The sequence below is a fragment of the Flavobacterium sp. Root186 genome, from assembly GCF_001428525.1.
Classification (GTDB): Bacteria; Bacteroidota; Bacteroidia; order Flavobacteriales; family Flavobacteriaceae; genus Flavobacterium.
This window is the reverse complement of record NZ_LMHW01000001.1, coordinates 57,672-115,342: the sequence shown is the minus strand read 5'-3', so window position 1 is coordinate 115,342 and position 57,671 is coordinate 57,672. Positions and strand designations below refer to the sequence as shown.

The 57,671-nt window shown below is 34.4% G+C and carries 51 protein-coding genes (1 of these 51 only partly in view); 31 read left to right on the top strand and 20 right to left on the bottom strand.

The annotated features are described in order from the left end of the window. The 5 genes from ASD98_RS00430 to ASD98_RS00410 all read right to left on the bottom strand — a co-directional run. Positions 1-815, bottom strand: the beginning of a protein-coding gene (locus ASD98_RS00430; protein ID WP_056198542.1) for a GMC family oxidoreductase. 1,066 nt of this gene lie to the left of the window's left edge; 815 of the gene's 1,881 nt are visible here — the first part of the coding sequence; its start codon is at positions 813-815; its stop codon lies off the left edge, out of view. Positions 816-830: 15 nt separating this feature from the next. Continuing rightward, positions 831-1,253, bottom strand: coding sequence for a sugar dehydrogenase complex small subunit (locus tag ASD98_RS00425; RefSeq protein ID WP_056198539.1), 423 nt, complete (start codon positions 1,251-1,253; stop codon positions 831-833). Positions 1,254-2,098: 845 nt separating this feature from the next. Continuing rightward, positions 2,099-3,340 (bottom strand): MFS transporter, encoded by a 1,242-nt coding sequence (locus ASD98_RS00420; RefSeq protein ID WP_056198536.1) that lies wholly within the window; start codon positions 3,338-3,340, stop codon positions 2,099-2,101. 4 nt (positions 3,341-3,344) lie between these two features. Continuing rightward, positions 3,345-3,557: a hypothetical protein gene (locus tag ASD98_RS00415; RefSeq protein WP_056198533.1), complete on the bottom strand. Its 213-nt coding sequence runs from the start codon at positions 3,555-3,557 to the stop codon at positions 3,345-3,347. A gap of 10 nt (positions 3,558-3,567) precedes the next feature. After that, positions 3,568-4,161, bottom strand: a complete 594-nt coding sequence (locus ASD98_RS00410) for a TetR/AcrR family transcriptional regulator (RefSeq protein WP_056199592.1) — start codon at positions 4,159-4,161, stop codon at positions 3,568-3,570. 209 nt (positions 4,162-4,370) lie between these two features. Between ASD98_RS00410 and ASD98_RS00405 the strand changes: the two genes are divergently transcribed. The 5 genes from ASD98_RS00405 to ASD98_RS00385 all read left to right on the top strand — a co-directional run bounded on the left by ASD98_RS00405 (position 4,371) and on the right by ASD98_RS00385 (position 9,864). Further along, the gene (locus ASD98_RS00405; RefSeq protein ID WP_056198528.1) at positions 4,371-4,772 is read left to right on the top strand and encodes a DoxX family protein; all 402 of its coding nucleotides are present in this window, start codon (positions 4,371-4,373) and stop codon (positions 4,770-4,772) included. Between the two features lie 242 nt (positions 4,773-5,014). Then, the gene (locus ASD98_RS00400) at positions 5,015-5,350 is read left to right on the top strand and encodes a hypothetical protein (RefSeq protein WP_242412045.1); all 336 of its coding nucleotides are present in this window, start codon (positions 5,015-5,017) and stop codon (positions 5,348-5,350) included. A gap of 98 nt (positions 5,351-5,448) precedes the next feature. Further along, complete coding sequence (locus tag ASD98_RS00395) at positions 5,449-7,104, top strand: peptidase domain-containing ABC transporter (RefSeq protein WP_056198522.1); 1,656 nt, start codon at positions 5,449-5,451, stop codon at positions 7,102-7,104. A gap of 2 nt (positions 7,105-7,106) precedes the next feature. Then, entirely contained in the window at positions 7,107-8,465 is a 1,359-nt protein-coding gene (locus ASD98_RS00390; RefSeq protein ID WP_056198520.1) for an HlyD family secretion protein, read from the top strand. Beyond that, entirely contained in the window at positions 8,446-9,864 is a 1,419-nt protein-coding gene (locus tag ASD98_RS00385; RefSeq protein ID WP_056198517.1) for a TolC family protein, read from the top strand. Before ASD98_RS00390 ends, ASD98_RS00385 begins: the two co-directional genes overlap by 20 nt. A gap of 359 nt (positions 9,865-10,223) precedes the next feature. Here the strand turns inward: ASD98_RS00385 and ASD98_RS00380 are convergent, their stop codons facing one another. Further along, positions 10,224-11,099: an NAD(P)H-binding protein gene (locus tag ASD98_RS00380; RefSeq protein ID WP_056198515.1), complete on the bottom strand. Its 876-nt coding sequence runs from the start codon at positions 11,097-11,099 to the stop codon at positions 10,224-10,226. Between the two features lie 80 nt (positions 11,100-11,179). Here ASD98_RS00380 and ASD98_RS00375 point away from each other — a divergent pair, with 80 nt between their 5' ends. Beyond that, positions 11,180-11,542 carry a helix-turn-helix domain-containing protein gene (locus tag ASD98_RS00375; protein ID WP_056198512.1) on the top strand — a complete coding sequence of 121 codons (363 nt, stop codon included), beginning with the start codon at positions 11,180-11,182 and terminating at the stop codon, positions 11,540-11,542. 164 nt (positions 11,543-11,706) lie between these two features. Here the strand turns inward: ASD98_RS00375 and ASD98_RS00370 are convergent, their stop codons facing one another. The 7 genes from ASD98_RS00370 to ASD98_RS00340 form a co-directional block, all read right to left on the bottom strand. Next, the gene (locus tag ASD98_RS00370) at positions 11,707-12,096 is read right to left on the bottom strand and encodes a RidA family protein (RefSeq protein WP_056199589.1); all 390 of its coding nucleotides are present in this window, start codon (positions 12,094-12,096) and stop codon (positions 11,707-11,709) included. A 175-nt stretch (positions 12,097-12,271) separates the two neighbouring features. Continuing rightward, positions 12,272-12,835, bottom strand: a complete 564-nt coding sequence (locus tag ASD98_RS00365; protein ID WP_056198510.1) for a Crp/Fnr family transcriptional regulator — start codon at positions 12,833-12,835, stop codon at positions 12,272-12,274. Positions 12,836-13,042: 207 nt separating this feature from the next. Beyond that, positions 13,043-14,287, bottom strand: coding sequence for a response regulator (locus ASD98_RS00360; RefSeq protein WP_056198507.1), 1,245 nt, complete (start codon positions 14,285-14,287; stop codon positions 13,043-13,045). 10 nt (positions 14,288-14,297) lie between these two features. Further along, positions 14,298-20,672 carry a HAMP domain-containing protein gene (locus ASD98_RS00355; protein WP_082577761.1) on the bottom strand — a complete coding sequence of 2,125 codons (6,375 nt, stop codon included), beginning with the start codon at positions 20,670-20,672 and terminating at the stop codon, positions 14,298-14,300. 111 nt (positions 20,673-20,783) lie between these two features. Beyond that, positions 20,784-21,215 (bottom strand): response regulator, encoded by a 432-nt coding sequence (locus tag ASD98_RS00350; RefSeq protein WP_056198504.1) that lies wholly within the window; start codon positions 21,213-21,215, stop codon positions 20,784-20,786. Then, entirely contained in the window at positions 21,212-22,663 is a 1,452-nt protein-coding gene (locus ASD98_RS00345; RefSeq protein WP_056198501.1) for an ATP-binding protein, read from the bottom strand. The genes ASD98_RS00350 and ASD98_RS00345 overlap by 4 nt, the downstream gene beginning before the upstream one ends. 111 nt (positions 22,664-22,774) lie before the next feature. Beyond that, positions 22,775-23,152 (bottom strand): response regulator, encoded by a 378-nt coding sequence (locus ASD98_RS00340; RefSeq protein WP_056198498.1) that lies wholly within the window; start codon positions 23,150-23,152, stop codon positions 22,775-22,777. 384 nt (positions 23,153-23,536) lie between these two features. Here ASD98_RS00340 and ASD98_RS00335 point away from each other — a divergent pair, with 384 nt between their 5' ends. Both ASD98_RS00335 and ASD98_RS00330 read left to right on the top strand, forming a co-directional pair. Further along, complete coding sequence (locus tag ASD98_RS00335) at positions 23,537-24,349, top strand: helix-turn-helix domain-containing protein (protein ID WP_056198497.1); 813 nt, start codon at positions 23,537-23,539, stop codon at positions 24,347-24,349. Positions 24,350-24,430: 81 nt separating this feature from the next. Further along, on the top strand, positions 24,431-25,117 hold the full coding sequence (locus ASD98_RS00330) for a hypothetical protein (RefSeq protein ID WP_056198494.1): 687 nt from the start codon (positions 24,431-24,433) through the stop codon (positions 25,115-25,117). Here ASD98_RS00330 and ASD98_RS00325 read toward each other — a convergent pair. Both ASD98_RS00325 and ASD98_RS00320 read right to left on the bottom strand, forming a co-directional pair. Further along, a complete protein-coding gene (locus ASD98_RS00325) occupies positions 25,094-25,978 on the bottom strand; it encodes a DMT family transporter (protein ID WP_056198491.1) in 885 nt (294 codons plus the stop codon). The genes ASD98_RS00330 and ASD98_RS00325 overlap by 24 nt on opposite strands. Before the next feature lie 121 nt (positions 25,979-26,099). Next, positions 26,100-26,741 carry an FMN-dependent NADH-azoreductase gene (locus tag ASD98_RS00320; protein ID WP_056198488.1) on the bottom strand — a complete coding sequence of 214 codons (642 nt, stop codon included), beginning with the start codon at positions 26,739-26,741 and terminating at the stop codon, positions 26,100-26,102. 164 nt (positions 26,742-26,905) lie between these two features. Here ASD98_RS00320 and ASD98_RS00315 point away from each other — a divergent pair, with 164 nt between their 5' ends. The 4 genes from ASD98_RS00315 (at position 26,906) to ASD98_RS00300 (ending at position 29,884) form a co-directional block, all read left to right on the top strand. Beyond that, complete coding sequence (locus ASD98_RS00315; protein WP_056198485.1) at positions 26,906-28,375, top strand: PLP-dependent aminotransferase family protein; 1,470 nt, start codon at positions 26,906-26,908, stop codon at positions 28,373-28,375. A gap of 121 nt (positions 28,376-28,496) precedes the next feature. After that, positions 28,497-28,949, top strand: coding sequence for a MarR family winged helix-turn-helix transcriptional regulator (locus ASD98_RS00310; RefSeq protein WP_056198482.1), 453 nt, complete (start codon positions 28,497-28,499; stop codon positions 28,947-28,949). A gap of 31 nt (positions 28,950-28,980) precedes the next feature. After that, on the top strand, positions 28,981-29,415 hold the full coding sequence (locus ASD98_RS00305; RefSeq protein ID WP_056198480.1) for a carboxymuconolactone decarboxylase family protein: 435 nt from the start codon (positions 28,981-28,983) through the stop codon (positions 29,413-29,415). Positions 29,416-29,635: 220 nt separating this feature from the next. Then, positions 29,636-29,884 carry a hypothetical protein gene (locus tag ASD98_RS00300; protein WP_056198477.1) on the top strand — a complete coding sequence of 83 codons (249 nt, stop codon included), beginning with the start codon at positions 29,636-29,638 and terminating at the stop codon, positions 29,882-29,884. A gap of 79 nt (positions 29,885-29,963) precedes the next feature. On the opposite strand, the gene ASD98_RS00295 is transcribed toward ASD98_RS00300, so the two are convergent. Further along, positions 29,964-30,188: a hypothetical protein gene (locus tag ASD98_RS00295; protein ID WP_056198475.1), complete on the bottom strand. Its 225-nt coding sequence runs from the start codon at positions 30,186-30,188 to the stop codon at positions 29,964-29,966. 451 nt (positions 30,189-30,639) lie between these two features. On the opposite strand from ASD98_RS00295, the gene ASD98_RS00290 reads away from it, so the two are divergent. The 5 genes from ASD98_RS00290 (at position 30,640) to ASD98_RS00265 (ending at position 39,549) form a co-directional block, all read left to right on the top strand. Further along, positions 30,640-31,197, top strand: a complete 558-nt coding sequence (locus ASD98_RS00290) for an RNA polymerase sigma-70 factor (protein WP_056198473.1) — start codon at positions 30,640-30,642, stop codon at positions 31,195-31,197. Positions 31,198-31,313: 116 nt separating this feature from the next. Beyond that, on the top strand, positions 31,314-32,237 hold the full coding sequence (locus ASD98_RS00285; RefSeq protein ID WP_056198470.1) for a FecR family protein: 924 nt from the start codon (positions 31,314-31,316) through the stop codon (positions 32,235-32,237). A 121-nt stretch (positions 32,238-32,358) separates the two neighbouring features. Then, positions 32,359-35,748, top strand: a complete 3,390-nt coding sequence (locus ASD98_RS00280) for a SusC/RagA family TonB-linked outer membrane protein (protein ID WP_056198467.1) — start codon at positions 32,359-32,361, stop codon at positions 35,746-35,748. A gap of 20 nt (positions 35,749-35,768) precedes the next feature. Continuing rightward, on the top strand, positions 35,769-37,304 hold the full coding sequence (locus tag ASD98_RS00275) for a RagB/SusD family nutrient uptake outer membrane protein (protein WP_056198464.1): 1,536 nt from the start codon (positions 35,769-35,771) through the stop codon (positions 37,302-37,304). 421 nt (positions 37,305-37,725) lie between these two features. Next, positions 37,726-39,549: an alkaline phosphatase gene (locus tag ASD98_RS00265; protein ID WP_056198458.1), complete on the top strand. Its 1,824-nt coding sequence runs from the start codon at positions 37,726-37,728 to the stop codon at positions 39,547-39,549. Between the two features lie 348 nt (positions 39,550-39,897). On the opposite strand, the gene ASD98_RS00260 is transcribed toward ASD98_RS00265, so the two are convergent. Continuing rightward, positions 39,898-40,437: an AAA family ATPase gene (locus ASD98_RS00260; protein ID WP_056198456.1), complete on the bottom strand. Its 540-nt coding sequence runs from the start codon at positions 40,435-40,437 to the stop codon at positions 39,898-39,900. A 221-nt stretch (positions 40,438-40,658) separates the two neighbouring features. Here ASD98_RS00260 and ASD98_RS00255 point away from each other — a divergent pair, with 221 nt between their 5' ends. From ASD98_RS00255 to ASD98_RS00220, 8 genes are all read left to right on the top strand, one after another. Continuing rightward, the gene (locus ASD98_RS00255; RefSeq protein WP_056198453.1) at positions 40,659-41,237 is read left to right on the top strand and encodes an RNA polymerase sigma factor; all 579 of its coding nucleotides are present in this window, start codon (positions 40,659-40,661) and stop codon (positions 41,235-41,237) included. A 189-nt stretch (positions 41,238-41,426) separates the two neighbouring features. Beyond that, a complete protein-coding gene (locus ASD98_RS00250) occupies positions 41,427-42,275 on the top strand; it encodes a FecR family protein (protein ID WP_056198449.1) in 849 nt (282 codons plus the stop codon). Positions 42,276-42,377: 102 nt separating this feature from the next. Further along, positions 42,378-45,620 carry a TonB-dependent receptor gene (locus ASD98_RS00245; protein ID WP_056198446.1) on the top strand — a complete coding sequence of 1,081 codons (3,243 nt, stop codon included), beginning with the start codon at positions 42,378-42,380 and terminating at the stop codon, positions 45,618-45,620. Between the two features lie 523 nt (positions 45,621-46,143). Further along, positions 46,144-47,460, top strand: a complete 1,317-nt coding sequence (locus ASD98_RS00240) for a hypothetical protein (RefSeq protein WP_056198441.1) — start codon at positions 46,144-46,146, stop codon at positions 47,458-47,460. 69 nt (positions 47,461-47,529) lie between these two features. Beyond that, complete coding sequence (locus ASD98_RS00235) at positions 47,530-48,378, top strand: T9SS type A sorting domain-containing protein (RefSeq protein ID WP_056198437.1); 849 nt, start codon at positions 47,530-47,532, stop codon at positions 48,376-48,378. A gap of 46 nt (positions 48,379-48,424) precedes the next feature. After that, the gene (locus tag ASD98_RS00230; protein ID WP_056198434.1) at positions 48,425-49,207 is read left to right on the top strand and encodes a hypothetical protein; all 783 of its coding nucleotides are present in this window, start codon (positions 48,425-48,427) and stop codon (positions 49,205-49,207) included. Between the two features lie 24 nt (positions 49,208-49,231). Beyond that, positions 49,232-50,587, top strand: a complete 1,356-nt coding sequence (locus tag ASD98_RS00225; RefSeq protein ID WP_056198430.1) for a S41 family peptidase — start codon at positions 49,232-49,234, stop codon at positions 50,585-50,587. 27 nt (positions 50,588-50,614) lie between these two features. Continuing rightward, entirely contained in the window at positions 50,615-50,887 is a 273-nt protein-coding gene (locus ASD98_RS00220) for a hypothetical protein (protein ID WP_056198428.1), read from the top strand. Between the two features lies 1 nt (position 50,888). On the opposite strand, the gene ASD98_RS00215 is transcribed toward ASD98_RS00220, so the two are convergent. Then, the gene (locus ASD98_RS00215; RefSeq protein WP_128414758.1) at positions 50,889-51,431 is read right to left on the bottom strand and encodes a hypothetical protein; all 543 of its coding nucleotides are present in this window, start codon (positions 51,429-51,431) and stop codon (positions 50,889-50,891) included. A 248-nt stretch (positions 51,432-51,679) separates the two neighbouring features. On the opposite strand from ASD98_RS00215, the gene ASD98_RS00210 reads away from it, so the two are divergent. From ASD98_RS00210 to ASD98_RS00185, 6 genes are all read left to right on the top strand, one after another. Beyond that, positions 51,680-52,273: a Crp/Fnr family transcriptional regulator gene (locus ASD98_RS00210; protein WP_199866256.1), complete on the top strand. Its 594-nt coding sequence runs from the start codon at positions 51,680-51,682 to the stop codon at positions 52,271-52,273. 75 nt (positions 52,274-52,348) lie between these two features. Next, a complete protein-coding gene (locus tag ASD98_RS00205; RefSeq protein WP_056198419.1) occupies positions 52,349-52,936 on the top strand; it encodes an NAD(P)H-dependent oxidoreductase in 588 nt (195 codons plus the stop codon). Between the two features lie 27 nt (positions 52,937-52,963). Then, positions 52,964-53,185: a 2TM domain-containing protein gene (locus tag ASD98_RS00200; protein WP_056198416.1), complete on the top strand. Its 222-nt coding sequence runs from the start codon at positions 52,964-52,966 to the stop codon at positions 53,183-53,185. Further along, on the top strand, positions 53,172-53,933 hold the full coding sequence (locus ASD98_RS00195) for a putative quinol monooxygenase (RefSeq protein ID WP_056198413.1): 762 nt from the start codon (positions 53,172-53,174) through the stop codon (positions 53,931-53,933). Before ASD98_RS00200 ends, ASD98_RS00195 begins: the two co-directional genes overlap by 14 nt. Positions 53,934-53,984: 51 nt before the next feature. Beyond that, on the top strand, positions 53,985-54,809 hold the full coding sequence (locus ASD98_RS00190) for a DJ-1/PfpI/YhbO family deglycase/protease (RefSeq protein ID WP_056198409.1): 825 nt from the start codon (positions 53,985-53,987) through the stop codon (positions 54,807-54,809). 412 nt (positions 54,810-55,221) lie between these two features. Next, positions 55,222-56,274: an adenylate/guanylate cyclase domain-containing protein gene (locus tag ASD98_RS00185; RefSeq protein WP_128414757.1), complete on the top strand. Its 1,053-nt coding sequence runs from the start codon at positions 55,222-55,224 to the stop codon at positions 56,272-56,274. Here ASD98_RS00185 and ASD98_RS00180 read toward each other — a convergent pair. Continuing rightward, positions 56,255-56,614, bottom strand: a complete 360-nt coding sequence (locus ASD98_RS00180) for a hypothetical protein (protein WP_056198403.1) — start codon at positions 56,612-56,614, stop codon at positions 56,255-56,257. The two genes, ASD98_RS00185 and ASD98_RS00180, sit on opposite strands and share 20 nt — an antisense overlap. 99 nt (positions 56,615-56,713) lie before the next feature. Beyond that, entirely contained in the window at positions 56,714-57,334 is a 621-nt protein-coding gene (locus tag ASD98_RS00175; RefSeq protein WP_056198400.1) for a DNA-3-methyladenine glycosylase, read from the bottom strand. Positions 57,335-57,671: the final 337 nt, after the last annotated feature.

Sequence of the window (57,671 nt, the reverse complement as noted above, 5' to 3'; positions counted from 1 at the left end):
TGATCCCAGTTTGAACCAACCGGATCATATTCTCCAGGTTGAATTTTGATAATATCTAATTTTTTTGAAGCGGGATTCCATTCGACTCCGCCAATATTGTAATCAAGATTCGGAATTGAATTTCGTCCTTGCGGCGTACTGATACAAGTCAATGTATAGTCTTTACCATTAAGTTTAATGTTATTGTTTTTATCAATTACCTTTTTCATTACGCCGTCAAGGTAACTTGTTGGAATGCCTTTCATTGGAAACACATAATCTTTACCGAAAATGTTACTTTGTCCGTTAGGATACTGCTGATCTTCTACATTTCCCGAAACGCCAATTTCGTTTTCAGCCATTTCATAATAACGTGACATATCCTCATATTTAATAGGCCAGTCTACGCCAACGCCGTATTTAGATTTCATGACAAAATCGCTTGGCAGCATTCTAAGTGTGGTTCCAAGCCAGTGCAGTGTTGTTCCTCCCGGTGCTCTTGTATTATCACTTGCAAAAGGAAGCGGTCCCATTTGTACCAAATATCCTTTTGTTGAAGGTCTGTCTTTTGGGATTTTCTGAATGTCAAGAACATCAATTGAAGGCGCATCTTTTATATTCGGATAAGGCGAATTCGGAACTTTTGCAGAAGCATTATAAAACGTATTAAGATAATCCTGATAGTTTTTATAATTAGCATCCTGATCCATTGCTATACCTGCAGAAAGACCTGCTTCTAGCATTAAAACTTTCTTACCTGCATTGGTAAGAACCTTTGCTATTATTGATCCGGCAATACCAGAACCAACAATTACTACATCATAATTATTTTCCATTTGATTACCTTTTTGTTATGAATTTTTTACTGTAAGCGGACGTTCTGCCCATGAGCCGTAACCAGGTTGTTTTGCACCCGGCGGATGTGTATGTGCGGCATTCCACATAAGCCCTTGAATATAAGAAGCTGATGAAATTACTTCGCTTCCCCAGTTTCCGGTATACCAAAGGATAATGATGTTTTTTGCCAATCCGTTGTAAGCTGAAGCAGCCATAAATTGTGAGGCTAAAGCAGCCTCAATGTTTTTTTTGGATTTGTCATTTAAAAGCACATGAACATCAAGAAAGAAATAATCGATGTCTTGTTTGTCCGTGTTTTTCTGGATCGTGTTGTAATAGGTTTCCAGCATTCCGGTGGCTTTGAGTTCAGTTTTACTGAAACCGGTTAGAAGCGCCGAAACCTCTAAAAAGAGTTTTGTTTGGGAATTAGGTTCCATGGTGTTAGTTTTTTGGGAATTAAAGGGTTAAACATTGTTTTTGTTAATTGATTTTTTGATAACATGTTTAAGTCCAATATGCTAACCTTGTACCTTGAGTATAGATGCGATGATTCCTCCAGAAGTAAAGACAAGCTTGTACAATTGGCTGTTTCCGCAAGTTTTGAAGCGTAAGTATTAGTAGCGTTACTTTGCTTCGACACAGTAGTATTAGTTTTGATATTGAGCCTTGTTTTTTCTATTAAAATTACTGGAGATATAAAAAGGCTATTGATAAATTGACACAGGAGTAAGATTTTATGTCACAAAAGAGATAATTTTTGGTACTAAAACTTTTATAATGTTAGATTAGTTGTTAAAAGTTTGAAATATTAACATAAGCTTAAAGATTATAACATATTGAAATTGAGTTTTCTATGCTTTTTCTAATTAGTATCGGCTGTAAAATGAGTTTTTATTCTGATACGTTATAAGCATAAAAAAAGGCTGTCTCAAAAGTCGAGACAGCCTTTATATTATTTTACATATTTGCTTGTTCTGTAAGAACATTTCATTGGTAGAAAATTATATTTTTATAACGGTTTGCGTTCCGTAGGAATGTTTGATTTTCGCATTGTTTTTTAATAATCCGACCTATCAAACGTTCCTACGGAACGCAATTGTGGCTCATCTTTATTTTTTTCTACCTACGAAACATTCCTATGGAATCATAAATCGGATATCAAAAAGAGACCAATAAGTCACTAAAAACAAACAAAATATTTATACTAAAAGAGCTGCCTCGAATTTAGAGGCAGCTCTTTACTATTTAAGGATTTGTTTAATCCTGAAGAATAAAATTCAGGTTAAAGTTTATTCGTTTTAGTGTCCACAATTTTACTTACTCTAAATACTAAAAAGATAGTAAGTAACATAATTCCGGAAGCAGTCATTGCTAAAATGTCATAATGTTCTAACGGTGCATAACTGTCTTTTTGATAAATAATTAATCCCGCAATTACAGCACCAAAGCCTCCGGCCATTTGTTGCAAAGAGGAATTAATACTCATAAAAGCACCACGATCCTGCGGATCAGGAATTGCAGACGTTAAAGTCGTTGACGGAACCATTCTGCTCATAATTGTTGCCATCATAAAAACGTTGATAAGCAATACAATATAGAATGGAGTTGGGCCAAAATGAGAATAAATATTGATTAGAATCACGGCAGATACGGTAGCAAATGCAAAGATTTTAAATTTATTTACCCTATCACTAAGTTTACCAATAAATGGCATTGTAATTAAAGTTGCAATTCCGGTAATCATGAATAATAAAGGCAGCTGCTCATTCGTTACTTTAAGGTTGTTGATCGCAAACGCACTTCCGAAAGGCATCATCATAAATCCTCCAATAGAAAGCAGGGCAGTAGCTAAAAAACCAACCTGATAATTCTTTTTAGCAATAGTATGATACAAATGCATCAAGGCTGTTTTTTCCTGCTTCAACTGTAAATGCTCCGTAACAGGTTTTAATTTTACATATAAAATTATCGTAATAATGGCAGCCATAGCCGCAATCCATAAAAACGGAACATGCCATCCCCATGCATTTGCAATGTATAAACCAATTGGAATTCCAAGAACCTGACTAACACCAAATCCCATTTGTATAAATCCCATTACTTTTCCTCTTTGCTGCAGGCTGAATAAATCAGCTACAATAGCAAGAGAGACAGAACCAATTACACCTCCAAATAATCCGGTAAAAACTCTTGCAGCAACTAACAAAAAAAAGGTAGGTGCCAAGGCGCAGAATAAAGTCCCGATTGTGAACCCGATGTAAAAGAAAAGTAACAATTTTTTTCGATCAAATTTATCTGCAAAACCAGCTGTAAGCAATCCCGAAATTCCGGCACTAAAAGCATAAGCAGAAACGGCAATACCAAATTGAGAAGCCGTAATATTTAAGGTTTTAATCATAATATCCCCAAGCGGCGACATTACCATAAAATCAAGCACAACCGTAAATTGTGTCATGGCTAAAAGAAATATAACCAGTTTTTGATAGCCATTAAAACTGGGTGCGATAGTTTGTTTTTCGTTCATATAATTATTGTAGTTCTTTGCAGTCAAAATTGTGAAAATTCAATAAGTCAATAATTTGAGCTGCGTTTAGTTTTTCGCTTATAATTCTCAATACACAATCAATATCTTCCTGATCAATAGTCCATTGCAGGATAGATTTGTTTGCATTTAAAAATGTTGCGATTTTGTTTTTACTTGTCTCTGTTTTTATATTAGTGGCGAATATCAATACATTCATAACATAAAATTTAAGGTGTTAATGCCTTTATCACGAGTCTAAAAGCTTCTTGTTGTATTTCATTTGTTAATTGAAATGGAGTGCTACCTCCAAGTCCTTTACCTTTTTCATGAAAACGCAGCAAGTTGTACAGCGGGCCATAAGCAATACTCCAGAATACCTCCTTTGATACGGGTACTATTTCTTTTCTTTCAATTGCCCGATGCAAAAACTTCGTCATGATTTCTTTGAGTTCCATCAAACTTTCGTTAACGATATGTTCACCATAATTAGAATTTTGGAGAATTTCCCAGCAGGCAATTTTATCAGTGTTTTTCAGCATAAACTCTGATCGGTTTTCCCATTGCTTTGCTAGACCTTCTACAAAAGGCATTTCTGGCGAGAAATCTTTAAGCGAACTTTTAAAGAAGTAGGTGCCCATTTCAGTTCCAATTTTTTTAATCAGATCTTCTTTGTCAGCATAATAGATATAAAGCGTCGCTACAGAAATCCCGCACTCTTTCGCAAGTTTGTTCATTGTAAAGCCTTCGATGCCATACTTTACAATCATTTCTATAGTTTTCTCTTTAACTAATTCTTCTTTATTAATATCTCTTGTTCTCAAAATGAAAAGGATTTTATTGAATTGACTCTGCAAAGATATAATAATAAATGAACGTTTATTCATTTATGAAAAATATTTTTCAAAAAACTTTAAAAACAGCAAAAGTTGCTTCCCAATATAATTTTACTATTTTTACTCTTAGCAGCTATCATACTCAATATTATTTGGTATGAAATACTGAATTGTTTTATTAACCTAATTATTTAAAAATGAGAAAAAACAACGATTTTGGTTTGTTAATACTTCGTATTACAATTGGATTTTTAATGCTTTTGCATGGTATTTCAAAATTTAAAGGCGGATTAGATTTCATCAGCGGAATGCTTGTTGAAAAAGGACTTCCGGGTTTCTTTGCTTATGGCGTTATCATAGGCGAAATTTTGGCACCAATCTTAATTATAATTGGTTTTAGAACCAGAATTGCTGCTTTGATTTTAGCTTTCAACTGTTTAGTTGCAGTTTTAATGGCACACAGTCAGGATATTTTTAAAATTAGCGATCACGGAGGCTGGGAACTGGAACTTCTAGGGTTATATTTCTTTACGGCAATTGCTTTGTTTTTTACCGGAGGAGGAAAATTTGCAACTTCAAAAAGTAATAAATGGGACTAAAAACTCATTAAAATATAAAAATACAAAGCGGCCGTTTGAGCCGCTTTTTTTATGATTTTATTAGTAAGAAAGTCAGTGAAATCAATGTCTGATAATAATTTGAATTCTAATGTTATTCTAATGTAGCGACGAAAATTTAGTTTTAACTTGCACCCCGAAATTATTTTTTTGCAATGCTTAACAGAATTAAAAATAGCCTTTTATGTAAATGCCTTCAGGCGTTACTAATCGGCTATTTTTTAATGAGCAGTATTAATGTCTCTGGAACTTTCAGCCGAATTATAAAAGAAAATACTGAAAATCATTCTGTTAAAGGTATAACATGTAATCTTTTAAAGAAAATCTTCAAGTGCGACGGAATTCCCGAAGAACTGGATGATTACGAAGCAAAAGATACTAAAACAACAAAACTTGCAAAAGGCATTCCGTTATTAGAATATCTGGTTCCTTTAGATGCCTCAATACCGGGATTTTATTTTCAAAATGACCTAAAAGGAAAAAACTACATAGACAACCCGATTTTTTCGTTTGGGTTTCATGGTAAAATTCATTTACCGCCTCCTCGATTTATTATATAAATTATTAATTCTGATTGGATTATGAAAAATTTTGTAATCCTTAATATGGTATTTGCCGTATATAATCTATCTATTAATGTTGTATTTATATATAAATCATGACACCTTTAAAACGTTTTTACAATTTACTCGCCTTAGACAAACGCGACGTATACCAAATTATATTTTACGCAGCTTTTGCGGGTTTGGTAAATCTTTCTCTGCCTTTAGGAATTCAGGCAATTATTAATTTTATTCAAAGCGGACAGCTTAGTGTTTCCTGGATTGTATTGGTTTTTCTGGTTACAATTGGAGTTGGCTTTGGCGGAATTTTAACCATTCTGCAGCTGCGAATCGTAGAAAATCTGCAGCAGCGAATCTTTGTGCGTTCGTCTTTTGAATTTGCTTACAGACTGCCTTTAATTAAATTTAAAGAAATGTATTCTGAATATGCACCTGAAAAAGCAAATCGATTTTTTGATACACTTATGGTTCAAAAAGGAACGGCAAAACTTTTACTCGATTTTTGTACTGCCTTTCTACAGGTTGGTCTGGGTATTATTTTGCTGGTTTTATACCATTCCTTTTTTACCGTAATCGGACTTTTGTTTATTGTTATTCTGTATATCATTTTTAAATTTTCTTATAAAGATGGTTTAGAAACAAGTCTTAACGAATCAAAATTTAAATATAAAGTGGCGGCCTGGCTTCAGGAAATTGCCCGTAATCGTGAAAGTTTCCGCAGAAAAGGCGGTTTCGACTATGCTTTAGACAGAAATGACGGCTATGTGAGTCATTATGTCAATTACCGTGAAAAGCACTTTCAGGTAATGAAAAAACAATACATTCAGCTGACTATTTTTAAAGTAATTGTTACTGCTGCCCTTTTGTCGATTGGTGGTTTTCTGGTAATTCACCATCAAATGAACATTGGGCAGTTTGTGGCAGCTGAAATTGTTATTGTATTGCTGATCAATTCTGTAGAAAAAATAATCTTCGGATTAGAATCTTTTTACGATGTATTGACATCTTTAGAAAAAATTGGTCAGGTTACCGATATGGAAATTGCCTGCATTCCTAAAACCTCTGCTGTAACCGAAACCGGAATTACAATCGAAACAGAAAGTATTGCTTACAATTATCCGGAACACAATAAAAAATCGCTTAAAAATATTAACCTGAAAATAAATCAGGGCGAAAAGATCATTTTAAGAGGAACAAACGGTGCCGGAAAAAGTACTTTATTACGCTTATTGGCCGGACTGCTTGAGCCAGAAGGCGGCGCTATGTATGTAACAGATAATTTCATGAACCGTTTAGACGAAGACAGTTACAGAGCACAATCCGGAACGCTTTTACAAGGCGATACGCTTTTTGAGGGAACGATTAAGGAAAATATTCTTTTTGGAAATGAAACCATCAATAATGACGATTTAAAATGGGCTTTAGATAATGTGTGTTTAACGCCTTATATTAAAACTTTTCCTAACGGACTGGAACATCAGATTCATCCGGGCGGACGCGAACTTTCGGCTTCAGATGTGCAAAAGATTCTTTTGGCCCGAAGTATTGTAACCAAACCTAATATATTATTCCTTGAAGATCCGGTTGATAAAATGGACGAACTAACGTCGGGTAAAATTGTTGATTTTTTACTTGCCGAAGAAAATGACTGGACGGTGATTGTTACTTCTAAAAATGATGTATGGAAGAACAAATGTAACCGTATGATTACGATTGATGATGGAAAAATTATTAACGACATAAAGCTTTAATCATGCTTAATATATCTAAAGATAATAACGTACTTATAACGCCGGGAAAATACAAATCGATTACCGCCGTTGCGCGCAGACCGCACTATAAAATTTTAAATCGGGTAATTGTTGGATTTTTAATTTTCTGCATTGCCTGTCTTTTTCTTCCGTGGACACAAAATATTTCAGGAAGTGGTTCTGTAACAACTTTAAAACCAGACCAAAGACCACAGACTGTCCATAATGCCATTGCCGGAAGAATCGAAAAATGGTATGTGCAGGAAGGGGATTATGTGAAAAAAGGAGATACGATTTTGTTTATTTCTGAAACGAAAGAAGATTATTTAGATCCCAATTTGGTTGGCAATACAAAAGATCAGGTGGATGCCAAAAAAATGGCAGTAGAATCGTATGCTGATAAAGTAAGTTCGCTAAACGTTCAGGCGCAGTCGCTTAACACAGAAAGAGAATTGAAACTGCAGCAGGCCCAAAATAAAATAAAACAAGCCCAGCTGAAAATTAAAAGTGACAGTATGGATCTTGAAGCGGTAAAAACACAGTTAAGAATCGCAAAAACACAGTTTGATCGTTCAACCGCACTTAATAAAGAAGGTTTAAAACCGCTTACAGATGTGGAGCAAAAACGATTAAAACTTCAGGAATCTGAGGCGTATATTATTACACAGCAAAACAAACTTTTGAGCAGTAAAAACGAATTGATAAATGCAAGAGTAGAAATAAACCGTATCACGGCTGAATATTCTGAAAAGATATCCAAATCAAGAAGTGATAAATTCACGGCTTTAAGCACACAATATGATACAAAAGCTCAGGTAAATAAACTGGAAAATCAATATGTAAACTACAGTATTAGAAATGGTTTGTATTATATCACGGCTCCGCAAAGCGGATATGTAAACCGAGCTTTACTGGCCGGACTTGGCGAGACAATTAAAGAGGGAACGCCAATTATCAGTATTATGCCGGCAAGTTATGATATTGCGGTAGAAACTTATGTAGATCCTATCGATCTTCCATTGGTGCATCGCGGTGCAAAAGTTCGTGTTTGGTTTGACGGATGGCCAAGAATTGTATTTTCAGGATGGCCGGGATTATCCTACGGAACTTTTGGCGGCAAAGTAGTGGCGATTGAAAATTTTATTAGTGCCAATGGAAAATACAGGGTTTTGATTTCTCCCGACGGAAATAAGGATGAAAAATGGCCAAAAGAATTGAGTATTGGAGCAGGAGCACAGAGTATTGCTTTATTAGAAACGGTTTCGGTTTGGTATGAAATATGGCGAAACTTAAATGGATTTCCGCCAAATTATTATAAGTCAGATGAAAAGGAGGCAAAAAATGGGAAAGACAAAAAATAAATTTAAGACGATAGTTCGACTGTTTTCTCTTTTGTTTTTATTCGGTTTTACCACAATTTATGGCCAGGATTTTAATAAGGAAGAATTGAGTTACAGCGAATACTTAGGATATGTAAAAAAATACCATCCGCTGGTAAAACAGGCAAATCTTGAAATTAGTAATGCGCAGGCAGCGTTAATGCTGGCACGTGGCGGTTTTGATCCGAAAATTGAAGTGGATTACAATAAAAAAGAGTTTAAAGGAACAGAATATTATTCGCTTTTAAACAGCAGTTTTAAAGTCCCAACCTGGTACGGAATTGAAATTAAAGCCGGTTTTGACGATACGGACGGACAATATTATAATCCGCAGAATCGTACACCGGATAATGGATTAACTTCTTTGGGAGTCAGCGTGGCGCTGGGGCAGGGAATGTTTATAAACCAAAGAATGGCTGATGTGAGAGAAGGAAAACTGCAGTTAAAATTAAGCGATGCACAACGAAAACTAAGAGCGATTGAGGTTTTATATAAAGCAAGCGAAGCTTATTTTGAATGGAGAAAAAGCTACAATGAAGCAGAACTTTATAAACGATATCTTGGTTTTGCAAGCACACGTTTTACAGGTGTAAAAAAACTAATCGAACTTGGTGATGCTCCGGCAATTGACAGCGTTGAAGCCGGAATTACGGTTCGAAACAGAGAATTAAATGTTGAAAACGGAAATTTGAAATTAGCAAAAGCGAAACTATATCTTTCTAATTATTTATGGCTTGAAAATGTGCCTGTTGAATTGGGAGATATGGTGAAACCGGAAGAAAATTTGATTCTGACTTTAGAAGAAACCCTAAAAACAGACGCCATGATGGTAAATGTAGAGACACTGGACTCGCATCCTAAAATTCAGGCTTTAGAAACTAAAATGTCGATGCTGGAAGTGAACAGACAATTGAAAGCAAATTCACTGCTTCCAAAATTAAATGTGGGTTATAATTATATTTCTGAGCCTTCTTATTTTGATTCGTTTAATGCCGATGATTATAAATTCAATATAGATTTCAGCATTCCGATTTTTTTGAGAAAGGAGCGGGGAAGCCTGAAAATGGCAAAACTTAAAATTCAGGATCTAAAGTTTGATATTGAACAGCAGAGACTGGAGCTTAAAAACAAAATAAAAGCCCAGCAAACGGAAATAGCTTCTTTAAAAAGGCAGAAAAATGTAATTGACAATTTAGTAAAAGATTATGTAACGATGCTGAATTCTGAAGAGAAGTTGTTTTCTTTTGGCGAAAGCTCGATCTTCTTACTTAATTCGAGAGAGAATAATCTGGTGAGCGCAAAATTGTCTCAAATTAGCATTGAAAATCAGTTTTACATTTCAAATGCGGAGCTGTATAAAGTATTGGCTAATCCCGATTAATTTGAATTTCCTAAAAATGTTATGTATTAATCGTTGAGCGAAATTTGAAAAAGCCTCTTTATTGTAATTATTTTGTTTTAATAAAAACTAAAACTTAGGTTTTCATTTTTTAAAAATGTGTTATCATTCCATAGGAATGTTTCGTTGGTAGAAAAAAATAGTGTCAGCCACATTTTATGTTCCGTAGGAACGTTTGAGATGTTAGATTGAAAAAAATGTCAAAATCAAACGTTCCTACGGAACGTAAACCATAACAACAATATAATTTTTCTACCAATGAAATGTTCCTACAGAACAAAGAAGATATAAATAAAAAAGGATTGTTTCAAAAGTCGAAACAATCCTTTTTTATTTTCTAATTAGAATTTTGTTGCAAATTCTTTTGCAAAATCTTCCAGTTTTATTTTCCCGTCAACAGAAGCATTGCTTGATATGAAATGTTCAATGATTTTTCCGCTTCTTAAACCAGTTCCCATTTCAGCATAAAGTTTAGCAATTTCTTCAGGTATTCCGGCTTGTGCCATTCCTTCAAGAGCTTGTTCATCTGTAAATGCTACCCACGGTAATTCTGGTTTTGCAATTGCAGCTCCCAAAACTTTTGCAGCTTCACCCGGAGTACGGACATCGCTGATAATATATCGGATATTTTTTCCTGCCGGACTGTGCTGTAATTCTTCGGCAACAGCCTGTGCAATATCTTCAGGATGCACAAAAGGAATTTTTATATCTGATGGATAATTAGAACCAATAATTCCGACTCCTTTAACCAACGGAACATCATTGTAAAAATTAGTAAAGAAGAAACCTGCTCGTAAAAAAGTTACAGAAGTATTTAATTCATTATATATTTCTTCTATTTTATGAAGTCCTGCAATTGGCCCGGTTCCAGATGGTAAATGAGCACCAATACTGCTTAACATTACTACTCTTTTTACTTTGGCTTCTTCAATTGCTTTTGCAAAAGATTTTCCGGCTCCTGCTGTATTGGCGATTACATTTGCTCCGCCTAAATTTGGCGGTGTCATGGCAAAAATGGCATCTGCACCTTTTAATGTTTCTAACAAAAAGGCTGCATCGCTTACAGAACCTACTGCTGCTTTTGCACCAAGATTTTCGATTGCTGTTTTTCTGTCGGCATTGCTGCTTATTACGGTTACGTCGTGACCCGCAGCGACAAGTTTAGTAGTTAATGGTTTTCCTATGTTCCCTAAAGAACCTGTTACTATAATTTTCATATATATAATTTTTTTTATTACAGTTACAAAGGTATCTTTGTACTTACTTTTATACAAGTACTTACCCTATAGTATGTATTATGACAGCAATTAAAGAATCATCTACCATTCAGGAAAACAAGCAGTATGCACTTGACACATGTCCTGTTACATTTGTAATGGAAAAAATTGGAGGTTACTGGAAACCTATTATTGTGTATCATTTATCAAATGGAGATAAACGTTATAGCGAGTTAAAAAGAGCAATTCCGGCAATTACAGAAAAAATGCTTATTCAGCATTTAAAACAATTAGAAGCAGACGGGATTGTCATTAGAGAAGCAAAACCAGTCGTACCACCGTTTGTAACTTACAGACTTACCAATGCCGGACAAGGCTTAATGCCGGTTATCAATGCTATGGCTTCTTGGGCTTTTAAGGTTAAGGAGGGAGAGTTTCTTTAGAAGGGGCTAAGGTGCTGAGATGCTAAGGTTCTAAGTTTTTTTTAGGTTCAAAGATACAAAGATACAAAGGTTCAAAGGTTTTAGAAAAAATCTTAGCCTCTCAGCACCTTAGTCCCTTAGTTCCTCAGTATCTTAGAACCTTAGCATCTCAGCATCTCAGAACCTTACTTAACAACCGTTGCTTCCAATTCTACTTTAACGGTTTCAAAAAGGCTTTTTACTTCCATCAAAGTTGTGGCCTGCTGAATGTTGTGTTTGGCAATCCATTCCTGTAGAATATTGAAGTGAGGCCAAAGCTCAGAAGTTGCCGTTGTGTAAATAGTTAATCTCACGATACCGCTGCATTCGTAACCAGCTTCGGTGATTACTTGTTCCAGATTTTGAATGGCCAGTTTTAACTGCGATTCCATGTTTTCATTGCTTGAAATTCCGTCGGCGTTTATTGCAGTTTGTCCTGAAACATATAATGTTCCCTGCGGATTTTTTACTTCAACTGCCTGGTTATAACTACGCTCATTTTGCCATTTCCACGGATTGATAACTCTTTTTTCCATTTGATTTCCTTTTTTAGTTTGTGCCAATAGCGGCATTGTTATGATTAATAATAATCCTAAAAGTTTTGTTGTTGTTTTCACGATTACAGTTTAAAATTTATACTGCAAAATTGAAAATAACTTGTGGAAACAGATCTTGACATTTGTCACGAATATAAAGTGCGAAATGTCACATTTACGACGACAAACGGCTTAAGGTTTCGCGCGAGACTCCTAAATATGAAGCAATAAGGCTTTTAGGAACGCGCTGAAAAAGAGATGGATATTGTTTTAAAAGCTGTTCATAACGTTCTTTTGGATTAGAAGTCATCCAGTAAAGAATACGCCGCTGTGAGGCCAGAAAGCCAAAGTTGGCTTTCTCCAGAAAAAAACGCAGCATTTTTGGGGAATTATCGCATAGATCTTTATAATCATCGAGCGTAAAACAAAGCACTTCTGTATCTTCTAAACATTCTAAAGACATGGTGGCCTTGGTTTGGGTAAAATAAGCATAATAATCGCTTTCCCACCAGTCTTCCATGGCAAAGGAAACAATATGCTGCTTTAGAGATTCATCTGTGTAAACCAATTTTAAAAGTCCCGAAATTATAAAATAAGCATATTTTACATCATCGCTTTCCTGAATTAAAAATTGATGTTTTTTGAATTTTTTGGTGATAAAATGCTGGCTGACAAATGAAAACTCTTCATCTGTCAGCTTTACTATTTTTTCTATATGTTCCCGAAGTTTTTCCTGCATAGTATGACCAAAGATATTTAAATTTTTCGATGATCAAAAAGGGCGGGTTTTTAATTGGATTGAAATTAAACCGGATGATCGATTGAATTAAACTGGATTGAAATCCAGCCCTACAATATAAACCGAGCCGTTGGCTCTTTATTTTGATACTGCAAAATATAGATCATATTAAAATCCGGATTTCAATCCGGTTTTGATTCTATATGGTTATTTCTGCGGAATATAAATATTAAACGTAGCACCTTCCATAGGCTTTGCTGTAGCGTTAATAATACCATTATGATTTTCTACAATTTTTTTTACGATGGCGAGACCAATTCCGGTTCCGTCATAAATATCCCGGCTGTGTAATCGTTGAAAAACGCCGAATATTTTTTCGCTGTGTTCCGGTTCAAAACCAATTCCGTTGTCTTTAAAACTTATGTGGCAATAATTTTCTGTCGTAGATAATTTATCATTTTGTAATTCTTCACCGCTGACAATCCGGCTTTTGATTTCGATTTGCAGCGGAATTTCTTTTTGCGAAAATTTCAGTGCATTGTTTACCAGATTTTCAACAAGCTGAATAAACAAAAACGGTATGATATTTATTTTGCCATGAAGTTCTGTAATAATTGAGGCATTTTTTTCCTTGATGTTTTCCCGAAGCGCTTCTTTGACATTTTCTATAATGATATTAAGATCTGTATTTTCATAAATACGATCTGTAATGTTGGTTCGTGAAAAAGTCAAAAGATCATTGATTAATTCCCGCATTCGGTTGGTTGAATACAAAATACGCTCAAATTTTGCCTGTCCGTCCGGACTTAAATTGGGGTATTCTTTTGCAAGAATAATGTTTGTAAAAGTTTGAATTTTACGCAGCGGCTCTTGTAAATCGTGACTTGAAATATGTGTAAAAGCGTCAAGTTCAGTATTTTTCTTTTTTAACTCTGTTGCATATTTTTCTATAGCAAAATATTGCGCGGCTAATTCTTCATTTGCTTTTGTGATTTTGGCATTAAGTGCAGTTGCTTCTTCTTCTCGAAGGCGCAGTTCCCGGTTTTTCTTATACAATTCTGTAAAAACCATCACTTTTGCCTGAAGAATTTCTGCAGATAAAGGCTTAATCATATAATCAACAGCTCCTGATTGATATCCTTTAAAGATATAATCTGAGGTATTCATATTGGCCGTTAAGAAAATTATAGGAACGTGTTTAAGTTTGTCGCTCTGGCGAATAAGTTCGGCAGTTTCGAACCCATCCATAAGCGGCATCTGCACATCCATAAGTATAATAGCAAAATCCTGGCTTTTAAGGAGAATTCGCAGAGCATCTTTCCCAGAAGTTGCTTCTACAAATTCATATCCCTGATCTGCAAGTATGACCTGAAGCGAAAGTAGGTTTTCCTTCTTGTCATCGACAATTAATATTTTAACCGGATGTTCTTCCATGGGATTCTGGTTTTTCATAATAAAGAAATTATTTTAACCATACTCTCATTAAAGAGGATAATTGTTCAACATTAACCGGTTTTGTAATATAGTCTGATGCACCAGACTCGATACAGCGCTGTCTGTCGCCTTTCATTGCTTTTGCTGTTACGGCAATAATAGTCAGGTCTTTATGGCGTATGTTTTTTCTAATGATTTTCATGGTTTCATAACCATCTAATTCCGGCATCATGATATCCATTAAAACAATATCAATTTTTAAATTCTGACTCAAAATATCAATCGCCTCGTGACCACTTTCTGCGCTGATAACGTCTAAACCAAAACGCTCTAAAGCAGTTGTAAGGGCAAATAAATTTCGAACGTCGTCGTCTACCAAAAGCACTTTTTTATTGATTAAAACATCTTCTTTTAAATAATACGTTTCAATTCTGTCTTTCATACTTTCCGGCAGCTCTTTATGAACGCGATGCATAAACAGGGCAGTCTGATCTACTAATTCATCGATAGATGCGGCGCTTTTTGTAATAATACTGTGTGCAAAACGGCTGAGTTTAGCACGCTGTTTTTTATTGACATCGCCAGCAGAATGTACAATGATAGCCGTTTCCTGCCCGCTGATATTATTTTCCAGATCACTTATTAAATCCAGACCATCGGCATCTGGAAGAATTAAATCTAATATGATGCAGTCAAATGATTTTTCCTGTATCAATTTTACAGCATCTTTTGCAGTTAAAGCGGTTGATACCGAAATATCTTCTCCCTGAACGGCTTCAACAATTCGTTCTAGTTCAAATTCATTATCATCAACTACAAGCAGATTTTTTTCTTTCTTGTCTTTAAAATCCTGAATATCATTAAAAAGAGAAGTCAATAACTCGTTTTTAACAGGTTTAAGAAAAAAGTTTCTTGCACCGCGTTTTAAACCTTTGTTTCTTTCGTCTTCTCCCGAAATAATATAAACCGGAATATGACGAAGTGTAAAATCTGTTTTTAATCGGTCTAGAATTTTCCAGCCGCTGGTGTCCGGCATGTTTAAATCCATTGTAATGGCGTGCGGCTGAAATTGATTGATATAATCTACAACATCATTTCCGCGTGTAGTTACAATTGCTTTTATACCATGCTGATGCGCTCTTTCTAATAATATTTTAGCAAATGTGATATTGTCTTCAGCAATTAAAAGAATTTTGTCATTTGGTTTAATATCAGTTCGGTCGTCGCCAACTTCATCAACAAAATACAAATCAATATCTGATTTTTTGAAACTTGCAGACGGAAGTGATTTTAAACGGCTTTTTCCAGCGTGGATAACGTTTGTTTCTTCATTTACATTAATGTCTTCCAGTTCCGGAATATGAACAAATTTAAGCGGTAAGAATAAAGTAAATTTACTTCCAATGTTGGTGTCGCTTTCCAGTTCGATGCTTCCGCCTAATAAATCAGAAAGTCCGCGGCTGATGGATAATCCTAAACCGGTTCCGCCATATTTACGGCTTGTAGATCCTTCTGCTTGTTGAAAAGCTTCAAAAATGATGTTTTGTTTTTCTTTGGAGATTCCAATTCCGGTGTCTGAAATTTCAAAAGCTACAACAGCTTCGGCATTTTCCAGACTTGCGTTTTTCGTTTTCCAGTTATTATCTGCTTTATAAATGTTTAATCTAACGCCGCCTTTTTCAGTAAACTTGAATGAATTCGAAAGCAGATTTTTTAGAATCTGATTCAATCTTTGCGAATCGGTTTCCATTACTTCAGGAAGATTATCATCCATCATAATTTCAAAATGAAGATGTTTCGCCTGAGAAATAGGGTTGAAGGTCGACTCCACAAATCGGCTGATTTCTGCAAAACTAATTGGGTTGTAATCCACAGAAATATAACCTGATTCAATTTTAGAAAGATCCAGAATATCATTAATTAACTGAATTAAGTCATCCCCGCAAGAGTTGATTGTTTTAGCAAACTGAATTTGTTTTTCGGATAAGTTTCCGTCGCGGTTGGCAATTAATTCGTTGGCAAGAATCTGCAAACTGTTTAATGGCGTTCTTAACTCGTGCGACATATTGGCGAGGAACTCAGATTTGTATTTTGAAGTCAGTGTAAGCTGATCTGCTTTTTCTTCTAATGCTTTACGGGCAACCTCAACTTCTTGGTTTTTAAGTTCTACTTCTTCTTTTTGATTGGCCAATAAAATCGCTTTTTCTTCCAGTTCTTCGTTGGTGTTTTTCAACACTTCCTGCTGACTTTTCAGCTCGCTTGCCAATGATTGTGATTGTACCAATAATTCTTCGGTTCTTGAATTCGATTCGATAGTATTCAATACAATACCAATACTTTCTGTTAATCCTTCAAGGAAATCTAAGTGTGTCTGACTAAAGGTATCAAGCGAAGCCAATTCAATAACTGCTTTAAGTCTTCCTTCAAATAAAACGGGAAGGATAATGACATCTTTTGGTTTGGCATCTCCTAAACCAGAATTGATTCTGATATAATCTTTTGGAACATTACTTAAAATGATTCTTTCTTTTTCAATAGCAACCTGACCTATAAGTCCTTCGCCCATAGCGTAGGAGGTAGGTGAATTTTTTCTTTTGATGTAAGCGTAAGAGGCAATTAAATTCAGTTTAGAATCCATGAATTGTTCGCCTTCTTCGAGAATATAGAAAAGTCCGTGCTGTGCTGTAACAACGGCTGCAAGCTCTGAAAGGATTTTCATGGTAACGGAATTAAGCTCTTTCTGCCCTTGAAGCATTTGCGTAAACTTAGCTAAATTCGATTTCAGCCAGTCTTGTTCCTGATTACGTAAAGTAGTTGCTTTTAGATTTGAAATCATCTGGTTAATAGTATCTTTAAGAGCTTCAACTTCACCTTTTGCTTCAACACCAATTGTTCGTGTTAAATCTCCCTGTGTTACCGCCGATGCTACCTCAGAAATCGCACGTACCTGTGTGGTAAGATTCGCCGCTAACTGGTTTACGTTTTCGGTTAAGTTTTTCCACGTTCCGGAAGCTCCCGGTACATTTGCCTGTCCGCCCAGTTTTCCTTCAGCACCAACTTCACGGGCAACTGTAGTTACCTGATCAGAGAATGTAGCAAGGGTATCAATCATCTCATTAATAGTATCAGTAAGCTGTGCTACTTCACCTTTTGCATCAATAGATAATTTTTGCTTTAAGTTTCCTTTTGCTACAGATGTTACAACTTTGGCAATTCCACGAACCTGACCTGTTAAGTTGGATGCCATTACGTTAACCGAATCCGTTAAATCTTTCCATGTTCCGGCAACACCTTTTACTTCAGACTGTCCGCCCAGTTTTCCTTCGGTACCCACCTCACGTGCTACACGCGTAACCTCAGAAGCAAATGAATTTAATTGTTCCACCATCGTATTGAAGGTGTTTTTCAAATCGAGGATTTCTCCTTTTACGTCAACGGTAATTTGTTTCGAAAGGTCGCCATTTGCCACGGCTTTGGTTACATCGGCAATATTACGCACCTGCCCTGTTAAGTTAGAGGCCATTTGGTTAACCGAATCCGTTAAATCTTTCCAAGTTCCGGCAACACCCGGCACGAATGCCTGCCCGCCCAGTTTTCCGTCGGTACCCACCTCACGCGCCACACGAGTTACCTCAGATGCAAAGGCACGAAGTTGATCCACCATCGTATTTACAGTTTCTTTTAATTGCAGAATTTCTCCACGAACGTCGGCTGTAATTTTTTTCGACATATCTCCATTCGCTACAGCAATCGTAACCTCGGCAATATTACGTACCTGAGTCGTTAAGTTACCCGCCATTTGATTAACAGAATCGGTCAAATCCTTCCAAGTTCCGGCAACACCTGGAACGTTGGCTTGACCTCCCAACTTTCCTTCGGTACCCACCTCACGTGCCACACGAGTTACCTCAGAGGCAAATTCACGAAGCTGATCCACCATCGTATTCAGGGTTTCTTTTAACTGAAGAATTTCCCCACGAACGTCAACGGTAATTTTTCGGGACATATCTCCGTTGGCCACGGCAATCGCCACATCGGCAATATTACGAACCTGAGCGGTAAGATTTCCTGCCATCTGATTCACCGAATCGGTTAAATCTTTCCATGTTCCGGCAACACCCGGCACGTTGGCCTGTCCTCCCAATTTTCCTTCAGTTCCTACTTCTCGTGAAACCCTTGTTACCTCCGAAGCAAAGCCTCGAAGCTGATCCACCATGGTATTAATCGTATTTTTTAATTCTAAGATTTCTCCTTTTACGTCAACCGTAATCTGGAGTGATAAATCTCCTTTTGCTACGGCAGTTGTTACTTCGGCGATATTACGTACTTGTCCGGTAAGGTTGGATGCCATTTGGTTTACCGAATCTGTTAAATCTTTCCAGGTTCCTCCAACACCTTCAACCTGCGCTTGTCCTCCCAGTTTTCCTTCGGTACCCACCTCACGCGCCACACGGGTTACCTCAGATGCAAAAGAGTTCAGCTGGCCCACCATTGTATTAATGGTATTTTTAAGTTCTAAGATTTCTCCTTTTGTATCAACGGTAATCTGACGTGATAAATCTCCTTTTGCTACGGCTGTTGTTACCTCGGCAATGTTACGTACTTGTCCGGTTAAGTTCGATGCCATTTGATTAACGGAATCGGTCAAATCTTTCCATGTACCGCCGACACCTTTTACTTTTGCCTGACCTCCCAGTTTTCCTTCGGTACCAACCTCAAGCGCCACACGCGTAACCTCAGAAGAGAAGGAGTTCAGCTGATCTACCATTGTATTAATGGTTTTCTTTAATTCCAGGATTTCTCCTTCGGCTACAGCCGTAATTTTTTTAGAAAGGTCACCATTTGCTACGGCTGTTGTTACCTCGGCAATATTACGTACCTGTCCGGTTAAGTTCGATGCCATTTGATTAACCGAATCGGTTAAATCTTTCCATGTCCCGCCAACACCTTTTACTTTTGCCTGACCTCCCAGTTTTCCTTCAGAACCTACCTCACGTGCCACACGGGTTACCTCGGCACCAAATGAGTTCAGCTGATCCACCATGGTATTGATGGTATTTTTTAATTCGAGGATTTCACCCTCAACGTTTACGGTAATTTTTTTAGATAAATCTCCTTTTGCTACGGCAGTTGTTACCTCGGCAATATTACGTACTTGTCCAGTTAAGTTGGATGCCATCTGATTTACAGAATCGGTCAAATCTTTCCAAACCCCGCCGACACCTCGTACTTTTGCCTGACCTCCCAGTTTTCCTTCAGAACCTACCTCACGCGCCACACGGGTTACCTCAGAGGAGAATGAGTTCAGCTGATCCACCATTGTATTAATTGTATCTTTCAGCTCGAGGATTTCTCCTTTTACGTCAACAGTAATTTTTTTCGAAAGATCTCCTCTTGCTACCGCGGTTGTTACATCGGCGATGTTACGTACCTGTCCGGTAAGATTCGATGCCATTTGGTTTACCGAATCCGTTAAATCTTTCCATGTTCCGCCGACACCTTTTACCTGTGCTTGTCCGCCCAGTTTTCCTTCGGTACCAACTTCACGCGCCACACGAGTTACTTCAGAAGAAAAGGAGTTCAGCTGATCCACCATCGTGTTGATCGTATTTTTTAATTCCAGGATTTCTCCTTTTACGTCAACGGTAATTTTTTTAGATAAATCTCCTTTCGCTACCGCCGTTGTTACATCGGCGATATTACGTACCTGACCAGTAAGGTTACTTGCCATTTTATTAACAGAGTCGGTCAAATCTTTCCAAACACCGCCCACACCACGAACTTTTGCCTGACCTCCCAGTTTTCCTTCGGTACCAACTTCACGCGCCACACGGGTAACCTCCATTGAGAAAAGGTTCAGCTGTTTTACCATTCCGTTTACCTCTTTTGCAATTCTGAGGAATTCTCCCTGAAGCGGGTTTCCTTCAATAGACAGTGGCATTTCCTGAGATAAATTTCCCTTTGCCACCGATGTAATTACGTGTGCAATTTCGATTGTGGGGTGTACCAGATCAGAAATCAGTGTGTTTACAGATTCAACACAGGAACTCCACGAACCGCGTGCACCGTCGAGTACTACGCGATTGGTTAATTTTCCTTGTTTACCAATGCTTTTTCCAACCTTTTGAAATTCAAAAACCATTCTTTCGTTCAGGTCAATGATTTCGTTTAAAGTATCGCAAATTGATCTTTTTATTCCGTTTTGATCGGTAGGGAAACGCTGCGAAAAATTACCATTTTTAACTTTCAGCAAAATCTTTAAAAATTCAGCATCGTTAAGAATAGATTCATCGGGCTCGATTTTTTTTACTTTAGTTCCAGATGGTTTTTCATCTGTTATGATTGGCAGTGCGATCAGTACCTCATTTTCTGGGGTTTTATCGGTGTGTTTTGCTTTTTTCATAATTGGTGACTCGTTGGTATAGGATATAGTTTTTGGTGACTTGGCGATATTTTAGAGTTCAGATTTTAGATTTTAGAAATTGCAATTGACATTTTAAAATTTCTACTAAATTTAGGAATTTTCGTTTAATAAAATTTTCCTTAGATGAAATTGTACAAAGGCATCCATAGAATCGGGTCTTTTTGTATTGTCATTGTAATTTAATGGTTTTATTATGTATCCTGAAATACCTAGTTCTTCGGCAGTAATTCTATCGTTGCTTTCAGAAGATGTAGTCATAATAAAGACTTTTAGGTCTTTCAATTTTTCATCATCTCTTATGATTCTTAAAAATTCAATTCCATTCATCCTCGGCATATTAATGTCAAGAAGAATGACATCTGGTATTAGCGGATTTTCTGAATCTCTTAATAGCTTTAGTGCTTCAAGTCCGTTGTAGGCGGTATGAAGAACGTATTTAATTTCTAATTTCTTTAAGGAACGTTCAACCGAAATAGTATCCAGTTCGTCATCTTCAATTAGTAAAATGTTTGGCTTTCTCATACTGCTTTGTTATTTCTCCAGGTAAAGGTAAATTCTGCACCTTCGCCCAGTTTTGATTGTACATCGATAGTTTCACCTTGTTCGTCAATTATTTTTTTGACAATGGCAAGACCAATTCCGGTGCTTTCCATTTCGTTTTTTTCTCTAAGCGTTTGAAATATTTCAAATATTTTTTGATGATATTCAGGGTCAATACCAATGCCATTATCTTTTACAGAAAACTCAAAAACGTTGTGTACTTTGTCACACTTAATTGTTATATGAGGGTTTTCGGTTTTAGCATATTTAACAGCATTGCTGATCAAATTCGAAAATACCTGTTCGAGCTTAAGTCTTTCTGTAAATACTGCGGGAAGATTAATTATTTCAAATTTGAATTTCCTCGGCACAATCGACTGCGAAATTTCATAAACCAATGCACCTGTATCTACAAGTTCAGGAGGCGTTTTTCGGTTTATTCGGGCATAATCCAGAAGACCATTTATTAAGGCTTCCATACGCTGGGTTCTTTTGGGGATAATGCTCAGATAATTTTTCAGGGCAGGAGAGAGTTCCTCTGATAAATCTTCTTCAATCCAGCTGATTACATTGTAAATGCCACGAAGAGGGGCTTTTAAATCATGAGAAACTACATAGGCAAATTTGTTTAGTTCCTCATTTTTATTTTCTAAATCATGAATGTTTTTTTCGAGCCGGCGTGACATAATATTCAATGATGCCGCCAGAGCGCTTAACTCATCATGCCTGTAATCTTTAACTATTGTAAATCGGCCCTTCGAAATCGTATCGGCCACACGAACCATAGAATTGATGCGGTTTGTAATTAAAATGACGATATAAGCAGTACTTGCAACACCAACAAATATGGTTAAAGATAAAAATATAAGCGAAAATGTTCTGGTATTTCTTAAAGACTGCAGTAACATTTCGCTATGATATTTACGTGTTTTGTATTCTATTTTGTCGAATCTTTTAAATTTTTTGGTAATAGCGTCATTGATGTTTTTGCCTATATGTTTTTTGAGTTTAGTATCTAATAGGTTTTGGTAAACTACGGGATTATCGTTTCTGGTTCTGATTAATTCTGAAGTATAGGCAAGCCAGTCATTATGCAGCTGCGTTATAGAATCTATAATAGATCGCTGCGTATTATCAATGCCAATAAGTGATCGCTGTTCTTTAAGAAACTCCGGCACCTTTTTTATTCCGTTATGATATTCTTCTAAAAATGTGGTATCGTTTGTTAAAAAATAACCTCTTACGGCACTCTGCATTTCAAGAATGGCTCTGTGGGTTTTATTGGAGTTTCGGATTACGGCTTCAGATTTTGAAAGAAATTGAGAATTAAGCTGTACTTTTTTCGACAATCTGTAATTCGTATAAGAATCTGCTACAGAAAGTAAAATGATAAGCGTAAAGGCGAGAAGTATTTGGGTTGATAATTTCATTGTCTTTCTGTTATGAATACCAAAGGCAACCAGGGTTTAACAATAAAAAAGCAAAAAACGGCAGAGAACAGAAAGTTATTTGAGTGGTATTATTAAAAAATACAGTACACATTATACGATATAATGACTTAGTATTTTTTTTAATTCATTAAAATCACTTGGCTTCGAGATATATTCATCTGCTCCATATTTTTTGGCCTTAAGCTTAATTTCTTCAAATTGTGAGGTAGAAAAAATGATGATAGGAATATCTTTAATGACTTCCTGCTTTTTAATTTCTATTAAAAATTCTAAGCCGGACATAACCGGCATATTGAGATCCAGAAAAATAACATCGGGGTTAATTTTTTTATGGATTAATTTATTAAGTGCTTCTACAGGGTTTTGCATGGAAACATAATCAGCACTGGAAACTGCCTGCAGCGCTTCCATAAAAAAATCGCAATCGTCTACATCATCGTCAATTTGCAATATGTTTTTATAAGTCATATACAATCTAAGTTTAAATAATTGATTATAATTTGTTTATAACAAAAAGCATGAGATATTTTTTCTACTCAGATGTAAAAAAAATATCAAATGAAATCCGTTTAAGGTTCTTGATTCCAAGAAAATTACAAGTATTCTTAAAATCTTAATTAATCAATCGCATCACTTAGTGTATCTACTTTTAAAGGGAAGTCTCCTTTTTATTAATGAAGTTAGCAAAATTATTTTCATGGTGATTAGGTTTGGTGAATTATTCTGAAAAGTATGACTATACACAAAAATCTAATTACATAATTTTTAAATATTGTTGCATAATTCTCATGCCAAAATAATGTACATTAGTTTTCTGAAGTTTAGGTGGAGTTAAATAGAAATTCTGTAACAATGAAACATTCAAAAAAAGGCGAATTTTACGGCGATACGAACAAGACTATTTATCTCGACGGAATTACTTTAACAGATACCGTTTATACTCATCCTAAGGTAGACTGGCATTATCATGAACACGCTTATTTTACTTTTATTCTTGAGGGAAATGTTCTTGAAGGAAATAAAAAAGAAGTTTACAATTGTTCTCCCGGAAGTCTCTTATTTCATAACTGGCAGGATGCACATTATAATATAAAACCTGACGGCTTTACCAGAGGTTTTCATCTTGAAATCGAAAAACACTGGTTTGAGAATCTTAACTTAAACAGCGAGAATCTCGAAGGCAGCAGTAAAATTTTAGATCCTGATATTAAATTGTTGATGTATAAAATTTTCAGGGCTTCAAAAATTGACGACAATAGTTCTGATCTTTCTACGCAAATATTACTGCTCGAAATAATTTCACGTTTGCAAAACAATTTTAAAGCGATTTTAGATAAAAAACCAAAATGGGTAACAACGCTGGATGAAATTCTGCACGAACAATTTGCAGAACATCTTACATTAGAATATTTAGCATCGATATTAGATATTCACCCAATACATTTATCCCGGGATTTTTCTAAATACTTTCATTGTAATTTGGGTGAATACATTAGAAAATTAAAGGTTGAAAAAGCGCTTTCGCTGATGTCTTCTCAAAATCAGTCTTTTACTCAAATTGCTTACCAATGCGGATTTTCAGACCAAAGTCATTTTAATCGCTGTTTTAGGGAAATGAATGAAATTAATCCATCAGAACATAAAAAAATACTTTTTAAGAAATAATCGCAATGTTAATTCTGTACAATTTTTAGTGAATGGAACGACATAGTTTTGCTTTTCAAATATTTATAAAAAACTAAAATAATGAGACGAATTATATTGTTTCTTTTACTGTTTTTATGCGGTAAAATTGCTGCCCAAAATGATTTATATAGAGCAGACGAAATCACTTATGAAATTCATAAAACCAATATAGGTAAGGTTACTTTCATGAATGGAAATATTCCGCTGGCCGAATATAAAAAGACGGACATTTTAAAATCATTTGAACTTAAACCCAGATCAGATTTAAATATCAGGGTTTTTATGGATAATTCGGTGGTGAATTATTTACATCGTTTAACTCCGGAACTGCCTGCAGAAACACTTTTAAAAACCGGAAATCTTCAGTTTTCTTTTTATGTTGACGGTAAATTGATTTATACCGAAAATATTCATCACGGCTGCAATTTTGGATCTGGCGGAAATAAAAATACATCGACAGTATTTAGGGTTCCGTTAACGAGTACAAAAGGAGAAGATTGGTGGGCGATGAACATGTGGGAACGATTTAAAAATAATGGAGGAGAAAAGGCTCTGAATGTTGGAACACATGAACTCAAAATAGAAATAAGACCTTATATCAAAGTAGACAACAATATAAAAACAGGAAATTTAATTGCCGAAGGTCTGTTAAAGCTGATTATAAACCCCATTGTATTAACTACAAAGCAAATTGAAGTTCAGCAAATTCAGGCGGGCAGTGATTTATTTTTTTTGAAGGTTCATTAACACCACAGCAAACAAGATTAATAAAATTCCAACCCATTGAAATAAGCTAACAGCTTCTGAAAGCCATATATATGCGATAAATATGGAAACCGGAATTTCTATAGACGCAACAATAGCTCCTAATCCCATTCCTGTCAAAGGCATTCCTTTTGTGAAAAGCAAAGGCGGAAGTATAGTTCCAAATAAGGAAAGTACTATTCCCCAATTTAGTAATATATCAAATGTAAACTCCTGATTTATTGAAGAATGAAAGATAAAAATAACCACAATCAATCCGCCTAAAATCATGTAGAGACTTCGTTTTAATGGCGGTAAATGCAATTCAATATTATTAGAAGAATACATAGTAGCAGTATAAGAAAGAGCCGCTAACATTCCGTATAGAAATCCTTTCCAATTGATTACAGCAGCTTCTTTAATCAAATTGACTGCTAATAATGTACCAATTAAAACAAGAACAATAGAAACGATTTTACGCTTTTCAGGGAATTTTTTATATAAAATAGTTTCTAAAACAGCCCCAATCCAAACGGTCTGCATCAGTAACACAATGGCGGCACTTACCGGAATATACTGAACTGATAAATAATAAAATGTACTGGTTAAACCTAAAGAACTTCCTGCCATTATTAATTTTAAAGTACTTTTAAAATTCATTTTTTTGGGTGATGAATGCGAATTTTTCTTTTGAAATAAATTTAGAATCAAAAGCCCTAAAAAACCTAAGCCATACTGCGAAAGTGTAACTTCTGCTGTAGTATAATTTTCCTGATAAGCTATTTTTACAAATGTAGCCAGCATGCCGTAACTAGAAGCTCCCAATGCAATATAAAGGCTTCCTTTTAATGCATTATTTTTCATAATGGTTTTATTTTTTCAAGTATGGAAAAACTTCTTTTTCTCCTAAAATAAAGCTCAATTCAAAAAACAAAATGCACTTTAAATGAGGAGAAAAGAAGAAATATTGATGTAAAAAAGAGTATTAAAGTGTCTCTTGGTCTAGGATTGATTTAATGTTTTGATGTGAATTTTCGATCGTCTTCTTTAAAACTTCCGGATCTAAAGAAGACCCATCAATAGCAATTACATGAATGTCCTTAATTCCCATCGTATTGAATATCGTTTTTAAATAATCTGTCTGAAAGTTCATGTGAGCGTTTGGTTCTCCTTTTTCATATCCCTGCGCACCTCTGGACAACATTAGAAATAAAGTTTTATTCTCTAATAAACCAACATATGGATTCTCTGGGTTGGAAGGATTAATTTTAAAAGTTTCATTAAGTCTTAATACCTGATCTATATATGCTTTTAAAGAACTTGGAATGGACCAGTTGTACATAGGAACTCCTAAAACAATACAATCTGCCTCGCGTAATTCAGAAACGTAAGAATTGCTTATTTTTAAAATTTTAAGATTTTTTTCAGTTCTTTTTGATTCTGGTGTAAACGAGGCATTTATCCAATTTTCATCTATATGAGCGACTGGATTTGTTCCAATTTCACGAAAAGTAATACTTGGGTTTTCATGAAGGTTTTTCCAATGTTCAACAAATACTTCGGTTAGCTTTCTGCTGTGAGAGTTAAGCGATCGAACGCTTGAATTAATTACTAATACTTTTTTCATTTTGATAATTTTTTTCAAAAGTATTAGAAAGCTGGGTGTGGATTCTAATCCAATTTTAATAAAAACTACAGCCCAGATTTGTTTTTAAAAATATTCAAATGCTAATAAGATTATTTTTTTTTGGGTTAAATTTGTACATTAATTTTAATAAAACTACAGTCCAGATGCTTCCTTATAAAACCTTAATTCATATTGATCGAGATGCTCCGGTAACCTTATATATTCAGGTTTGCAACAACTTCATATCTTTAATAACTAACGGAACATTAAAGCCGTCTGACATTTTACCAAGTTCCCGTATTCTTGCAGAGTTAATTGGCATAAACCGAAATACAGTAAAATTAGCCTACGAAGAATTAATAAGTCAGGGATGGGCTGAATCTGTTGAGCGTAAAGGCGTTTTCGTACTCTCAAAACTTCCTGTTATTTCAAAAACTATAGCCCCAAAAGAGAATAAAGAGACTTATAGCGGAGATTCTTTTTTATGGACCAATAATTTTAAAAATGCGATTCCAAACCGGAATTTTCAAAAAGCACTTCTAACTATTGATGATGGTTTTCCTGATGTTCGGCTTGCGCCCGTAGATCAGCTTATGAGAGAATATCGAAGCCTTTCCAGAAAATTTTATGGCAGAAATTTTTTAAAATACGGCAGTTCAAAAGGATCTGAAAATCTTAGAAATTCTATTTCAAATTATTTAGCCAATACAAGAGGTCTGATAACTTCGCCTGATAACATATTAATATCAAAAGGAAGTCAAATGGGTATATATTTGACCTCTCAGCTGCTTTTAAATTCATCTGATACTATTGCTGTTGGTGCTTCAAATTATAGTTTTGCCGATGAAACTTTTAAATATACCGGAGCAAAACTGCTGCGTATTCCTATTGATTCGAATGGAATGGATATCGATTATTTCGAAGAAATTCTTCAAAACCCCAAAAACAGCATTAAAGCTGTATATGTTATACCGCATCATCATTTTCCAACAACTGTAACCCTTAGTATGCAGCGCAGGCTAAAATTATTGAATCTGGCAAAACAGTATCATTTTGCGATTATTGAAGACGATTATGATTTTGATTTTCATTACGAAAACAAACCTTATCTGCCATTAGCCAGCATTGATCATAATCATAATGTTATTTATATAGGATCAATTTCAAAAACTTTTGCACCTGCATTGAGAATTGGATTTATGTGTGCTTCATCCGGATTTATTGATGCTGCGGCTTCATTAAGAGAATTAATAGACAAACAGGGTGATACTCTTTTAGAAGATGCATTTTCGGTATTGTTTAATAATGGAGAAATGGACAGGCATTTTCGTAAATCTTTAAAAATTTATAAGCAGCGCCGAAATCTTTTTTGTGACTTATTAGAATCTGATTTTAAAGAAACAATAAACTTTACTATTCCTGAAGGCGGACTTGCGGTTTGGTCTAATTTTGATTCTAAAATAGATTTGCATCAAATGTCTCAAACGGCTTCAAAAAACGGACTTAATATTGATAATGGCAATTTCTATAAAAACGAATCTTTTGTAACTAATGCTATGCGAATGGGTTTTGCTTCGCTCGATGAAAAAGAAATGATTAAGGCATTAGGAATCCTTAAAAAATCAATTCTCTAACATCTGGGCTGTACTTTATTTTAAAATTGGTCTATTTTCCATCCAGACTGCTTCGCTAATTTTGCTTCAGAATTATATCTAAACTGAATGCGAAAAATGCTTTGCTGTTAAATACTTCTATATGGAAATGAATACTGTACATCAATCTATCCAGGAATCGTCTTTACGTAAAAGAGTATTTTTAAATATCATGTACGCACAAAATCAATTAGTTGAAAGTATGATTGAAGTGCTTAAACATCACGATTTATCGATAGAACAATATTATGTACTCAACATATTAAAGAAACAAAAAGGTAAAGCTGCAAATATGTGTGTTATTCAGGAAAGTATGATTTCTAAGGCAAGTAACACAACGAGATTAGTTGATAAACTGCTTTTAAAAAACTATGTAATCCGGGAAGTATGCAGTAAAAACCGCAGAAAAATTGATGTGCTTATTACGCAGACCGGATTAAATATTCTGGATATCATTAATCCATTAATAGAAATTCTCGAAGAAAAGTTTGCCAAAAATCTAAATGTAAATCAGTTGGAAGAACTGAACTCACTTTTAGAAAAATACAGAAGCTAATTAAATTTAAACAACAAATAATTTTATAAAAATGAAAACAAGAATTCGTATAGATCAGGCAGAACCAGACGGTTATAAAGCAGTACTCGGACTTGAAAAGTTTATTGAAAGCACGCCATTAACAAGAACGCATAAAGATTTGATAAAAATTAGAGCTTCACAATTAAACGGATGTGCCTTTTGCATAGACATGCACACTAAAGAAGCGCGCAGGGCAGGTGAAACAGAACAGCGTATATATGCTCTAAATGCCTGGCGAGATACACATTTTTTTACAGAAGATGAGCGTGCTATATTAGCGTTAACTGAAGAAATTACATTAATCAGCAATCATGTAAAAGATGAAACCTATGAGCAGGCAGCAAAAGTTCTTGACGAAAAATATCTTGCTCAGGTAATTTTATCTGTCATTACTATTAATGTATGGAACAGAATTGGAATCTCTACCAATTTAATTCCGGCATAGTTAAGGACATTTTTTTATTTTAATAAATTTGATTTTTAAAACCTTCGGAAACATTGCTTTCGAAGGTTTTTATGTTTAAAATTTAATAGTATAATTCTGAATTGTTGATAATATGCTGATAAACAGTTAATAACTACTGCCTTGATTTTAATATACTTAAATATTCGAATGTTTATATTTGATAAAGGAATAGTTAAGGAATTAATTTAAATATTAATATATGGAACGAGCTATAAAACTACAAGTACGCAAAGAATTAGACGGACGTGAACAGTTTAATGTAATTAAGTTAAAAGGCAGTTTAATCTCCAAGGGCTACACTGAAATAATACATATATTAGATCAGGACGAAAATTATCATATTAATTCTTTTGCCACTTCGGCAGAAAGTAGAAATGAAGTTAAAGATTTTATCGCTGATTTTATTTCAAGCCAAAATCTTGCCGACGCTGTTACTGTTTTTAAATAAACTAATTATTAAACCAAAAACAAAAAAAGCTATCTGGTTTCAGATAGCTTTAAATGATTATTTATTATTAGAGAGAGACTTATAAGGGTCGATCATAGCTCTCTAGGTTTTCCTCTTCCTCTTCGTAATAATTGTCTTCTTCTTCAAGACTGTCCTCTTCATCATCCCAGGAAACATTATTACTAGGTCCTCTAAAATATCGGCTTATTTCCTGATCGCCGCATATTGTAATGGAATCATATAGACAAAAAGATTCTTGTTTTCTAAATGTAGTTTCGTCATTTTCATTTACTGCAAAATTCATGGTATCAATATTTAGAGAGTTAATAATTGCCGTTTAAACTTCCTTTTTACAGAACTTATTATGGGAATGTAAATTTAGAAAGGATAATCTTAATTATCTTATAGTTTAAATTTCAAAAGTTATATAATTCACATTTTCAATCTGTTAACTTGTTTAAAAGCAAGAACTATTTAAACTCTCTTTTAGCAGAGCAATCCTAATTTTTTATTCAACTTGTTTTTTAAATCTATTGGTAACAAACAACACGAAATGTTAATACAATGTTTCATAATCCTGCTGTTTTATTAATGTAAACGTAACCTAACCAACCTACCCTCATTTTTAATTTTGAAGACATATTATTTAAACAAACTATTGTAGTATATGTCATTTTTCAAAGTAAACATACTTCACAAAATAAATGTTTTCGTAAACATTATTTTTCTGGACGATAATAATAAAGTGAAGTATTATGTATAAAGGTTATTCTGATGAAGAACTTGTTGAATTATTAAAACAAGGAAAAGATAAAGCTTTTGATGAACTTTATTTTAGATACCGTGATTTGCTGGTGCGCTTCGTTTATATAAGGATGAAATCGGTTCCCATTTCTGAAGAAATTGTTCAGGAAGTTTTTACCACAATCTGGGAACGGCGCAAAACAATCGTAATTCAAAAAAGTTTTGCAGCATATATTTATACTTCAGTTCGTTACACAACTTTAGATTATATCAAATCCCACTCGGTAACAGATCAATATATTCAGGAAGTTTTAGATCGAAACACCGTTTCTTATAACAGTCATAATGCAACCGAAGATTCTATTTTTTATGATGAATTACAAATAGCGGTTGACAAAGCAGCTTCGTTACTTCCTAAAAAATCAAAAGAGGTTTTTATTCTCAGCAGGATCAAACATTATTCTAATAAAGAAATCGCTGAAGAACTTAACGTTTCGATCGATACGGTAAAATATCATATTACATACGCCTTAAAATTTATGCGGACTTATTTAGGAGAGTTTAATTGATTTTAAAATTTCCGAAAAAGATAATCCGGCTTTTTTCTTAACAAAAGCGTAACCTTTTCAACCTACCTGAATTTTCAATTCCCAAGACATACTATTAAAGACATAAAGAAATTATAATGCCTGATAAATTAAAACAAGAAATAAAACATTTTTTAGGGGGAAATTATTCTCCAAAAGGACAAGAAATGTGGAATAAATGGTACGATCGTACTGATGAAGCTTTTGAGAATATGGAGACCATAAAATCAGATCGTTCCAAACTAAAAAAAGAATTAAGACAAATAAAAAAATCAAACCAGGTTATTTTTCTTCAAACTAAATATTGGACAGCTGCGGCTTCATTATTAGTCTTATTTGGGCTTTCCTTTTTCTTTTACCAAAAATCAATACATGCTGTTGAAACTAAAGAATATGCGGCAAAGTTGGGCGAACACGCTAAACTAACCTTAAGTGACGGAACAAAAATATGGCTGAATGCCGGAAGCCGTTTAAAATATCCTAAAGAATTTAAAGGCGATACACGCGAAGTTTATCTTACTGGAGAAGCCTTTTTTGATGTAGCCAAAGACAAAAAACATCCTTTTATAATTCACACCGATAAAATGGATACCAAAGTATTGGGAACCAGCTTTAATGTTCAGGCTTATCCGGACCAAACAACACAGGAAGTTTCGGTTCTAACCGGAAAAGTAAACGTAAAATCGACCGTTACAGAAGAAAATGTATATGTAACTCCGGGTCAGAAAGTGGTTTTTAAATCAAAAAACAACAAACTGCAAGCCTTTAAAGATGTTCCGGTAAATACCATTTCGTTATGGCGTAAAAATATAATTGTTTTTGAAGATACGCCGATGCCTGAAGTCATTGCAACCATAAACAGAAACTACAATGTTGCCATCGAAATTAAAAACAAGAATCTAAACGCACTTAAAATAAACGCCTATTTCAAAGAACTTTCTGTAGATCAGATTGTGGCCTTAGTATGCAATATTGTAAACGCCGAGTATAAAGTTGAGGACGGAGTTTATAAAATACAGTAAGAATTATGAGTTGTGAGTTATGAATTATGAATTATGAGTTAAAAATTAAGTACTAAAATCTAAAATTAAAAGCCAAAATAAAAATCTAAAATCGGAACTCTAAAATCTAAAATTTAAAACTATGAATGAAAAACAAAAGCGGTACGTCGTAAAGTTTCAAAGCATTAAAAAAGCTATGTTGGCAAAAGTAATCCTATTTATTGCTTTGTTTTTTACCGGATTAATAAACGCCGGGAACATTGATTTTGATAAAAAAGTAACCTTAAAAGTTGAAAATGAAAGTTTAAAGAATGTTTTTCAAAAAATTGAAAATCAGGCTAATGTGCATTTTATGTACGAATCAAATCAAGTTAATACCAACCAGAAAATCAGTTTAAAACTTACGAATGTTAAACTGGAGCAGGCATTAGATAAAATATGCAGTAATTTTTCGCTTCGATATGAAATCGTAAGTAACAATATCGTTATAAAAAAAACGCAGAAAGTAGCCGGTCTAACTGAAGATCAGAATAAAATTATTGTTTCGGGAACTGTTTTTGGCGGAGATGATAATATGCCATTGCCAGGTGTGGGAATTAAAGATAAAGGTTCTAATGCAGCAACAGCAACAGATTTTGACGGAACTTTTAAATTGGAAATCAATGCATCCGAAGCAGTGCTTATTTTCTCATACGTAGGTTACGTAACACAAGAAATAAAAGTAACAAAATCAGAAAATATCACTGTAAAATTAGCAGCCGATATGAAACAGCTTCAGGAAGTTGTAGTTATGGGTTACGGCAGCGTAAAAAAGAATGAAGTTTTAGGATCTGTAGGTTCTGTTTCTATGAAAGAAACATCAAGCAGAACTTATAATAATGCTGGTGAATTATTACAGGGAACTGTAGCGGGTGTTACCGTTATTAATGACGGTGGAGACCCAACGGCGTCGCCCACAATCAATATTCGTGGTATTGGATCTTTAAATGCAGAAACTCCGTTAATTGTTTTGGACGGAATTATCTACAGCGGTTCGTTAAATACTATTAACCCAAATGATATTGCTTCTATCAGTGTTTTAAAAGATGCAGCTTCGGCGGCAATTTACGGAGCGAGAGCTTCTGGCGGAGTAATTTTAATTACATCAAAAAAAGGAATTTCAGATAAAATTAATGTAAATGTTAATTATCAGGGAGGTTTTCAAAATGTTGCCAAAAAACTAGATGTTTTAAACGCTGCAGAATATGCTGATGCAATGAATACAGCAAGAGATAATGCAGGTTTACCAAGAATTCCTGCTTTTGATCCTGCTTTTGAACCAACAGCCAGAGCGACAAAAACAAACTGGATGGATGAAATTTTCCGCACCGGAGAAATTCAGGATTTATCAATTTCGATAAATGGAAAAACAGAAAAATCAAATTTCTTTCTTTCAGGAAGTTATAGAAGAAACGAAGGTATTTTGCTAAATACTTTTGGAAACCGTTATACGGTAAGAGCAAATACCTCTTTTAAACTGGCTCCTAATTTTACAATTGGAGAAAATTTATCGTATTCCTTAACAGATGGTCAGTCTGCTAATACTTCAAGTGCTTATACAGGAGCTATTTTAGGGGCCATTTTTTATCCGCCAAATGCAACAATTTACAGAGAAGATGGTTCGGGACAATTTGGAGGAGTTCCTGAAAAATACATTGGTTCTTACGGAGACGTTATCAATCCGGTTGCATATTTAAAAAGATTAGACAACAGAAATCCAATTTCTACGGTTTTGATTAATCCTTATGCAGAATGGGAAATTATCGAAGGATTAAAAGTAAAATCAAACTGGGGTTATACGAGAATTCAAGATAACGCAACAGATTTTACGGTTAAAATTACAGAACCGGGAAAAATATTCGACTTTAACAGGTTGACGAAAAAGTCAATGACAATTACTGATTTATTGAGCGAGCAGACTATTTCTTATGAAAAATCATTAGGAAAACACAATTTCAAAGCTTTAGCAGGATATACCTATCAGGAAACGAAAAGAGATTATTACACCGTTGAAGGAACGGGTTTTGATAACGAAGATCCGTCTCAGCGTTATTTGCTGAATGCTAAAGTAATTCAGCAGACTGGAGCAGGTTTATCAGATGAAATTATTTCTTCTTATGTTGGAAGGTTAAACTACGATTTCAATCAAAAATATTTATTCTCAGGAATTGTGCGCCGCGACGGAACCTCAAAACTTTTACAGCAAAACCGTTGGAAAGTTTATCCTTCAGTTTCGGCAGGATGGTTAATTTCTGAAGAAAGTTTCATGAAAAGTATTAACCCAATTGTAAGCAATTTAAAACTTCGTGCAAGCTGGGGACAAATAGGAAACTTAGGAAACCTTGGACCTTATCAGTTTAGTGTGCCTCTTACACAGACATCAGCTTTGATTGGAGCTACACCAACTATTAATTATGGTTATGCCGAAAGTGAATTATCAAATCCTAATTTAAAATGGGAAAGTTCTGAGCAGACTAATATTGGTTTAGATTTTACAATGTTCAATAATACAATTGTAGGATCTGTAGATGCTTATGTAAAAACAAACAAAGACATGTTAGTGCGGGACCAGCTTCCTGGAGTTTCGGGAACGCCTCTTGGCAGAATTGTGAATTCTGGAGATGTTGAAAACAGAGGTCTTGAAGCAAGTTTAACGTATCAAAAAACACGTGGAGAATTTAAATTTGATGTAACGGCAAACGCTGCATTTTTAACCAATAAAATTGTTTCTATTAAAGATGATTTGACTTCACTTGAGCCTTTAAACTTAAGCCGCGTTCGTAGTTTACCATTAGCTAATATTTACCAGGTTGGAAGTCCGGTTGGTGCCTTTTACGGATATGCAACAGATGGATTGTTCCAAAGCACTGCAGAGGCAAAAGCTTATGTAAATGCTAATGGAGTAGCGTATCAGCCAAATGCCGTTGCCGGAGATATTAAATTTAAAGATGAAAACGGAGACGGTGTAATTAACAACAGCGATAGAGTAGTATTGGGAAGTCCGTTTCCTAAAACAACTTACAGTTTAAATGCTAACTTCAAATACAAAGGTTTCGATATGAATATCTTTTTTAACGGAGCTGCAGGAAACAGTGTTTTCAATGCTGTAAAACATACAGGTTTAAATGGTTCTTTCCCGGGTTACAACTTATTGGCGGAGTCTAAAAATGCCTGGTCACCAACGAATACAGATACTAATATTCCGGTTCTTTCGTCAACAGACAACAATAACAACTTTGGACGAATCTCTGATTTTTATATCGAAGATGCTTCTTTCTTAAGATTGAAAAACGTGTCTATTGGATATACGGTTAAAGAAAACTGGTTAAACGGAAAAGCAAAACTAAGATTCTTTATTTCTGGACAAAACTTGTTTACGATTACCAATTATTCAGGAATGGATCCGGAAGTTGGTCTTAGAAACTTCGGAATGGATGTGGGTAAATATCCGCTTTCCCGAATTTATATGACCGGTGTAAACGCTACTTTTTAAAAAAATATAAAATAAACAAAATGAAAAAATTAAGTCTTTTATTATTGAGTTTTGTGCTATTGGTAAGCACCTCGGCTTGCGAAAGTGAACTGGATGTTATTCCGCAGGGAGCGCCGTCAAGCGGAAATTTCTGGAAAACTCCGGCAGATGCACAAGCAGGAGTAAATGCTATTTATGCGTTGTATTCTGATGATAATATGTACGGTCGTGGTTTCTTTTGGTTAAACAACGCCAGTGACGATATCGGAACAAAACCAAGACAAAATGCAGAACGTATCAAAAATTTTATTGTTGACGGAGCAGAATCGGATACAAAAGATATCTGGAGAATTCACTATGAAATTATGAAACGCTGCAACGACGTAATCCGCAATATCCCGAATATTCCTTTGGATGAAAAAACAAAAAACGGAATGCTGGGCGAAGCTTATTTTAATCATGCTGTTATGCATTTAGAATTAGCATATCATTATGGAGACGATCGCGCCGGAATTCCTATTCAGGATAGAGAAAACTTTACAAACGTTTACGTTCCACGTGCTAAAAACGTTGGAGAAAACTACGCTTACATCGCGGCTGATCTAAAAAAAGCGGCTGATTTATTACCTTATTTTAATGAGCTTACACCAGACAATTACGGTCGCGCGCACAAAACGGCTGCCTGGGCTTATTTAGTCCGTACGTATTTGTATGCTAAAGATTGGGACAATGCTATAAAATATGCCAACATGATTGTAGCAAGCGGAAAACATAAACTGCTTGACAATTTTGAAGATGTTTTTAAAATTAAAAATAACTGGTCTACAGAATATATCTGGTCTGTAACTTCTAGTGCAGAAAATACAGGTCTGGGTTCCATTTTTCCTGGAGTTTGTTTAGAAGATAAAGGATGGGGAGCTTACAATGGCTGGGGAAATTTTTATCCAACAAAAGAATTGTTTGATACCTATGATCCAACAGATAAAAGAAGAAGCGCTACTATACTTCAAAAAGGAGATAAATTCGTTTATTTTGGACAAGAAGTAACCTTTAACGAAGGAAATTATATTGTAAGTTCAAGTAACAGAACAGGTTATCAGTTTAAAAAATACATGGAGCCGTTTAGTTATCCAAAAACTAATTCTGGAGCTGTAGATATTCGTTACGTAAATGCAAACGGAGATAAACCTTCAACAGCTTTAAATGTTCCGCTTTTGCGTTATGCAGATGTACTTTTAATGCTGGCAGAAGCAAAACTAATGAAAGGTCAAAACGCAGATACTGAAATCAATTTGATTCGCCACCGTGCAGGTCTTGATGATCTTGCCGGAGCAACATTGACTGATTTAAAAAGAGAAAGACGCTGCGAATTAGCAGGTGAGTGGACAGACCGTCATTTTGATTTAGTGCGTTGGGGAGATGCAAAAGATACTTATGCAAAACCGCTTCACCATTATAACGGAACCGTAATTTATCCGGCTCGTAATTTCAATCCGGCTATTCACCACGTGTGGCCAATACCACCAGATGAAATCGCAGTGAGCAAAGGAGCTTTGTTTCAAAATCAAGGATGGTAGTATTTAATTATGAATTTTAAGTTATGAATTATGAATGCTTTATCCATAACTCATAACTCAAAATTCATAACTCAAAATTTAATTAGTTTGTTTGTTTATTTTTTTTTACGCTGCAGGCTTGTTGTGGAGTCTGCAGGCGGTAAAAAAATAATGGACAGCATTATATATTATAAAACCAGTCTTTATTTAAAGGGCTGGTTATTATTGTTTTTTTTGCCACAGATTAAAGGATTAAAAGGATTTTTTCTTTTGCCGCGAATTACACGAATTTTCACGAATTATTTTTTTGATTCTTGCGTATAAAATTTGTGGAAATTCGTGTAATTCGTGGCAAAAAACCTTTACACAAAGTAATTCAAGAATCATTCTAATCCTTTAATCTGTGGCAAAAAATAAACAGCTTTAATAAAACCTATTTTCAATGAAAAAAATATTCACCCTTTTCTGCCTTCAATTCTTCCTGTTTGTACAAGCGCAGGAATACAGTTCTTCTAACATTCATTCGCATAACGATTATGCAAGTGCGCTTCCGTTTTACGGGGCATACTCTAACGAAACCGGCGTTATTGAAGCCGATGTTTTTGTAGTAAATAATGAATTGTTTGTAGCGCATAATTTCAAAGATATTGCGCCAAACAATACATTAAAAAGTATGTATTTGGAGCCGCTTTCTTTAAAATTAAAAAGTTTAGGAAGTAAAGCATATCCAAGCAATAAACCTTTGATTTTAATGATTGACATTAAGTCTGATGCCGATGCTACACTGAAAGTTATTGCGCAGCAGTTAAAAACATTTTCTGATATTATTGTAAATAAAAACATTAAGGTTGTTATTTCAGGAAACAGACCAAGCCCGGCACAATGGGCGGCTTATCCTGAATTTATTTATTTTGACGGAAGACTTAATGAAGAATATTCTCCTGAACAATTAGCTCGTGTTGAAATGATCAGTGAAGATATAAAAGAACTTACGACTTGGAACGGCAAAGGTGTTTTAACACAGGCCGATTTAGAAAAAATTCAGGCAGTGATTAAAAAGGTCCACAATCAAAATAAAAAAATAAGATTTTGGGGTACGGCAGACAACGTAAATACGTGGATGACTTTGATGAATTTAAAACTCGATTTTATTGGTACTGATAATGTTTCAGAGCTGACACATTTCATCAATAATATTAAATCAACATTTTATCAAAATACAGAATTTCATCAGGCTTACGTTCCTAAAAATGTTTCTGCTTTCGCCAAAAAGAAACCTAAAAATGTTATTCTTTTAATTGGTGACGGAATGGGATTAACGCAGATTTATGCGGGTTACACGGCCAATAAAGGGCAGTTAAGTCTTTTTAATATTCCAACACAAGGACTTTCGATAACAAAAGCTTCTGATAGTTATATTACAGATTCTGCAGCCGGAGCAACAGCAATGGCAACGGGACATAAAACAAACAACAGGTTTATAAGCGTTGATGAAAGCGGAAAACCTTTAGAATTAATTACGCAGCAATTGGCTAAAAAAGGTTATAAAACAGCTATTATTTCAGCAGGAAATATTACAGATGCAACTCCGGCAGCTTTTTATGCACACCAGCCGGAAAGAAGTTACAACGAACCTATAGCAAATGATTTCCTGAGTAATCCGTCAGATATTTTAATTGGAGGCGGAACAAAAGAATTTAAAACCAGAAAAGACGGGAAAGATTTATCTAAAGCATTAATGGAGAAAGGATATACTTTTTCAGATAAATTCAGCGCTTTAGACACTATTACAAACACCAGATTTGTTATTGTAGATGATGCTTCGGTAGTTTCTATGAAAAATGGAAGAGGTGATTTTTTAACTAAATCTTTAGCAAAAGCAACCAATACTTTTTCAAAATCAAAAAATCCGTTTTTTATCATGGCCGAAGGAGCGCAGATTGATTATGGCGGACATAGTAATAATGTTGAATATGTGGTTCGCGAAATGCTGGATTTTGATAAATTAGTAGGACAGGCAATGGAATTTGTTGATAATAATCCTGAAACTCTTTTAGTTGTTACGGCAGATCACGAAACAGGCGGACTTTCATTAATCGACGGAAGTATTGAAAAAGGATACGTTCACGGAAGTTTTAGTACTAATGATCATACTGCAGTTTCGGTTCCGGTTTTTGCTTATGGAGCGGGAGCCCAGAATTTTGCAGGTGTTTATCAAAATACTGAAATTTATGCTGAGATAGTAGAAGCACTTTCTAAAAAGTAATGTTCTACAAAATAAAAAGAGGCTGTCTCAAAAGTCGAGACAGCCTCTTTTTATTTTATATATTTCCTTGTTCCGTAGGAACATTTCATTGGTAGAAAATTATATTATTATAATGGATTACGTTCCGTAGGAACGTTTGATTTAGACATTGTTTTTAATAATCTGACCTATCAAACGTTCCTACGGAACGCAAATCAAATGCGGCTGATCTTTATTTTTTTTCTACCTACGAAACATTCCTATGGAATGATAAGTCGGATATCAAAAAGTAAACAATTAAGTTACTAATAACAAACAAAATAATTATAGTAAAAGAGCTGTCTCGACTTTTGAGACAGCTCTTTTTATTTATAAATTTATTTTTTCCAATATAAGTTCTATTCTTTGGCTTACTGTTAAGTCTCCTGATATTCTTAAAATTGGTGATTGAATAATTTTTAACCAATTTTCATGAGCTTTCAGGTTTCTGCTTGCAATGCCTTTACTATCATCATAATCAGAAGCCCAGGTTATAAAATCTTCAAATTGTTTTATTCTTTCCGGTTCTGTATAAATTACGTTTCCGTATCTTTCAAATTCTCTTTTCTTAAGTCGTTCCATTCTAATTTTGGGAGGAATATATAAAAATACCACTAAATCAAAATCAGGAAAAACTTTTTCGCCCCACTCAAATATTGAGCCTCCAAGAATCCAGTTTTCTTGATTTTCCAGCTCTGATTGTATTGTAGAATTTCTCTCGTCAGGATTTCTTCTTGTTGTAAAAGGAGTTTCTGTTGCTTCCCAAAAATAGGTATCACTGTCAAAATAAGGTATATCTAATTTTTTAGACAGCGCTTCACCAGTTGTCGTTACGCCGCTTCCGGATGCACCAAAAATATGAATTTTCATTATGAAGAATTACTTAATGATTTGAGTCTCAAAATTACAAATCTTTTAATGATTTGCTAATGTAACGATTTTTAGAAATGCGAAAACCTTTTGTAAAACCCTTTAAATTCAGGAAATAGATTTCAATATTAACAAATTATTAAATGACCAAATTGTAAAAAATAACAATAAATGTTTATTATACTTTTGTAAGGGTCTTCTTTAACAATTAAAATTGCATTATGAGTTCTAATTTGATATTAAGGTTGCGTGCGGGAGATGATTCTTGTTTTAAGGAAATATATGAATTGTATCATTTTAAAGTTTTTTGTTTTGTAAAAAAATATACAGCGCAGCTGGCAGATTCAGAAGATGTGACGCAAAATGTATTTATCCATCTTTGGAAATACCGTGCAAAATTAGACCCCAATGTTACGCTTGAAGCCATTCTGTTTAAAAGTTCAAAGCAGGAAATCTCAAAATGGTATAAAAAGCAAAACCGGATTTTTTCTGTAGAAGACGATCAGCTGATTAAGGAACTCGACAGTGCAGCTGAACCTGATGATGATATTAGTTCTCAATTGGAAAAAATAGAATATCTGCTTAATAAAATCCCTGAAAAAAGGAGAAAAATTTTCAGCCTTCATAAATTCGAAGACCGTAGTTATAAAGAAATCGCGGTTGAAATGAATATGTCTCCAAGTGCTGTAGCAAACCAAATATCAAAGACATTACAATTTTTAAAGAAAAACTCGGTAAAAAACCATGAGCTTTATTGGTTTACCCTTTTCTTCATCAGTCAATCTGAGTTTATTTCTTAATTACTGGATTAAAATCCAGCTTTACAAAATGGGTCGAGTCTTCGGCTCTTTTTTTATGCTGCCAAATCTTCTCGCAGATTAAGAAAACGTTAATAGTAGCAATACCCCGTGATATTTAAAAGATTGAAAATCTAATGTAGTTGAATCGGGGAGATTCGCGCATGATTTTTCGATTCTAAATAAATCTAAATGAGAAATAAAAAATTAAAAGAAGAATGGAATGCTATACCTAATAGAGGTATTCTTCCAAATGATACGGAAGCCCGAATGTGGGATAACATTCGAAAGGCAACAATTCATAAATATAGAAATCTTTACAATTGGGCTGCTGTAGCGTGTGCCGTAATTGTTCTTTCTATTGGAAGTTATCATTCTTTAAATCGATTAGATTTATCTAAGCCTAAAATTACTTCAACCATAACTTTTAAAGATGATATACGTCTTATAACTCTGCCAGATGGTACAAGAGTTTGGCTGAATCAAAATACAGAAATTGATTTTCCTGCAAAATTTTCAAAAAAAGAACGAAATATAACTTTAAGAGGAGAAGCTTTTTTTGAAGTAAAGCGAGATGTTACACGTCCGTTTATTATTACTTCTGGTGCAGTAAAAACAACTGTTTTAGGAACTTCATTCAATGTTAAAGCCTATAATGATACTGATGCGCAGGTAAGCGTAAGAACAGGAAAAGTAAAAGTAGAAAGCGCACAAAATACGGTTTTCCTGGAAAGAGGTTATAGAGCGATATATGCCGAAAAAACTGCTACAGTTAATAAAGAAAAAACATCCAGTTTTGAACCAGAGTGGAAAAAAGTTTTACTGTATGTTGACGGTTTAACCCTTGATGAGGTTATTACAACACTAAAACGCGATCATAAGTTTACGGTGAATTATCTGGATGATGATTTAAAAAATCTAAAAATACAGGGAACTCTGGACACTCGTCAGGGGTTTTATGAAACACTGCAAACTATTGCTTTTGCTTTAGAAATACATATCAGCCCAGCAGGAAACAGCACTTATATAATCGGTAAATAATAACTAATAATTTACTGTATTACAGCGATTATTTTGAAAATATAAAATAATTAACGCAAAATATCTCATTAAAATTAATTACACAAACTAACAATTTCAACTATGAACAATGATTTTTCCAGGCATTATTTTACTGCCATCTGGATTTTGTTTTTGGGATTTTTTCTCGGAACAAACACAATTTATTCGCAAACAGGAACCGTATCGGTTGATTTTAAAAACTCTTCGCCTCAAAAAATCATTGATAATTTAAAATCACAAACACCTTATCAATTTGTTTATCAAAAAGACCTTGACCTGAGTTTTCCGCTTGTTACCTTAAAAAAAGATAATGTAACAATTGATGAAGTACTGAATGATTTACAAAGCTTAACCAATTTAGATTTTAGAAGAACGGACAATAATATTGCGGTTAAAAGAAACGACGCAGTTAAAAAAAAAAGGAGAGGGAAAATTGTAGGAAAGGTAGTTGACAACAACGGGCTTTCGCTGCCAGGCGCCAATATTAAAGTTGTTGAAACAGGTTTCGGCGCACAGTCAGATATTGATGGTAATTATATTTTAGAGCTTGAAGCCGGAGAATATACCATCGAGATAAGCGTAATTTCTTTTCAAACCCAAAAAATTACTCATGTAAATGTACAGGAAGGAGAAGAAACACCACTGGTAGTTTCTTTGCAGGAAGATGCACAATCGCTTAATGAAGTAATCATTGTGCAAAACTACAAACAAGCCACAGCTTCGGTGGAAGGAATGTTAATACAACAAAAAAAAGCTGCCCAGTTTTCTGATGGTATTTCGGCAGAACAAATCGCAAGAACTCCAGACAGAGATGTAGCAGCTTCATTGAAACGTATTACGGGAGTTACAACTGTAAATGATAAATATGTTGTAGTACGTTCGATGGGAGAAAGATGGAACCAGGCCGTTATGGATGGAATCGCTTTACCAAGTACAGACGCTTATCAGCAAAACTTTTCTTTTGATATTATTCCAACAGCAATGGTAGAAAGTATCGTTGTAAGTAAATCTGCCACACCGGATATGTACGCTAATTTTGCCGGAGGATATGTAGAAGTAAAAACAAAAGATATCCCAAAAGAAAATTTCACCAATTTTTCTATCAGTAATTCTTATAATAGTAAAAGCACCTTTAAAGAAAGATTAACAAGACAAGAAGGCGATTACGATTATTGGGGATTTGACGACGGAAGACGTGATTATCCTACTAATCACACAACAATAGATCCGCCAACAACAGAGGCAGCATCTGGACCGTTTATTGCATATTCTAAACTATTTACGCAAGATAATTTTACTACTTATAAAACATATGGAGCACCGGGAACTACGCTTCAGTTTGGTTTAGGGCGTGTTTATAAATTAAAAGACAATAACAAATGGGGGTTTGTAGGTTCTCTTATTTTTAAAAACACGCAGGAAACCTTAGAAATTGAACACACTCAAAGAGGTAGTTTTCAAAAGAATTCTTTATTTCAAGAAGAGAACAAAGATAGAGCCTATTCAATTTTTACAAGATACGGCTTTAGAAACTCAGGAAACAACTACAATTTTAATTCAACATTAGGCGGTATGTTTAACGCTGCAATTCAGCTTGACAACCATAAAATCACAATGCGTAATACTGTTATGCACATCTACAATAATCAATTAACACAAATTAGTGGGTGGTCAGATGGTGCTTATTCTATTGCAGACATAGTAAGTGGAAATATTTTGCCAACTTCATTTGAATCTAATTATCCTGTTTATACAACTTTTATTCAGAATAAAATTGAAGGAAATCACAAATTCGACAAGCTTGAAGTTAATTGGTATGGAGCATACGGAAATGTTACAAAAGATACCAAGGATGCCACATTTGTAGCTATAGGAAAAGGAAAAGTAGGTGATGATATTATAACAAATTATAGTGTCGATAACGATGAACAGAGATTTCCATTTAGCCGAAGCTATTTTACAAACGATGAAGTAGATTACAATTGGGCAGTCAATTTTAAATATACTTTCAACTTTAGCGATTCTTTTACAAATGATATCAAAGCAGGATATTTTGGCACTTATAAAAAAGCAACCAATCAGCAGGAATCTGCAAAATTGATTACAGTTGGTCAGGCAGATGATGAAGCAACAATTTACGAACCTTTACCAGAATTTTTGGATGGATCAAATTACTATTATGGAGGTTTTGGATGGCAAAAATACGGTATTTATGGTAATAGATATGTTGGAGATGTTAAAGTACATTCTCCTTATTTGATGCTTGATGATAAAATTGGTCAATACGTAAGATTCGTTTGGGGAGTAAGGGCAGAAAGTTATTTATACACACAAATAGAAAGCCAGTCTGAAAATCCAAATGGGTTTTCTGAAGTGCAGGGTGATGATAAAGTATGGCAATTTCTGCCATCTGCTAGTTTAATTATCAGCCCAACTAATAAAATGAATGTAAGATTGGGTTACAATAAATCAGTTTTACGTCCGCAATTTGCTGAACGTTTAGGTATTCCATATTATGACCCGCTTCGAGCTGCTAAAATTTACAATTATACAGACGGAATAGTTTCTAGCGTTGCTAATAATTATGATTTAAAGTTAGAATGGTTTCCTTCTGGAGGCGAGATTTTGTCCTTTGGTCTATATCATAAAGATATAGATAACCCAATTGAAGCCGTAGGTTATTTGAATCCATCTGGCGTTAGGGATATCTATAATATTAATTCAAACAAGGCCAAACTTTGGGGAGTTGAAGTAGAATTCTATAAAAGTCTTTCCTTTTTAGGAGAAGGCGATCTTTTAAAACATTTGTTTGTTTACGGAAATGCTTCTGTAAATGATACCAAAGTTACTTCATACGTTAATCTGGATGGTACCGGAGGACTATATGAAGCTAACAGACCGCTTTACGGGCAGTCGCCATATACTTATAACTTAGGAATGGATTATGTAGGCGACCGTTTTGGATTCAGCCTTAGACATAATGCGGTTGGAGATCAATATATTTTAGTTGGATTCGATTATTCTGCAGAAGAAATTCGTATGCCTTATGCACAAACAGATGCACAGTTGAGTTATAAATTTTTCAAAAAGAAAGATCTGCAGTTCAAGTTCAGTATCAAAAATATGTTTGATGCAGGCGTACAAACCTATAATAATAGCAATAGTTACAGTAAAATAGAAGATGTTCCTTCAGGATCCAACCCAAGATCAAGATACAGTCTCGGTGCCAATGCTACCAATAAATATGACCCGGATATCGATCAGGTAGTTTTCAAATCATTTGCAGGAAGAACAATTAGTCTTTCCTTAAACTATGATTTTTAAGATTAGCTATTGTTAATACTAAATTCATAATCATAAGTATTTTCCTGCTGAATATTAAGAAAAAGTTAACAATAAAAAACACCCATGATATTCTGCTTTTCTAAAAGCTAATACTAATAAATAAACAAGTTGGGTAAAAAATAAAAACTCTTTTTGCTGAGAGTATTTAAAATGTTCTTCGAAAAATTTAATAGATAAAAGAATGAAACCTGCAGATATACGGAATCTTCAATTTAAGCCAAAAACAATAAAGAAGACAAAGGCATAAGGTTTATCATATCCAAAGACATTTATCTTTTTGTGTATTTAAATTTTAAAGGGAACCGAAGTTGATCCTTTCATTGAAATGAAAAAAATCCTAATAGTGAAAGATGGAAGTTAGGTAAGCTCCCCCGGACGGTAAAACGGATGCGTTTGAAAAAACAAATTTACCAAAAACGAGAAAGACCTGAGGAAAGAAATTTTGCTGCTCTCTCCAAAGGCCTAGTTTAATAGCGGCAAATATAGCAATAATTAAATTATTATGAAAAAATTTTTTATGTTCGCAATTGTAGCTCTACTTGTGAGTTCTTGCCAAAATGATGATTCTTCTGCTGATTCTTCTTTTTCTATGAAAGCTGCTGGGGCTGACTACACAGGATATCCTGCAACAGTACAAACTGTAAGCGGAGATATTACAACTAACACAACTTGGACAAGTGACAAAGTTTGGGAAATTAACGGAGTAGTTCGTGTAAAATCCGGAGCTACATTAACAATCCAGGCTGGTACTTACATTAAAGCAAAACCTCTTGCTGCAGGTGTTGCTACTGGAGTTCTTGTAATTACTAAAACTGGTAAAATTAATGCACAAGGAACTGTAAATGCTCCAATTATTTTTACAAGTTACAATTTATTAGATGGTAACGCTTCAACAAAAGCAACTCCTGGAGATTTTGCAGGTGTTGTAATTTTAGGTGATGATCAGGTAAATAACGGGTCAACTACTAATATTATCGAAGGATTAGGCGATCAGCCAAATGTTTCTGATTTTTATTATGGTGGAGCTAACGCTTCTCACAATGCAGGAACAATTTCTTATGTTCGTATCGAATTTGCGGGTAGAATTTTAGATGCAGCAACTGGTGTTGAAATCAACGGTTTAACTTTTGGTGGAGTTGGTGCTCTTACTACAGTTAACCACATTCAGGTTTCTTACGGTAGAGACGATTCATTTGAATTTTTTGGAGGTAGAGTTAATGCTACTCATTTAGTTTCTTTTGCTCCAGATGATGACAACTTTGACTTCGATTTAGGATACACAGGATCAATCACAAAAGCAATTGCACTTGCTGATATTAATTCTACTCATAGTACAAGTGGTACTGCACCAAACTTGGTTCCGGATTCTAATGGTATCGAATTAGATAACAATGCCGGAGGTACTTCTACTACACTTATTACACGTCCTGTTATTTCTCAATTATCTATCATTGGTGTTAGTTCTGCAACAGCTGCTAACTCATACGAAAATGGTATCCACGTACGTAGATTAGGGCAAATCAGCCTTACTGATGCTACTGTAACAGGATATAACAGAGGTATCAACTGGGAAGCTCCTTCAGTATCAACTGGTTCTACTTGGTCTGCAATATCTATCCACGGATATGTTAATCCCGTATTGCCAACAACAGTTGCTTTAGGTTTTGGAAATGCTACATCTAGTGTAGTTCCAGGACACAAATGGTCTTTAACCCAGCCATTCTTTAATGATAGTGCATTTGACCTTTCTGGTGCTACAGGTGCATTCAAAACTGAAGCACTTTGGACAGCTACTTGGACTAAGTTTGCAAGTTTTTAATTAGTTAGGTTAAGCAATATTTAATTCAGCATGGGCAGCATTTCTGCCCATGCTTTTTACAAATAAAATATGAAAAAAATTATACTATTATTTTTATTACTAATGATTACAACTGTATCATCTGCCCAGTTTACAATTTGGGAAGATGATTTTGAGGATGGTGACGTTTCAGACTGGACTTTATTAGATAAAGATGGCAACAGCAGTAACTGGAGTGCCCGAAAAAACATCCAGTTTGATGAAAGTACAGGAGGGATTAAAGATGGTAATTTTAATGTATTAGGTACTTATAATATTGATTTAAATTCAGGTGCTCCGCTTGAAATAATAGAACAAAACTGGGCGATGCTGCCAGCAATTGACTTGTCATATTACAGCGGGAAAATTGAATTGAATTTTACAGCACAGATGGCTATTTTCGGCGGAAGCAAAAATATTTTAATTTATGGAGGAACATCTCCAGATCCAGCTTCAGCAACACCTTTAGGAACTATTTATATGGAAAGAATATCACAATTAGATCCGGAATTTAAAGATTATGTTGTAGATATTTCGCAGTTTGTGGGCAATCAAAACGTTTACATTTCCTTATTAAATGAAAACAGCAATTTTGTTGGATATGAAGTTGATAAAGTATGGATCACTGCCGAAGCACTATTAGGTGTTGACGATTTTGATAAAAATAATACAATTCGCCTTAAACAAAATCCTGTTGTCGAAAATTTAGAATTAGAAATAAGCGAACAGTTTTTAAACGATGATTTTGCAGCAAAAATTTACAGCTCAGCTGGATTGCTGGTTAAAAGTAATGCAGATTTAAAAGAAAATATTTCGGTAGCGAATCTTCCGCAGGGAATTTATTTTCTGGTACTATCAAATAATACAACTTCCAAAAAAATAAAATTTATTAAAAAGTAAACTGATAATTATTTTCAGAAATAATTATAAAGACAAAATATAAAATATGAAAACTAAAATTGTTCCAATACTTTTATTTTCAATTGTACTTCTCCTTTGCCAGGCCTGCATCAATGAAGATATGGTTCCTTATTATGAAGAGCAGCAGCCCGGAAAAGTTGTAATACAGGGTTATAATGCACAAAAAGATTCTATACAGATAGCGGTAGATGGAAAAATCCTTGTAGAAGGAAAGACAAATGCCTACATAAAAAAAGTTACTAAAAATTACGAATTTGTATTTTATTCAAATAAAACGAAATTGGTTGAAATTACCAATAAAGTAAGCAAGCAGCTTCTTTATTCTTATCAACTAACAACCGCAAAACCCATTGATACCATCTCTTTTTATACCAAAGAAGATTTATGGATAAATAATGTTCTGGCGACGAAACCCGGAAAAATAACACAGACAGGTAATGCCGGTTTCAAATTTATTTTCCCAACCCTTAATAAATATTCTGTGAGCGGTTATACCGGAAAAATAGATGGAATCATGCGTAAAGTAAACGGAGAAGTAGTAGGAGTAGTCAAAAACATTGGAAAAGACAGCTTCAGCGATTTTATAGAATTTCCTTCAAGTCTTCCTCCAATTATTAGAATGGAACTGGTTAAACATAATACAACCGAATCATACATAAACGGTAGACAAGTTATTACGGTTATGCTGATGCTGCCAAACAAATCAGGATTAATAGTTTTGGATGAAAGAAAAGATGGAAACGGGAAATTTCAAAATGTTGATGCAAGCTTAAATCTGGTTGATTTTTTTGACTTTACTGCTCATTAAACCAATTAATTCTAAGATTATCCAATGAAAAATTATTTGCCTATTAAGCTGTTTTGTTTTTTATTTTTTGCCCTGTTTCTTATTTCGTGTGAAAGCACAGATGAGCCAATAACGTATGAAGAAAACTCAAATGAATATGTAAACAATTGGATGTACAATCAAATGAAAAGATATTATTTATGGAATAATGCAATAAAAAATCAAGGAGATTTAGCATTAGATCCAAAAGAATATTTTAAAACATTATTACAGTCTGAAGATATTTATTCCTACGCGTTACATCCCGAAAAACCCGAAACTACACACAAAAACCTTAGAAGTAAATTCGGGTTTGACGTAAGTTTTATAGCTTTTGAGGGAAAATATTATGGTGTAGTATTATATGCTTTAGAAGATTCTCCGGCAAAAAATAATGGTTTACAAAGAGGACAGCTTATAACTCATGTAGATGGAGTAGAATTGAAATTTGAAAACTACGATAATCTATATAATAGTATGCTTGCCGAAACGCAGCTGGATTTAAAAGTAGTTTCGTATTCTGCTCAATTGGGTTTTTCTAGCCCAAAAACAGTTTCTATTTTGCAGGGATTTACATTTTCACAGCCCATTTCCTATCAGGTAATCGAAGATAAAAATACTAAAATTGGTTATGCAAACATTCCACATTTTGATGTTGGACAAGCACAATTGTATTTGCAGTTATTTCAGGAGTTAAAAAGCAAATCGATAACAGAATTGGTTTTAGACTTAAGATATAATGGAGGAGGAGATATCTCATCTGCGGCAGCATTAAGTATAATTTTGGCACCCAATATTAAAGCAGATGATCTTTATATAAAATTTGAAGGAAATCAAAACGGAGGAAATGTTGATCAGTCTTTTATAACAGCTTTAAAAAGCAATGAATCTTCAGTAAGTTTTGATGCCTTACGCAATGTACATCCTTCCATTAATAAAGTTTATATTTTATGCGGAAAAAGGACAGCATCAGCATCAGAGCTTATTATAAACAATCTAAAACCCTATATGGAAGTTGTTACCATTGGTGAAAAAACATTTGGCAAAGATGTCGCAGGATTTCCAATTGTAGACGATCGCAATCCAGATAAAAGAGGCTGGATATTGTACCCTTCCATATATAAATTATTTAATGCCAGACAGGAAGGAAATTATTCAAAAGGAATAAATCCTGAAATCTATTTAGATGAATTACAGCAGCCAGAAGTATTTGCTCTAGGAAACCGCTCAGAAACTTTATTGCAAGCAGCCTTAAATAGTATATCAGGAAATACAAACAAAATAAAAAGAGAAGCTGTACAATCCTTGCCACTCAGCGTAATTAGTACAGATATTGACCCGCTTTTGCAAATTACACCATGAAAATTATAAATATATTGATCGTTTGTTATGCAGGGAATTGATAACATAGAGCATCGTAAATTGCTGCAAATATTTGAAAAATACAAAGATGAAACTATTGCGGTACAAACAACATCAGAAGATGATCTTAAGATTTACCAAAACATGGAAGAACTCGATGTTTTGTACAACTGTTTTAAAATCTTATTGGCAGAATTACAAAAATGTACCAGAGATTATGAACTAAAGAAAAAATCAACCCGCAGCATCATCCATAAAAACTTAAGAAAAATAAAAACAGGATCTGAAAAGAAGCTGTAATCTATATTTCAGGATTTATTGCAGAAGATAATTCTTCTTTTTTGATCTGGCGAAAAGGTGTTCTGATTTTATTTCTTTTAAGCCTTATTTTCTTTATTTGATAAAGATAATCAGTTAGTAATGCCTTTATTTCTAAATAAGAATTATTATGAAAAGAGCTGATATTATGTTTCAGTTTTTCGATATGATTTCCTGCGTTTATTAAATCAGCCTCAAACGTTTTTAATAAACCAATTTCTATGTTTTTATTTTTTTTATAATAATGAATGCAGTTATGAAGATCTTCAATTTGTCCCGTAAAATCAAAAACTGCTTTTTTAGAAACCGCCCGATGGTAGTAATAAGAAAACTCTAGCGGATTAAATTCAATTACTTTATCAAAATCTTCAATGGCTTTATAATGATGTTCCAGTTTTTGAAAACAGCTCGCTCTTAATTCATAAGCTGTCGAATCAAACTCATAATTCACCACATTATCTAAATGAACAATAGCCTCCTGAAAGTGGCTGGTGGAATAAAGTTGTTTTCCTTTCTCTAAATCCACAAAACTTTTTTTAAGGTTTGATTTAAAAAATTTGTCCTTAAATGTTGTTTTTAAAGTCACGAGCCATTTCATAATTTTAAATTTAGGAAGTTACAATATTCAGCTGGCTAAATTTTGATAGGATGTTAAAGTTAATAAAAAATTAATACACAGCACATTATAAAATTTTATTTAAAGAAAAATAATGGTGTATTTTTTACATTTTAAAAAACATTCTTTTTAAATTAGAGGTTTCAAAGTAAATAATGATGATGAATTCGGTCAGAGAAATATTTCTAAAATCAGTAAAGGAAATTTGTCCTAACGTTACTGATGCTGAACTTTCTCAATTTGCTTTAAAAATTACAATTGAAGAATTTAATAAAAAAGACTTCTTTCTTCAATACGGAAAAGTGCAAAAAGCTATAGGTTTTGTAGCAAGCGGATTAGTGCGTTCCTCTTTTATAGATAAAGAAGGGAATGAAATTACTGTAGGTTTTTATGCCGAGGGTGATTATGCCACGCACTATCCCGCCTTTATAACACAGCAGCCCAGTAAATACTCAATTCAATGTTTAGAACCTGTAACAATGGTTTGTCTTTCGTATGAAAACATACAGTGGATTTATGAACATTTACCAAGCTTTGAACGATACGGACGATTAGTCGCCGAAGAAATTTTAAAACGTCAGCAGGCCCGTATCGAAAGCTTTATATTTCAAACCGCCGAGGAACGTTATCTTGATTTTATAAAGTGTCACTCAGAGCTGTTTAACAGAATTTCCATTTCTCATCTTTGCAGTTATCTGGGTATTGAAAGACAAACACTTACCAGAATTCGTCAAAAATTAGCGCACCAATAGTTTTTGACACATTTGTGTCAGGAAGTCCTTCGCATTATTTAAAATCTTTGCAGTGTCAAATTAAAATGATGCGCAATGAAAACGAATATCTTATTAATACTTGGTCACCCTTCTCCAAACTCTTTTTGCAGTGCGCTGCTTAATGCTTACAAAAAAGGAGTAGAACGTACAGGGGCAATTTGTAAAACCATTTATATCTCTCAACTGGATTTTGATGTAAATCTGGCTGACGGATATAAAACCGGAAAAACAGTACCGCTTGAAAAAGATCTAATTCAGGCCCAGGAACTCATTTCCTGGGCAGATCACATTGTCTTGTCTTATCCAAATTGGTGGGGTTTTATGCCTGCCATTACTAAAGGATTTATAGACAGAATCTTTATGCCTGATTTTGCATTTAAACATCACTCAGGAAAAATCTTCCCCGAAAAACTTTTAAAAGGAAAAAGCTTAAGGCTGTTAATTACGATGGACACTCCAAAATGGTGGTTCTATCTCATCTATCGTGCTTCTCAATATCAAATACTCAAAGACATCGTATTCGGTTACGTAGGATTCGATCCTATTCGATTCTCCACTTTTGGTTTTATGAGAAAATCAACAGATAAACAACGCAGCAAATGGCTTAAAAAAGTAGAACAATTAGGAACAAAGCTTATATAAAACAATCCATTAATAAAATTTAATATCATGAGACATCTAGCAAACGAGCATACAATTGCTCACATTGACCCTAAAAAAGGTTTCAGAATTCACTTATTAGTATTTGTATTATCAATTCCTGCAATTTGGATAATATGGTTTTTAACAGACAGAACGTATCTATGGCCGCTTTGGCAGACTGGTGCATGGATGGTAGGTTTATTATTTCATTATCTGGGCGTTTTCATTTTTAAAAATGGAACTAAATAATCTTAAAAACTTAGAAGTTATGATAACAAAAGCAAAACTCACAGTTTCTAAAAAAGTCTTAGGGATTTTTACAGTTTTATTTTCATTGCAGAGCACATTGGCAACAGCACAAAATGAAAGAGCTAAAATTACGCGCTACGAAGTAAAAGAGCAATATCAGGAGAAATTTCAAAAAGCGATAAGCGAGTATGTTCAAAAATCTCTTTTAAGCGAAAGCAATATTATGTCTGAAGCTTATTTTGAACAGAATAACAAAGCCGTTATCTGGTTATTTGAGCGCTGGACCAGTAAAACAGCATTGGATAAAAACAATTCAAAATCTGTAAAAGAACTTGCCAAAACCGCTTTAGCAAAACCTGAGAAAGTAATCTATGTAAAAGATTTAGAACCTCTCACTAAACAGCAATGGAGAAGAACAAGCAAAAAAGAAGACAATCAGTTAACTATTATGCTTTTTGTAGATGCAAAAGCCGGTACAGAGAAAAATTTCATGGAGGTTTACCATACAGCAATGCCTCAATTTAGAAGTGAACCCGGAGTAGTAACCTATCAATTATCGCAGCTGGAAAATGATAAGACCCAATTTGTAACCTTCGAAAAATTCAGAAGTAACGATGCATTTCAGTATCATCTTAATTTTCCACCAATTCAACCCGTAATTGATTACCTAAATACAAGTATAAAAAAACAGCCGTTTCAGGATGGAATTCATAATCTAATCGAATTTGCACCGCTTATTCGGGAGTAACATAAACAGAAAAATTTCAACATAAATTATTAATATTTAAAACCTAAAAAAATGAAAACAATTAGTAAAGTCATTGCAGCAGGTATAACAAGCATTCTTGCTGTAGTAAATGCAGAAGCTCAAGTAACCGTAAAAACAAATGAAATGAAAACAAACTACAGTCATGAATTAGAAGTTGTAAACCAATTGTCTACTCAGTCAGCCGTTGTAAATATGCCGGTGACAAAATTATTAAATGCGCCAGGAAACGAAGCTTTAAAAGCTTTCTTCTTTACACCTGTAAAAAATAAAACAGCCCTAAAAGGGAAAAAAATTGCCGTAATCGTTGCCGATGGTTTCGAGGAAATTGAATTGACGGGACCAGTATGGTATTTTAAAGAATTAGGAGCAGAAGTTGAAATAGTGTCGCCTAAATTTAATCCGGCTCCGGAAAGATATGGTTTGGTATTTCCTGAAATGTCAAATACGCATGTTATGGCTATACAATACTTACAGCCGGTGGGATGGATAAAATTTGACCGTACCGCAGACCAAATAAAGGTTAGTGATTATGATGCGGTATTTATTCCGGGAGGAGCTTGGAATCCGGATAACCTTCGTTATGATAAAGATGTTATCAAATTTATTCAGGATTTTAACAAGTCAGGAAAACTAATTGCCGCTATTTGTCACGCTCCGGTTGTATTGGCTTCTGCCGATATTTTAAAAGGAAGAAAGCTCACAGGATACTGGAACATTCAGGTAGATTTAAAAAATGCCGGCGGAACTATTCTTGAACAACCTGTGGTAACAGATGGAAACATCATTACCAGCCGTCATCCAATTGATGTGGCAGATTTTTCAAGAGCTGTTGAAAGCTGGTTAATTAAAAAATAAGAATAAAGTTTGAGGCTGTCTCTAAAGTCGGGACAGCTCTTTTAGTATAATTATTTTGTTGTTTTTAGTGACTTAATTTGTGACTTTTTGATATCCTATTTATCATTCCATAGGAATGTTTCGTAGGTAGAAAAAAATAAAGATCAGCCGCATTTGCGTTCCGTAGGAACGTTTGATAGATCAGATTGTTAAAAAACAATGCCAGAATCAAATGTTCCTACGGAACGTAATCCATTATAACAATATAATTTTCTACCAATGAAATGTTCCTACAGAACAAGGAAAGATGTAAAACAACAAAGAGGCTGTCTCTACTTTTGAGACTGCCTCTTTGTTTTTGATCAGAAAAACTTCTGCGGTAGTTTATATTCAGATTTTATCTATTTTTATAAAGAACGAAAGTATCTTTAATATGGATTTGCCTAAGCTGCCTTTTTATAAAAAATACAGTCTTGTTTTTAAAGCCGCTATTGCCGGCGGAATATTAGGTTTACTATATGCCTCAATTACAGATGCAGGATCTAACTTTGATTATTTAAAGCTTTTGCCCGGTATAATTATAGGTGTTTTTATTGGTTTTATTATTATAACGTTTGAGAAGCGTCTTATCAATTTAAACCGATATTCCTTTTTAGAAGCAATGCTTTTAAAAGCTCTTATTTATAGCATAAGCATATTGTTGTTTTTACTATTCTTTGTTCTGATGTTTTCAGAAATGTTAGGACATCTTTCTTATCAGGAAGCTTTTGTTAAATATGCTAAAGAACGTTTGTTCGAAGATTATATGTTTTCTCTTGGAGCGTCTATATTTTTAATTCTCTTTTTAGAAATCAGCAGTTTACTAAGCGCCCGTTTTTTCTATAATTATTTTACAGGACAATATCATCAACCCATTCAGGAGGAACGAATTTTTATGTTTGTCGATGTAAAATCATCTACCACACTCGCAGAACAATTAGGAGATATTCTATACAGTAATTTATTGCAGGATTTATTCAATGATTTTACGGATGCAATCCAGGCTTCGCGTGCAGAAGTTTACCAATACGTGGGAGATGAAATTATCCTCACCTGGAAATCTGCTGCCGGATTAAGAGAAAAACGCTGTCTTTATTGTTTTTATCTTCTTAAACAATGTATAGAGAATAAACGCGAATATTATTTAGGAAAATACAATCTGGTTCCAAAATTTAAAGCCGGAATGCATATAGGAACTGCGGTAACAACCTGGGTTGGAAAAGTAAAAAAAGAAATTGTTTATCATGGAGATCTCTTAAATACAACTTCAAGAATTCAATGTGAATGCAACAATTTTAATCATGACTTTGTTATTTCTGAAACCATGAAAAATGCACTTTCAGAAGATAATTCGATAACCTATATTCAAAAGGGCGAAATACTTTTGCGGGGAAAAGCAAAGCCAATGAAATTATATACCGTTGATTTTAGTTCAGTCGTTCTGTAGTTTCCAATCTCAAACAATGCTCTGTACCTAAAAACAGCGGATTTCCATGTTTTTCTGACCAAAAACCATCCAGTATGTCTTTTGTAATGCATCGGTAAACTGCAACGCCTTTATACGTTTTGTTGTCATCGCCTTTATAGCTAAAATTAATTACCAGAATGTTATCTTTAAAGAAGCCATGACCTTTTTGGACTTGTGCATTATTGATGAACCATTTTGCAATAATTCTATTGTTATCGTCTAAGGATAAACTTAAAGTGCCTTTGTAAGTAATGTGATTGCTCTCTTCCTGATTACTTCCTGAAATAGAAAAATCACCAATTAAATCTTGTATTATCATTTATTTTTTGATGGAGAAATTGAATAGATGTTGAGGTATAAATCACCTCAGTAATTACGGCAAATTTATGCAATTTTAAAATATCTAAAAATTACCAGTTTATACCTTATTTGGTTTGCTGACATATTTATTTCCTTTAATAAAAAACCGCCACGGCAAAAGTGCATCTTCCTGAGCATATGCAACACCCACGCGCGGCGATGCTGCAATTTGATCTTCAGTATATCGAATGCCGTGATCTTCCAGCCAGATTTCTTCTCCGCCTAAGTCTTTTTTATTAAAAGAACGGTCAATACCCAAAGCCTTTGCTGCAGAACCCGGGCCAGCAGATATCGCGCCTTTTGATGCCGGTATATTCCGCCTCGTTTCCATAATATCTTTTCCGGTCAAAGGTTCAATCGCCCGAATTAAAACCGCATGAGGTTCACCTTCAACAGAACTTACAATATTAAAAAGATGATGAATACCGTAGCATAAATAAACATAGGAAACGCCGCCCTGACTGTATAAAGTTTCCGTTCGATCTGTTCTTCGTCCTCCGTAAGCGTGTGAAGCTTTATCTTGTATGCCGAAATAAGCCTCTGTTTCTACAATTATTCCAGTAGTAATTTCGCCGTCAATTTGTGTACAAAGTACTTTTCCCAAAAGATCTTTGGCAAGGAAAATAACATCAGAATTAAGATAATAAGAAAACGGAATTTTATTAGGAGATTCGGTCATTGCTGTTCAATTATAAATTTGATACGAAGGTCGAAATTTCAAAGCAATTTATAATTCTAATTTATAAAACTTAATTATTTTTTACCAAGCCTACATTCTTATGATTTGAACTGAATTACTTCTTAGTATATAATTATTTATGTTCTTGAAAAATAGGTAGTTATACGTGATTAAATATTGTGTTAAATGTTTAATTTTGAAGATGTTATAGTTTGGTTTGTTTCTAAGATTAAATATGTAACGCTAATCGCAGCCGATAAAATATTAATATATTTCTGATAATATATATTTGAGCTTATCCAGAACTCCAAATTTACCTCACATCTTACCTAAAGCA

Excerpts from the sequence above, each read along its gene's own strand:
- ASD98_RS00425 (WP_056198539.1), bottom strand. The coding sequence starts at position 1,253 with ATGGAACCTAATTCCCAAACAAAACTCTTTTTAGAGGTTTCGGCGCTT.
- ASD98_RS00420 (WP_056198536.1), bottom strand. The coding sequence starts at position 3,340 with ATGAACGAAAAACAAACTATCGCACCCAGTTTTAATGGCTATCAAAAA.
- ASD98_RS00415 (WP_056198533.1), bottom strand. The coding sequence starts at position 3,557 with ATGAATGTATTGATATTCGCCACTAATATAAAAACAGAGACAAGTAAA.
- ASD98_RS00405 (WP_056198528.1), top strand. The coding sequence starts at position 4,371 with ATGAGAAAAAACAACGATTTTGGTTTGTTAATACTTCGTATTACAATT.
- ASD98_RS00400 (WP_242412045.1), top strand. The coding sequence starts at position 5,015 with ATGAGCAGTATTAATGTCTCTGGAACTTTCAGCCGAATTATAAAAGAA.
- ASD98_RS00395 (WP_056198522.1), top strand. The coding sequence starts at position 5,449 with ATGACACCTTTAAAACGTTTTTACAATTTACTCGCCTTAGACAAACGC.
- ASD98_RS00390 (WP_056198520.1), top strand. The coding sequence starts at position 7,107 with ATGCTTAATATATCTAAAGATAATAACGTACTTATAACGCCGGGAAAA.
- ASD98_RS00385 (WP_056198517.1), top strand. The coding sequence starts at position 8,446 with ATGGGAAAGACAAAAAATAAATTTAAGACGATAGTTCGACTGTTTTCT.
- ASD98_RS00380 (WP_056198515.1), bottom strand. The coding sequence starts at position 11,099 with ATGAAAATTATAGTAACAGGTTCTTTAGGGAACATAGGAAAACCATTA.
- ASD98_RS00375 (WP_056198512.1), top strand. The coding sequence starts at position 11,180 with ATGACAGCAATTAAAGAATCATCTACCATTCAGGAAAACAAGCAGTAT.
- ASD98_RS00370 (WP_056199589.1), bottom strand. The coding sequence starts at position 12,096 with ATGGAAAAAAGAGTTATCAATCCGTGGAAATGGCAAAATGAGCGTAGT.
- ASD98_RS00365 (WP_056198510.1), bottom strand. The coding sequence starts at position 12,835 with ATGCAGGAAAAACTTCGGGAACATATAGAAAAAATAGTAAAGCTGACA.
- ASD98_RS00360 (WP_056198507.1), bottom strand. The coding sequence starts at position 14,287 with ATGAAAAACCAGAATCCCATGGAAGAACATCCGGTTAAAATATTAATT.
- ASD98_RS00355 (WP_082577761.1), bottom strand. The coding sequence starts at position 20,672 with ATGAAAAAAGCAAAACACACCGATAAAACCCCAGAAAATGAGGTACTG.
- ASD98_RS00350 (WP_056198504.1), bottom strand. The coding sequence starts at position 21,215 with ATGAGAAAGCCAAACATTTTACTAATTGAAGATGACGAACTGGATACT.
- ASD98_RS00345 (WP_056198501.1), bottom strand. The coding sequence starts at position 22,663 with ATGAAATTATCAACCCAAATACTTCTCGCCTTTACGCTTATCATTTTA.
- ASD98_RS00340 (WP_056198498.1), bottom strand. The coding sequence starts at position 23,152 with ATGACTTATAAAAACATATTGCAAATTGACGATGATGTAGACGATTGC.
- ASD98_RS00335 (WP_056198497.1), top strand. The coding sequence starts at position 23,537 with ATGAAACATTCAAAAAAAGGCGAATTTTACGGCGATACGAACAAGACT.
- ASD98_RS00330 (WP_056198494.1), top strand. The coding sequence starts at position 24,431 with ATGAGACGAATTATATTGTTTCTTTTACTGTTTTTATGCGGTAAAATT.
- ASD98_RS00325 (WP_056198491.1), bottom strand. The coding sequence starts at position 25,978 with ATGAAAAATAATGCATTAAAAGGAAGCCTTTATATTGCATTGGGAGCT.
- ASD98_RS00320 (WP_056198488.1), bottom strand. The coding sequence starts at position 26,741 with ATGAAAAAAGTATTAGTAATTAATTCAAGCGTTCGATCGCTTAACTCT.
- ASD98_RS00315 (WP_056198485.1), top strand. The coding sequence starts at position 26,906 with ATGCTTCCTTATAAAACCTTAATTCATATTGATCGAGATGCTCCGGTA.
- ASD98_RS00310 (WP_056198482.1), top strand. The coding sequence starts at position 28,497 with ATGGAAATGAATACTGTACATCAATCTATCCAGGAATCGTCTTTACGT.
- ASD98_RS00305 (WP_056198480.1), top strand. The coding sequence starts at position 28,981 with ATGAAAACAAGAATTCGTATAGATCAGGCAGAACCAGACGGTTATAAA.
- ASD98_RS00300 (WP_056198477.1), top strand. The coding sequence starts at position 29,636 with ATGGAACGAGCTATAAAACTACAAGTACGCAAAGAATTAGACGGACGT.
- ASD98_RS00295 (WP_056198475.1), bottom strand. The coding sequence starts at position 30,188 with ATGAATTTTGCAGTAAATGAAAATGACGAAACTACATTTAGAAAACAA.
- ASD98_RS00290 (WP_056198473.1), top strand. The coding sequence starts at position 30,640 with ATGTATAAAGGTTATTCTGATGAAGAACTTGTTGAATTATTAAAACAA.
- ASD98_RS00285 (WP_056198470.1), top strand. The coding sequence starts at position 31,314 with ATGCCTGATAAATTAAAACAAGAAATAAAACATTTTTTAGGGGGAAAT.
- ASD98_RS00280 (WP_056198467.1), top strand. The coding sequence starts at position 32,359 with ATGAATGAAAAACAAAAGCGGTACGTCGTAAAGTTTCAAAGCATTAAA.
- ASD98_RS00275 (WP_056198464.1), top strand. The coding sequence starts at position 35,769 with ATGAAAAAATTAAGTCTTTTATTATTGAGTTTTGTGCTATTGGTAAGC.
- ASD98_RS00265 (WP_056198458.1), top strand. The coding sequence starts at position 37,726 with ATGAAAAAAATATTCACCCTTTTCTGCCTTCAATTCTTCCTGTTTGTA.
- ASD98_RS00260 (WP_056198456.1), bottom strand. The coding sequence starts at position 40,437 with ATGAAAATTCATATTTTTGGTGCATCCGGAAGCGGCGTAACGACAACT.
- ASD98_RS00255 (WP_056198453.1), top strand. The coding sequence starts at position 40,659 with ATGAGTTCTAATTTGATATTAAGGTTGCGTGCGGGAGATGATTCTTGT.
- ASD98_RS00250 (WP_056198449.1), top strand. The coding sequence starts at position 41,427 with ATGAGAAATAAAAAATTAAAAGAAGAATGGAATGCTATACCTAATAGA.
- ASD98_RS00245 (WP_056198446.1), top strand. The coding sequence starts at position 42,378 with ATGAACAATGATTTTTCCAGGCATTATTTTACTGCCATCTGGATTTTG.
- ASD98_RS00240 (WP_056198441.1), top strand. The coding sequence starts at position 46,144 with ATGAAAAAATTTTTTATGTTCGCAATTGTAGCTCTACTTGTGAGTTCT.
- ASD98_RS00235 (WP_056198437.1), top strand. The coding sequence starts at position 47,530 with ATGAAAAAAATTATACTATTATTTTTATTACTAATGATTACAACTGTA.
- ASD98_RS00230 (WP_056198434.1), top strand. The coding sequence starts at position 48,425 with ATGAAAACTAAAATTGTTCCAATACTTTTATTTTCAATTGTACTTCTC.
- ASD98_RS00225 (WP_056198430.1), top strand. The coding sequence starts at position 49,232 with ATGAAAAATTATTTGCCTATTAAGCTGTTTTGTTTTTTATTTTTTGCC.
- ASD98_RS00220 (WP_056198428.1), top strand. The coding sequence starts at position 50,615 with ATGCAGGGAATTGATAACATAGAGCATCGTAAATTGCTGCAAATATTT.
- ASD98_RS00210 (WP_199866256.1), top strand. The coding sequence starts at position 51,680 with ATGATGAATTCGGTCAGAGAAATATTTCTAAAATCAGTAAAGGAAATT.
- ASD98_RS00205 (WP_056198419.1), top strand. The coding sequence starts at position 52,349 with ATGAAAACGAATATCTTATTAATACTTGGTCACCCTTCTCCAAACTCT.
- ASD98_RS00200 (WP_056198416.1), top strand. The coding sequence starts at position 52,964 with ATGAGACATCTAGCAAACGAGCATACAATTGCTCACATTGACCCTAAA.
- ASD98_RS00195 (WP_056198413.1), top strand. The coding sequence starts at position 53,172 with ATGGAACTAAATAATCTTAAAAACTTAGAAGTTATGATAACAAAAGCA.
- ASD98_RS00190 (WP_056198409.1), top strand. The coding sequence starts at position 53,985 with ATGAAAACAATTAGTAAAGTCATTGCAGCAGGTATAACAAGCATTCTT.
- ASD98_RS00185 (WP_128414757.1), top strand. The coding sequence starts at position 55,222 with ATGGATTTGCCTAAGCTGCCTTTTTATAAAAAATACAGTCTTGTTTTT.
- ASD98_RS00180 (WP_056198403.1), bottom strand. The coding sequence starts at position 56,614 with ATGATAATACAAGATTTAATTGGTGATTTTTCTATTTCAGGAAGTAAT.
- ASD98_RS00175 (WP_056198400.1), bottom strand. The coding sequence starts at position 57,334 with ATGACCGAATCTCCTAATAAAATTCCGTTTTCTTATTATCTTAATTCT.